The organism is Ramlibacter sp. (assembly GCF_035548915.1).
In the GTDB taxonomy this organism is placed as follows: Bacteria; Pseudomonadota; Gammaproteobacteria; order Burkholderiales; family Burkholderiaceae_C; genus Ramlibacter.
The window spans coordinates 1-53,028 of sequence record NZ_DASZSE010000052.1 but is presented as its reverse complement, the minus strand read 5'-3'; the positions used below and the strand labels follow the sequence as shown (position 1 = coordinate 53,028).

Genomic DNA, 53,028 nt, shown 5'->3' with positions numbered 1-53,028 from the left:
CCGCCACCCATGTTGAGGTAGGCCTGCCCGTAGCTCTTGCGCATGACGATGGAGAGCTTGGGCACCGTCACCTGCGCGAGCGCGTTCATCCAGTTCATGATGCGCCCCGGCGCGCCGCGCTTCTCGCCTTCCACGCCGATCAGAAAGCCCGGCTGGTCCACGAGGAAGACGAGCGGGATGTTGAAGGAGTCGCACAGCACGAGGAAGGAAGTCGCCTTGTGCATCGAATCCACGTCGATCGCACCGCCCTTGAACTTCGGGTTGTTCGCGACGACGCCGACGCTGTGGCCGTCCATGCGAACGAACGCCGTGACGAGCGACTTGCCAAAGCGCGGCTTCAGCTCGAAGAGGCTGTCGCGGTCGGCGATGCGGCCGATGACGGTGCGCACGTCGTACACGGAAGAGCGCGACTCGGGAAAGACGTCGAGGATCGACTGCGAAGCCTCGTCGCTGCCCGCGGGAACCGTTGCCACCGGGGGCGTCTCCGCCGCGGACGAGGGCAGGTACGACAGCACGCGGCGCACCGTGTCGAGCGCTTCCTCGTCGGTGTCCACCGCCACGTCCACGAGGCCCGTCGTGCCGGTGTGCAGTTCCCAGCCGCCGAGTTCCTCGGGGTCCACTTCCTGGCCGATCGCCATCGATGTCACGCGGCTGCTCGCGACCGCCATCGTCGCGCCCTTGCGCATCACGACGAAGTCGGACATGCAGCCGTACCACGTGGACGACCCGTAGCAGCTGCCGAGCAGCGCCGACACCCAGGGCGAGCTGCGCAGCCTGCGGAATTCCAGCGGGTCCTGTCCGAGAATCGCGCGGCCCGGCGCACCCATCCGGTCGGGCATGCGCGCACCGGAGGATTCACCCAGGAGCACGAGCGGCATGCCTCGCCGGTCGACGGTCTCGCGCACGTGGCGGATCTTCTTGCCGTTCACGACGCTGCTGGAGGCGCCGAGCACGGTGAAGTCGTTCGAGACCACGCCCACGGGCCGGCCTTCGATGCGGCCGAAGCCCGCGACCTTGCCGTCGGCGGGCGAGCGGTCGCGGACTTCGGGCAGGATGCCGCGCGCGAACATCCCCCATTCGACGAAGCTGCCCGCGTCCAGCAGCCGGTCGAGCCGCTCGCGCGCATCGAGCACGCCTTCCGCCCGGCGGCGCGCGAGCTTGTCCTCGCCGCCCATCGCGAGCGCGGCGCGGGTGTGGTCGGCCAGTTCGCCGAGTTCCTTCTCGAAAGGCATCGTGCAGTCCCGCGTCGATCAGTTGCGCCCCGCCGTGAGCCGGCGCTCGAGGAAGATCGCGCCCACCACGACGAAGGTGTTGAAGAAAAGATAGATGCCCGCCACCACGATCCAGGTTTCGATCGGGGCGAGCGTGTTGGTCATGACGACGTGCCCGCGCATCGTGAGCTCGGCGACGCCGATCACCGACAGCAGCGAAGACGCCTTGAAGAGCCGCGCGAACTGTCCCGCGAGCGGCGAGATCACGACGGCGAGCGCCTGCGGCAGCTGGATGCGCCGGAAGATGTCGACGCTGCCCATGCCGAGCGAGCGCGCGGCATCCACGTGCCCGGCAGGCACGCCTTCGAACGCACCGCGCAGGATCTCGAGCACGTATGCGCCGTAGTAGAGACCGAGCGCGATGATGCCCGCGGCATACGGCGGAATCGGCAGGCCGAGCGCCGTGGAGCCGTAGAAGAGCGCGAGGATCTGCACGAGCAGCGGCGTGCCGCGAAAGAGATCGACGTACGTGACGACCGCCGCGCGCGCTGCCTTCGACCGCGCCTGCGACATCGCCACGCCGAGCGTACCCACCGCGAGCGCGAGCGCCATCGCGACGATGCCGATGCCGAGGCTCACCATCACGGCCGCGAGGAGCTGGTCGAGCGCCTTGAAGACCGGCGCGAAGTTCAGTTCAAGCATGCGCGAACCTCTGGCGGTAGCGCGTCATCCGGTATTCCAGGCCCCGGCTCAGTGCGGCCAGCGAGGCCGTAAGGACCAGGTAGAAGAGCGCGAGCACGAGGAACATGATGCCGAAGCCGCGGTAGCTCTGCGCGACGATCTGCGAGACGACCTGCGTCGCCTCGGGCACGACGACGATGGAGCCGATCGCGCTCCACTTCACGATGTCGATGGCCTCGCCCATGAGGCTCGGAAGGGCGAGCGGCAGCGCCTGCGGATACACGATGCGCGCCTGCGTGACGAGGCTGCCCATGCCGAGCGCGCGGCTGCTCTCGCTTTGCGCGCGCGGCACCGCCTGCACCGCGGCGCGCAGTATCTCGCCGACGTAGGCGCCCGAGTTGATCGCGAGCGCGAGCGCTGCCGCCGTGATGGGCGTGAGCGTGATGCCGAGCGAGGGCAGGCCGTAGTAGAGGATGTACATCTGCACGAGCAGCGGCGTGCCGCGGATGAGCTCGATCCAGGCGCGGCTCGCGATCGAGACCGCGCGCACGCGCGACGAACGCAGCACCGCGAGCAGCCCACCCACGACCGCGGCAAAGACGATCGACAGCGCTGAGAGCTTCAGCGTGGTCGTGGCGCCCGCGAGCAGCACGTCCGCGTTGTCGGTCACCTGGCGCAGATCGAACAGCGCCTGCCAGTCGATGGTCACGTCCGCCTCCCTGCCGAGCGCTTACTCGACGCTCTTCCAGGTCGCGTAGTCGGGCAGCGGCATCTCGTGATCGAACCACTTGATCTGCAGCGCCTTGGTGGTGCCCTTTTCCCGCAGGATCTTGAGCGCGCGGTTCACTTCGTCGCCGATGCAGCCGGGGCCGCCGAAATCTTCCTTGCGAAAGACCCACGCGGCGTAAAGCGGCGTATCCGCGAGACCCGCGTTCACGAACTTGCCCGGATGCTTCTTCATGTAGGCCACGACCGGCGCGACGTTCAGAAGGACCGCGTCGATGCGGCGGTTGCCGAGATCGAGCAGCTCGTCGACGTTGTGCTGGTAGGCCTTCACGTCGATGTCCTTGCCCGAGGCCTTCGCCTTGTCCTTCAGCTTGAGCGCGGTCGCTTCGCCCGCCGAGCCGATCTCCACGCCCACGGTCTTGCCCACGAGATCGGCCGGGCCCTTCACGCCGGTGTCGGCACGGGTCAGGATGACGATCGAGTTGTCGCCCTCGGGGTAGACGAAGCCGAACGTCTTCTTGCGCGCTTCGGTGACGGCGATCGCCTCGGGCACGAAGTCGCTCTTGCCCGCCTGCAGCGCGGGCAGGACGCCCGCCCAGGCAACCGTCGTGTAGTTCGTCTTCGGGATGTTCAGTATCTTGTTCACTTCCACGAGCATGTCGTAGTCCATGCCCTGCAGGTTGCCCTTCTCGTCGGCGAACCAGTAGGGTTCGAACTGCGGCACCTGGGTCACGATTTCCCAGCCGCCCTTGGCGCGGACCTTCTCCACGGTATTGCACTGGCCCGCCGCGAACGCTGCCGGCGCGGCGAGCGCGAAGGCAGCCAGCAGGCCGCCGAGCCGCGCGGTTTTCCCGATCACGATGCCCATCGTTTCTCCTTCAAGGTGATTGCTGCGCGTCATCGGCCGGTCATGCGCCGGCATCTCCGAGCCGGTGCAGCACACGGCTCAGGAACTGGTTGGTGCGCGGATCGGCAGGGCGCCGGAACACAACGTCCGGCGGGCCCGCTTCCACGATCTGGCCCTTGTCCATGAACACGACGCGGTCGCACACCTGCCGCGCGAAGTCCATCTCGTGCGTGACGACGATCATGGTCATGCCGCCGCCGGCGAGCTGCTGCATGAGCTGCAGCACCTCGCCCACGAGCTCGGGGTCGAGCGCGGAGGTGACTTCGTCGAAGAGCATGATCTTCGGGTCCATCGCGAGCGCGCGCGCGATTGCCACACGCTGCTGCTGGCCGCCGGAGAGGCGCAGCGGATATTCGCCTTCCTTGTCGGAGAGGCCGACCTTGCGCAGCAGTTCGCGTGCCGTCGCGACCGCTTCGGCCTTGGCGCGGCCGCGCACGCGCATCGGCGCTTCGATCAGGTTCTGCAGCACCGTCATGTGCGGCCACAGATTGAAATGCTGGAACACCATGCCCATCTCGGCGCGCAATGCGTTCAGCCGCGAGGCCTTCATCGGCACGCGCCGGCCGCCGCGCTCTTCATGGCCCAGCAATTGCCCGTCGATGCGGATCGAGCCGCCGTCGGGCGACTCCAGGTAGTTGATGCAGCGAAGCATCGTGCTCTTGCCCGAGCCGCTCGGCCCGATCACCGAAATCGCCTCGCCCTTCTTCACCGTGAGGTCGATGCCCTTCAGCACCTCGACTTCGCCGAAGCGCTTGCGCAGGCCCTCGATGCGCACCATTTCGGCGGCGTCCGTCGCCGCGCCATCCGCGGCCCGCACGGGCTGCGCCGATGGACCGCCCGATGAGGCAATTTCCACTACGTTGTCGGCAAAAGTCACGTAGAAATCTCCTTGCGCGCCCGCGCTCGCCTCTGCAGTCATCGGCGAGCACCCGATAAATATCCTCGATTATGTCGGCACTTCTGTCAACCGATATTTCCTTCCGAGTTCCCTAGGGATACTACCCATGCCTCTCTGAAACTGAAGGGCTTGCGATTTCGCGAAGTGTCGACTATTCTCGCGATTTATGAGCCGGGAGCGTTCATGGTCCTGATCGGCGTCGACGTCGGGGGCACCTTCACCGACATCGTCTGTTTCGACCGGCGCACGCGCCGCTATCGCGTCGAGAAGGTCCCCTCGTTTCCGGGTGAGCAGTGGAAGGGCATCGTCGCCGCGCTCGACAGCCTGGGCGTGGCGGGCGGCGACGTGCGGCGCGTCGCGCACGGCACCACCATCGCCACCAACGCGCTGCTCGAACTGAAGGGTTCGCGCACCGCGCTCGTCACCACGGCGGGCTTTCGCGACGTGCTGGAGATCGGCCGCACGCGCCGCCTCCTGGGCGGCCTCTTCGACATGTTCTTCCGGCGCACGCCGCCGCTCGTGCCGCGCGAGCGCCGGCTCGAGCTCGACGAACGCATGACGGCGCAGGGCGAAGCGCTCAGGCCCGTGGATGCGCCGGCGGTGCGAGAACTCGGCGAGCGCATCCGCGCGCTCGACGTGCAGGCGGTGGCGATCTGCTTCGTGAATGCGCACCGAAACCCCGCGCACGAGGAAGCCGTGCGCGACCTGCTCGCGCGCGAACTGCCGGGCCTGCCCGTCGTCGCCTCCAGCGAGATCGTGCGCGAACGCGGCGAATACGAACGCACGTCGACCTGCGTGCTCAACGCCTACCTCATGCCCACCATGCAGCGCTACCTCGGCGCGCTAGAGACCGCGCTGCGCGAGCGGCGGGTCGCGGTGCCGCTCGGCATCATGGGCTCCAACGGCGGCACGATGAGCTTCGAGCAGGCCTCGCGCTACGTCGTCGGCACCTTCCTGTCGGGACCCGTGGGCGGCGTGATCGCCGCGATGGCGCTCGGGCGCAGGATCGGCGTGGACGACTTCATCACCTTCGACATGGGCGGCACGAGCACCGACGTCGCGCTCGTGCACGGCGGGCTGCCGCGCCTCTCGCACGACAACCAGGTCTATGCGTATCCTTTGCGCGTGCCGCAGGTGGACATCCACACCATCGGCGCGGGCGGCGGCAGCATCGTGCACGCGCGCACGGACGGCACGATGGACGTCGGCCCCGAAAGCGCGGGCGCTTTCCCCGGCCCCGCGTGCTATGGGCGCGGCGGCACCCGGCCCACGATTTCGGATGCGAACGTGCTGCTCGGGCGGCTGCCGACCGAACACGCGATCGCAAGCGAGCTGCGCCTGTCCACGCGCGCGGCGCACGATGCCTTCGAGGATTTGCGGCCCCAGCTCACGGGCGCGGGCGCCGAGGCCGAGGCGGCGATGCTCGCGTCGGCCGCGATCGATCTGGCGGTCTCCAAGATGGCCGCCGCGGTGCGCGAGATCTCGGTGCACCGGGGCTTCGACCCGCGCGAGTTCGCGCTCGTGCCGTACGGCGGCGCGGGGCCGCTGCACGCGTTCCTCGTCGCGATGGAGCTGGGCATGCGGCGCGTGATCGTGCCGCCTTTTCCGGGCCACGTGTCGGCGCTCGGCCAGATGTGCGCCGACTTCCGGCGCGACTTCAGCTCGCCCTGGCTCGGCAGGATCGGCGCCGGGACGATCGATCCGCTGCGCGCGGTCGCAGCCGGTCTCTCCGAACGCGCGCACGCGTACCTTGCCGGAGAAGGCATCGCGTCGAGCGACCGCACGCTCGCCTTCACGCTGGACATGCGCTATGCGGGCCAGTCGTTCACGCTGGCGATCCCCTGGGACGAGCGCGCGGACGACGCGGGCTCGCTCGCCGAACGCTTCCACCAGCGCCATCGCGAAACTTTCGGCTACGCGAGCGAAGCCAGCGGCGTCGAAGTCACCGCGGTGCGCCTCACCGCCAGCGGCGATACGGAGAAGCCGCCGCTCGACTTCGACGAAACCTATTCGCATCTCGCCGAGACGACGACCGCGCCGGCAGCCGCCACGCGCCGCGTCTTCGACGGACGCGAGTGGCGCACGTCGCGCGTGATCGACCGCGCGAGCTGCCGCACCGGCGACACGATCGAAGGTCCCGCCGTGATCGAGGACTTCGGCGCGACGAGCTTCATGCCGGCGGGCTGGCGCGCGGTGGTTCACGAATCCAAGGCCCTGCTCGCGCAATGGCACGGCGAGGCCGCATCCTCCACGAAAGAAACGACATGACGCAAAGCCTGCCGCTCGTCCGCGGCTTCATCGAAGGCCGCTGGCCCGACGACGGAACCCCGTTCGACGTGATCGCGCCCTACAGCGGCCAACCGGTGGCTCGCGCGCTCGAGTCGCCGCCCGCGCTCGTGCACGAGGCGGTGGCCGCGGCCGCGCGCGCGAAGCCCGCGGTGCGCGGCATGCCCCCTTACGAGCGCGCCGCGCTGCTGCGGCGCGTGCAGGCCGCCACGATCGAACGCCTGGAGGAGATCGCCACCGCCATCACGCGCGAAACCGGCAAGGTCCTGCGCGACACGCGCGAGGAAGTGCGCCGCGCGAGCGAAACGCTCGGCCTGTGCGCCGAGGAGGCGATCCGCATCCAGGGCGAACACGTGCCGCTCGACGGCAGCGCGGTCGGCGCGGGGCGGCTCGCGATGCTGCTGCGCTTTCCCGTGGGCGTCGTGGGCGCGATCGTGCCTTTCAACGCGCCCTTCAATCTCGCATGCCACAAGCTCGGGCCGTCTTTCGCCGCTGGCAACGCGACCGTGATGAAGTCGGCTCCCGAGGCGCCCACGTGCGCCAAGCTGCTCGTGGAGATGTTCGCCGAGGCGGGCGCGCCCGCCGGTTCGGTCAACCTCGTGCACGGCCGCACGGCGACGGGCGAGGCGCTCGTGAACGACCCCGGCGTCGACTTCATCACGTTCACCGGCAGCACGCGCGCGGGCGCCGCGGTGAAGCAGGCGGCGGGCATGCGCGGCGTGCTGCTGGAACTGGGCGGGCTGGGTCCGAACATCGTGCATGCCGACGCCGACGTCGACAAGGCCGCCGCCATGACCGCGCTGCACGGCACGCGGCTTGCGGGACAGAGCTGCATCTCGGTGCAGAACCTCTTCGTGCATCGCGCCGTGCTGGAGCGCTTCCTCGACGTGCACGTGGCCGCCGTGCGCAAGATGACGCTCGGCGACCCGCTGGACGCGGCCACCGAGGTCGGGCCGGTCATCAACGAGGCGTCCGCGATCCGGATCGAATCGTGGCTGCAGGAAGCCGAGCGCGCGGGCGCGCGCATCCTGTGCGGCGGCAAGCGCCGCGGCGCCTTCATCGAGCCCACGGTGGTGACGGATACGCGCGAAGACATGAAGGTCGTCTGCCAGGAGATCTTCGGGCCGGTGATCGTCGTGCGGCCGTACGGCGATCTCGACGAGCCGATCCGCTGGATCAACGCGAGCGGCTTCGGCCTGAACTGCGGCGTGTTCACCGCGTCGCTCGCGACGGCTTTCCGCGCGATCCGCGAGATCGAATGCGGCGGCGTGATCGTGAACGGCACGTCGACGTTCCGCCCGGACCAGGTGCCCTACGGCGGCATCAAGAACAGCGGCATCGGGCGCGAAGGGCCACGCTTCTCGATCCAGGAGATGACGACCCAGCGGCTCGTCGTATTCCCGCAATAGTCGAGCACCGGGCACACACACGCTTTCGGACAGGGGACGGCATGGCAGAGGAGAACATGGCGGATCTGAAGGACCACTCGCTGAGCGTCGTGATCCAGCACGAGATCGAGCAGCTGCTTCTGAGCGGCGAGCTCGGCGCGGGCTCGCGCATCAACGAAAAGCAACTGGCCGAGAAACTCGGCGTGAGCCGCGCGCCGGTGCGCGAAGCCACGCGCGCGCTGCAGCAAGTCGGGCTCGTGGACATCATCCGCAACCGCGGCGTCTTCGTGCGCAACGTGAACCTGAAGGACGTGGTCGCGATCTTCGACATCCGCGTCGCGCTCGCGCGTCTCGCGGCGGCCGAAGCCGCCCGGCGCATGACGCCCACGGCCGTGCGCACGCTCGCCGACCTGATCGAGCGCATGCACACCGCGGGCTCGGCGGACGAGTATCTGCCGCTGAACCTCGAATTCCACCGGCAGATCTTCCTCATGAGCGACAACGCGCGGCTCGCCCAGCTCGACTCGTCGCTCGGCAAGGAGCTGCGCCTTTATCGCCTGCGCGGCCTGCGCTCGGCCGGGAGCATGCAGACCTCCAACGAGGAGCACCGCGCGATCTTCGCGGCGCTCGCCGACCGCAATCCCGAACTCGCGGGACGGCTTTTCGAGCAGCACGTGCTCGCGGGCCGCGACCGTTTCCTCGCCACCGTGGACCAGCAGGCGCCGCCCGGGCCGCGCAAGCGCGGGCGTCCGCGCAAGCAGCCCGCCTGATGCACGGCCCGATCAAAGATTCGAAGGAGCTCTCACCGATGGACAACGCGAATGACCTGAACCGCTTCCTCGTCGTGAACCAGAACATCGACCCCGTGCTCGCCACCGGCCGCGGCGCGGAGGTGTTCGACGAGGAAGGCAGGAGCTACATCGACCTCGAAGGCGGCCCCGGCGTCGCGAGCGTCGGCCATTGCCATCCGAAGGTCGTGGGCGCGATCAAGGCGCAGGCCGACCGGCTGCTGCAGGTGCCCGGGCGCTACCACAGCCGCGTCACGCTCACGCTGGCGCAGCGGCTCTCGTCGCTCACGAATGGGCGACTCACGCGTACCTTCTTCGCCAACAGCGGCGCGGAATCCAACGAAGGCGCGATCAAGGCGAGCCTGAAGCACGCCTTCAATACCCGCAAGCAAGGCTACGGGATCATCGCGTTCGACCACGGCTTCCACGGGCGCCTGTGCCTCACCTCCGCGCTCACGGGCATTTCGAAGCAGAAGCGCGGCATGGGCACGTTCGGCACGTTTCCCGGCATCGCGCACGTCCACGCGCCCTACTGCTATCGCTGCCCCTTCGGCGCGAAGCCCGACAGCTGCGGGGCGAAGTGCGCCGACGCGGTGGCCGACGCGATCAAGACGCGCGTGCCCGGCGAGGCCGCGGTGATGATCGCCGAGCCCATCCTCGGCGTGGGCGGCGTGATCACGCCGCCCGACATCTACTGGAAGAAGGTCGCGGACATCCTGCACTCGTACAAGGTGACATTGATCCACGACGAGGTGTTCGTGGGCTTCGGGCGCACGGGCAAGTGGTTCGCGCACGAGTGGTACGGCACGAAGCCCGACATCGTGACCTTCGCGAAGACGATCGGCGGCGGCGTGCCGCTCGGCGGCTTCATGGCCACGGAAGAACTCGGCACGGCGTTCGAGCCGCCGGATCACTTCACGACCTACGGCGCGAAGAACCAGATCGGCATCGCCGCCGCGCATGCGGTGCTCGACGTGATCGAAGGCGAGAAGCTCCTCGCTCGCGCGGCGAGCGCGGGCGAGCGCTTCATGAAAAACCTGGCAGAGATTCAGGAGAAGCGCCCGATCCTTGGCGACGTGCGCGGCAAGGGCCTCATGATCGGGCTGGAGATCGTCGATCCCGCGACGCAGGCGCCCGCGGCCGAAGCGGCCAAGAAGATCGAAAAGAGCCTGGTGGGGCGCGGCGTTCTGATCTCCACCACGGGCGTGAACGCGAACATCCTGCGCGTGACGCCCCCGCTCGTGATCGACGATGCGCAGATCGACCGCTCGTGCGAGGCGATCGACGCGGCGCTGGCCGAGGCGTCGTCATGAGCGCGGTGCCGCTTGCGGCCGCGACGAACGATGCGCGCGCCTCGGGCCACGCCATCGAGCGGGTGGAGGTCTTCGTCGTCAACCCCGACTGGCGCAAGAACCTCGTCTTCGTGCGCGTGGAATCGGCCGATGGCGCGGCGGGCTGGGGCGAGGCCTACACGCAGTACGACCGCGACCGCGCGATCGTGGAGCAGCTGACCGAGCTCGGGCGCTACGTGAAGGGCCGAAGCATCTTCGGCATCAAGAACTTCTGCCAGATCGCCTTCGACGACTATGCGCAGCGGCGCGGCTCGCTCGAGTTCTACGCCGCGCTGAGCGCCATCGAGCAGGCGATGTGGGACGCCTGCGGCCGCACGCTCGGGCAGCCCGTCTACAACCTGCTCGGCGGTGCGGTGCGCGAGCGCTTCCGCGCCTACGCGAACGGCTGGGCCTATGGCCTCGTGCAGCCGAAGGACCATGCGGCCGCCGCGGCGGCGGTGGTCGAGCAAGGCTTCGATGCGATCAAGATGGACCCGCTGCCCAAACCCTGGCGCACGTTCATCGGCCGCGAGCAGATGGACATCGCGGTCGCGGTGCTCGCGCAAGTGCGCGCGGCCGTGGGCGACCGCGTCGACATCCTCATCGACAACCACCGGCGTCTCGCACCGGTGCAGGCCGCCGAGCTCGCCCGGCGCTACGAGGAATTCGGCATCTACTGGTTCGAGGAGCCGTGCCAGGCGCACAACCTCGATGCCATGGCTGAAATCCGCGGACGCATCGCAACGCCTGTGGTGACGGGCGAGGAGCTCTACACGAAGTCGGCTTTCCGCGAGGTGTTCGCGCGGCGCGCGGCGGACATCATCAATCCGGACGTGTCCAACGTCGGCGGCATCCTCGAGCTGAGGGAGATCGCGGCGATGGCCGAGCCGCACCTTGTGGGCGTCTCGCCGCACAACTACAACTCGACTTCGCTCGCGCTCGCCGCCACCGTGCAGGCCTCCGCGGGGATGCCGAACTTCCTGCTCACCGAATACTTCGTGCCGCTCGAGGCCATTTCGCATCGCATCGCGCCCGATGCGCTGAGGCCGGTGAACGGCTACATCGAGCTGCCGACGCAACCCGGTCTCGGCATCACCGTGGATGAGGCGTTCATGCGTTCGCAAGAGTATCGGCGTCCGGCGTCGCGCAGCTTCGGCGCGTTTCATTCGGTGCTCTGAAGTGGAACGCCACCCTCGCACCACGGCCCGCTTCGGAGAGTTCGAGCTGATCCGCGAATCGATGGTCGCGGTCGTGAACGAGATGCGCGCCAACGTGATCCACGCGTCGTTCTCGTCCATCATCTACGAAGGCCACGACTTTTCCTGCGCCCTGCTCACGCGCGAAGGCAAGCTGCTTGCGCAGTCGCTCGACGACAACCCCATCCACATCTTCGCCGTGCCGCATTCGGCCGCGGAGATCCTGAAGCGTTACGCGGGCGACCTGCGCGAGGGCGACGCGTTCCTGCACAACGACCCGTACACCGGCGGCACGCACCTGAACGACATCCTGCTGCTGAAGCCCATCTTCGTCGAAGGCGCCCTGCTCGCCTTCGCCGCCGTGCGCAGCCACTGGGGCGACGTGGGCGGCATGACGCCCGGCAGCATCTCGGGACGCTCCACCGAGATCTACCAGGAGGGCGTGCGCATTCCGCCCACGCGCATCGCCAGCGGCGGCCAGGTGCACGCCGAACTGATGGAGCTGCTCTTTGCCAACATGCGCGGCACGCCCGAGCGCCGCGGCGACTTCCAGACCATGATGGGCGCGGCGGCCAAAGCCTCCGAGCACGTGCGCCGCCTCGCGGACCGGTTCGGCGCACGGACGCTGCAGGACGCGACCGACACGCTCATCGCCAACGCGGATGCGGTGATGCGCCAGCGCATCCGCGAATGCCCGAACGGCGTGTACTGCACTGAAGGCTACGTCGAAAGCAACGGCCACACCGACGTTCCGCTCGTGGCGCGGCTGCGCATGACGGTGCACGACGACTGGATCGACGTGGACTTCTGGGACGCGTCGCCGCAGACCGCGGGCCCGACCAACGTCGGCCCCGCGATGGCGATCAATTCGGCGGGCACGATCCTGAAGGCCTTCCTCGATCCGGACACGCCGATCAACCACGGCTCCTTCCAGCCGATCCGCGTGCACGCACCGGAAGGCACCTTCATCAACGCGCGTCCGCCCGTGGCGTGCGCCGGCTCGGTGGAGGTGAAGACGCTGCTCGACTCGCTCATCGCCGGCGCGCTCGGGCAGGCCGTGCGGCAGAAGATGGTCGGCGACCTCAAAGGCACCGGCAATCACGTCTCCATCGCGGGCGATGCATCCGCGAGCGGAGGTCGTTCCTTCTACCTCTTCTACGAATATCCCGCGGGGGGCACGGCCGCCACGCGCCAGGGCGACGGCAGCCACTGCACGCGCACCTACACCGAGGGCGACTTCAATTCCATCGGCTCGGCCGAGGTCATCGAAAGCGAGATGCCCCTCGTCGTGGAGCAGATCGCGATCCGGTGCGATTCGCACGGACACGGGCGCTTTCGCGGCGGCTGCGGCATGCGGCGCGACATCCGCGTGCTCGAGCCGGGCGCGCTGCTTTCCGTGCTGTCCGATCGCAACACGATCCCGCCCTACGGCGTCGCCGGCGCGAGCGCGGGGCAAGGCAACCGCTTCGTCGTGCTGCGCGAAGGCGAGCTCGTGGCCACTTCGCCCATTCCCGGCAAGATCGCCGCTTTCGCGCTGCAACCGGACGACATCCTGCGCATGGAGACGGCAGGCGGCGGCGGCTGGGGCGATCCGGCCGAGCGCGAACTCGCTGCGGTCGCGAGCGACGTCGCGCTCGGCTTCACGAGCATCGACATGGCCCGCGAACGCTACGGCGTGGTGCTGAGCGACTCCGGCGCGGTGGACGAACGCGAGAGCGCGAAGCGCCGGCAGGAGATCGGCCAGGCGCGCGTGATGGTCGCCGTCACGGCGGGCGGCGAAGATGTGTACGACGGCCCCCGGCGCGTCTTCGAAGTGCCGCCTTCGGTCGCTCGGCGCCTGGACGCGGGCGACGGCACGCTCTGCGAAATCGCGAACCCGGGCGGCCCGAGCCTGCGCGGCTGGCTGCGCGTCGCGCCGCATGCGGCCGAGGGCGCACTTTCGCTCGGCCCGTTCGCGCGCGAAGTGCTGCGCTGCGAACCCGCAAGCCGCTTCGAGCTGAGGCGCATCGCGGCGATGGCATGAGCACCATCGCGCAATTGCTCGTGCGGCGGTGGCACGGCCTGCCCGCATCGGACATTCCAGAGCGCATCCTCGCTCACGCGGCGCTGTGCATGGAAGACACGGTGGGTGTCGCGCTCTGCGCGCTCGCGCAAGGCGCGGGCACACCCGGCGTGAAGGTTGCGCGGCAAGCTGGCGCGGGGCCTGTGACAGTCTGGGGCGCCGGCTTCGGCGCGCCAGTGGACGACGCCGCGTTCGCCAACGGCATGCTCTCGCACGCGATGGACTTCGACGACCTGCACGCGGCGGCGGTCATGCATTCGAGCGCGCCCATCGTGTGCACCACGCTCGCGCTGGCGCAGCTCACGCGAGCGGTGCCGCGCGAGATGCTCGCCGCGGCCGTCGTCGGCTACGAGGTCGCGGCGCGGCTCGGGCGCCTCGCGCCGGGCGCGTTCCAGCGCCACGGCTTTCAATCGACCGCGGTGCTCGGCACGTTCGCGACGACGGCCATCGCGGCGCGGCTCTTCGGGCTCGACGAAGCGCAGGCACTGCATGCCTTGGGCATCGCGGGCAGCATGGCCTCCGGGCTCATGGAGTGTCTGGCCGACGGCAGCGACGTGAAGCAGATGCATCCGGGCTGGTCGGCGGTGGCCGGCATCCGCGCCGCGCGTCTCGCACGCGCCGGCATGACCGGCCCCGCGAGCGTGTTCGAGGGCCGGGACGGCGTCTTCCGCTCGTTCGCGCGCACCGAAGTCGATGCCTCGCGGGTCGATGCGGCCATCGGCTCGCCGTGGGAAGTGGAGTTGATGGGTCCGAAGCCCTACCCCGCGTGCCTGTGCCTGCATCCGCAGGTGCAGGCGATGCTCGCGCTGCGCGCACGAGGCGTCGTGAGCGCCGAGCGCATCGACGACATCGAGGAAATCGCTTGCGACGTGCCCGAGCTCTATGCCCGGCTCGTTCACGAGCCGCGCGAAGAGAAGCTCGCGGTGCGCACGCCTTACGCGGCCCGCTTTTCCGCGCCGTACTGCATGGCGCGCGCACTCATCGATGGTCGACTCGATGCCGCGGCGTTCGGCGAAGCCGCCCGGTCCGATCCGCGTGCCCGTGCCATCGCCGGCCGCGTCACGCATCGCGTGGCCGATCTGCCCGAATACCCCGCATCTTTTCCGGCGCGCGTGCGCGTGCGCCTGCGCGGCGGCGAGACGCACGAAGCCTACGTCGCGCACAACCTCGGCAGCCCCGGCAATCCGATGGACGCCGCGCAGATCGGCGCGAAGTTCATCGCATGCACCGCGCCCGCCGTGGGCGAGGCCGCGGCCGAGCGGCTGCAGCAGGCGCTGCGGGCCCTGCCGACCGCGCGCAGCACCCACGTTCTCGAGGCCGCGCTCGCGGCCGCCACCGTCGCGGAGGAATCATGGAAGTGAAAGTTTGCGTCCTGCATCCGCGGGACAACGTCGCCACCGCGCTCGCGGACATCGCGCAGGGCGAGACCGTGCAGACGGCCGACGCGCGCGTCGTCGCCGCCGAGCCGATTGCCTTCGGGCACAAGATCGCGCTCGCGCGCATCGGCCGTGGGCAGCAGGTCACGAAGTACGGCGAATCGATCGGCGTGGCTGCCGCGGACATCGCGCCAGGCGGGCTCGTGCACGTGCACAACCTCGAGAGCCTGCGCGGACGCGGCGACCTCGACGCGAGGAAGACGGACAAGGAGAAGAGGCCATGAAGCAGCACACCTTCTTCGGCTATCGCCGCGCCGACGGACGCGTGGGCATCCGCAACCACGTCGCGATCCTCTCCGTCATGGACAACTGCAACGGCATCGTGCGCCATCTCGCGCAGCTCGTGCGCGGCACGCTCCCGCTTCCCGTGTGGTACGGCCGCGGGCAGTTCGGCGCGGACGACGAACTCTTTCGGCGCACACAAGCCGGGCTCGCGAATCATCCGAACATCGCCGCCGTGCTCGTCGTGAGCCTCGAGGCCGTGTCCGCGAGGCGCATGGCCGAAGCCGTCGCCGCCACCGGCAAGCCCGTCGCTTCCATCTGCGTGCAGGACGAAGGCGGCACGGTCGCGTCGATCGCGCGCGGCATGCGCCTGCTCGCACCGATGGTGCAGGACGCTTCGGCGCTGCGTCCGCAGGAGGTGCCGCTTTCGGAACTCGTGCTCGGCGTGGAATGCGGCGGCACCGATACGACCTCGGGCATCGCCTCCAATCCCGCGCTCGGCTGGGCCGCGGACCGCGTGGTCGATGCCGGCGGGGTCGTGTATCTGTCGGAGACGTCGGAATGGATGGGCGCGGAAGACGTGCTCGCCCGGCGCGCACGCACGGCGGCCGTGGCCGAGGAAATTCGCGCCTCCGTGCGCAGGATCGAAGACGATGCGCGCGCGCGGGGCGTGGACATCCGCGGCGCGAACCCCGTGCCCGACAACATCCGCGGCGGCATCAGCAGCATCGAGGAAAAGTCGCTGGGCGCGATCATCAAGGGCGGCACGACGACGATCCAGGACGTGCTGCCCTATGGCCGGAGCGCCGCGGGCAAGGGCCTCTATCTCATGGACACGGCGGCACCGGCGGCCGAGTCGATGACGGGCCTCGCGGCAGGCGGCGCGCAACTCATCGTCTTCACGACGGGGCAGATGAACATCATGGGCTGTCCAGTCGCGCCGACGCTGAAGATCACGGGCAACCCCCGCACCGCGCAACATCTCGCGGACAACGTCGATCTGGACGTGAGCGCGATGCTCACCGGCGAGTCGCTCGAAAGCGCGGGCACGCGGCTTCTGGCGCGCATGCTCGAGACGGCGAGCGGCCGCCTCACGCGCGCCGAAGTCTTCGGCGACGAAGAGATCGCGATCAGCCGGATCCAGCCCACGGTGTAGTTCGAAGCGAGGAGCAACGAGACGATGGCTCGACAGGACCTGAAATCGGAAGTCACGGGCAAAGTGTGGAAGATTCTGCTGCCCGCGGGCTCCCGCGCCGCCGAGGGTGACGTGGTGCTGGTGGTGGAATCGATGAAGATGGAGATTCCGGTGATGGCCGAACGCGACGGCACCGTGGACGAGGTGCTCGTCGCCGAAGGCGACTCGGTTCAGGACGGGCAGGTGGTGGCGGTCATGCGATCGTGAATCGCACTGATGCTCGCTGAAGCCCGCCGAATCGAACCGCGCCTCACGGGTGAGGACGGCGCGAGAGCGCGCCCGAGAGCGCCCGCGCGATGGCGGGCCCCGTCGCCATCACGAAAAGCAGCCGCAGCACCTGCATCGCGATCACGAACGGCACGTCCACCGGCGTGGACGCGGCGATGATCGCGATCGTGTCGGCCCCGCCCGGGCTCGTCGCGAGGTACGCGGTGAGCGGGTCCACGTGCGCCCACTGCACGAGCGCCGCGGCGACGAGGCCGCAAAGCGCCATCAGAGCGGCGATCGAGGCAAGCACCTTGGGCGCCGAGCGCATCGTGACGACGAGCACTTCGCGGTTGAACCGCGAGCCGACCACGCCCCCGACGAAGAAGTAGGCCACGGCCAGCACGAGCGGGGGCAGCTCCATGGGGAGGCCCGCGAAGTCCTGCAGGGCGATGCCCGCGAACATCGGCACGAGCAGTGCTCCGGCGGGCACGCGCAGCCACCTGCCGATGAAGGCGCCTCCTGCGGCGACCGCCAGCGTGAGCAACGCGTGGCTCCAGTTCGCGGGCGGCAGGAAGATCGACGGCGCGGCGTGCGCGGCGTGCGTGGCGTTCGCGACGCTCTCGGCCGCAGCGCCCGAGCCGTGCCGAATCCAGACGTGCGCGACGAGCGACGCGGTGAGCGAGACGCAGACGACGCGCAGGTATTGCATGAACGCCACGAGGCGCACGTCCGCGCCGTGGGCTTCGGCCATCATCATCATCGCCGAGGCGCCGCCGGGCGCGGAGCCCCAGATCGCCGTGTCGCCGGGAAAGACCTTCCAGCGTGACAGCATCCAGCCGAGGCCGTTGGCGAGCACCGTGACGACGAGCACGCCGGCGACGAGTGCCGCCGCGTGGCCCGAAAGCGTCGACATGATGGACACCGGCACGCCGCGCGCGATCAGCGTGCCGATCACGCCCTGCGCAGCGACGAAGGCGATGCGGGGCATGGGCGGGCTCGCGCCGCGCACGGAAAGGAAGATGGCGGCGATCATCGGCCCGAGCAGCCGTGCGGCGGGAAGGCCGATGGCACCGAACACGGTCGAGAGGAGGATCGAAAGCGCGACGAGCGCAAGCCAGCGCCACTGCTGGCGTGAAATCCCGATGTGCTGTGGCAAGGGTATCGCTTCTTTCCGAAGAAGCGATTATGCGGCGGGCAGCGGGGGCGCGCGCATCCGTATCCCGGTCCGCCCGGCCGCTGGAACGCGAAGCATCAACGAGCCGCCGTCAACGAAGCCGCGCCATCTCCAGCAGCCAGCCACCCACCGCATCGGGCATCGCTCGCACATGTGCCGGCCATCGGCCCGCCGGGAATCCGACATGCCCGCCGTGCGGCGGCTGCCAGAGCGTCACGAATTCGCCGACCCGCTCGCGCGACGGCAGGCTTGCCGCCGGCACGAACGGGTCGTTGCGCGCATTGAGCGCGAGCGCCGGGATGCGGATGCGGTGCAGATGCGGCTTCGCCGAGGCTCGGGCATAGTAGTCGTCCGTGTCGCGAAAGCCGTGCAGGGGCGCGGTGAACACGTTGTCGAATTCGTAGAGGTCGCGCGCGGCGAGGAGCGCTTCGCGGTCGAAGAGGCCCGGGTGCTGCGCGAGCTTCGCGAGCGCCTTCGGTTTCATCGTGCGCAGGAACATCGTCGTGTAGACGAGGCGATTGAAGCCGCGTCCGATCGCCTGGCCTCCGGCGGCCAGGTCGAGCGGCGAGCAGACCGCCGCGACCGCGTTCACAAGGCGCGAGGCCTCCTCGCCCGCTTCGCTCGCCCAGCGCAGCAGGGCATTGCCGCCGAGCGAGACGCCCACGGCCACGACCGGACCCGCGTGCCGTTCGCGCAGCCGCGCGAGGATCCAGCCGATTTCTTCGTGGTCGCCGGAGTGATAGGCGCGCGGTGCATGGTTCAGTTCGCCGCTGCAGCCGCGGAAATGCGGCACGACGAAGGCGATGCCGCGTTCGCGTGAGAAGTCGGCGAAGGCTTGCGAGTAGTGGCTGCGCGAGGAGCCTTCCAGGCCGTGGAAGAGAACGAGGACGGTGCCGCTCGTGCCCGCACCCCAGCCCTCCTCCACAGGGGGAGAGGGTTCCTCTTGCTCCAGCCAATCGAGATCGATGAAGTCGCCGTCGGGTGTCGTCCACCTCTCGCGCCGCAAGCGCGGCGCTGGGCCGAACGTGCGCCGCGCATAGAGCGCGGCCCAGATCGTCTGCAGGTTGCCGCCCGGCAGCCACACCGGTGCCCGATACGCCTGCACGCTCGTCAGTGCAGGACGGCAGGCGCGTCGGACACTTCCTGAATCTCGCTGGAAGTGCCGGGGCTCGCATGGTGCGCGACCATGCGCCAGCCCTGCGCCGTCTTGTGGTAGACGTTGGTGGCGATCACCCACGCGTCGGTCGGGCCCGAGGGGGTGAGCACCTGCACGCGCTCGAGCAGGTTGTGCACGCAACTGCCCATGGTCACCGTCTTGCGCACGCGCTCGGGCGAGGCGCGGATGCTGCCGTTGGCGAACATCGCCTCGAAGGTCGCGCGGATCGCGGTCGCGCCGACCACCCGCGGCCCGCCGGGGTGGATGCAGACGATGTCGTCCTCGTCGGCCCAGCAGGCCATGAGTTTTTCGATGTCGGCGGTCTGCATGGCGTCGTAGAACGCCGCTTCGATCTCGTCGGCGTCGCCCTCGAGATTCGCCGCCTGAAGGGGTAGCTTGCGCATGGAAAACCCGGCATGACAACGGCTCATTGTGCCGTGTTTCGCGGCGCGAGCCACTGTCCCGCGACTTCCGCGAGCGTCCCCTGCCCGGCCCGCCACACGAGCTCGGGCGCGGCGATGTGGATGCCCGGCGGCGCGCTGCGCAGCGCGAACGCGACGAGCTGCGCCACCTTCGCCGCGCGCACCGGCTGCTCGCTCGCGGGCACCATGTACCTGAGGATGGACAGCATCAGCTGCGCGACTCGCGCGAAGAGGCTCGCAGGGTCCGGGGCGCTCGGCTTGCGCGGTGAGCGCACGATGATGAGCCGCTCGAAGTGCAGCGCGGCCACGGCCTGCTCGTCCATGCTCGCCAGGCCGCGCTTGAGCGCTTCGGGCAGGCGCCCCTGGTCGTGCGGCAGCACGACGGCGAGCGTTTCGACGCCGCTTTCGCGCAGCCACCGCGCGAGCGCGGGCAACTGCCTCGGCTGCGGCGTCCAGAGCGCGCGTTCGCGCTCGTAGTACATGCGCGGGGGATCGAAGAGAACGACGGCGACGTCCGCGCGGAGCTTCGGCCATTCGGCCGGTTCGTCGCAAGGCACGATCGTCGCGTCCACGCCGCGCAGGCCGGTTCGGATCGGCTCGCGCGCGAGCACCTGCGTGTGCGCGAACGCGCCGCAGCCCGCGAGCTGTCGCAGCATTTCGGTGCCCATGAGGCCGGTCGCACCGGCGATCACGAGCCGCGGCCGGGCCTCTTGAATCGGGGCGGCGGACATCCCATCTATGCTACCGTTGCCCACTCGCATGATGGAGGGACTTCGATGAACATCGTGAAACGCTGGCTCGCCGTGGTGGCGGCCGCGCTTGTGCTCAGCGGCTGCGGCTACAACGATTTCCAGCGCCTGGACGAGCAGACCAAGTCGGCCTGGAGCGAGGTGCTGAATCAGTATCAGCGCCGCGCCGATCTCGTGCCGAATCTCGTGGCGACGGTCAAGGGCGAAGCCAACTTCGAGCAGGACACGCTCACGAAGGTCGTCGAAGCGCGCGCGAAGGCGACGTCGATTCAGGTCACGCCCGAGACGTTGAACGATCCGCAGGCGTTCCAGAAGTACCAGCAGGCGCAAGGCGAGCTCACGCGGGCGCTGTCGCGGCTCATGGTGGTGAGCGAACGGTATCCGGATTTGAAGTCGAACCAGTCGTTCCGTGATCTGCGAGTGCAGCTCGAGGGGACGGAGAACCGCATTACCGTGGCGCGCAACCGCTACATCCAGGCGGTGCAGGAGTACAACGTGCTCACGCGCAGTTTCCCGAGCAATCTCACGGCGATGATGTTTCACTACGAGACGAAGCCGAACTTCGCGGTGCAGAACGAGGCGCAGATTTCGGTGCCGCCGACGGTGGACTTCAGCAAACCCGCGGCGCCCGCGGCGTCGAAGTAGTGGGATGCTGCGCGAAGGGGCGTCCTGGATTCCCGCTTTCGCGGGAATGACGAGGCTGCGGCCGGACGCCTCTCAGAGGCCACTCGCCTCTGCCGTCATCCCCGCGAAGGCAGAGAGCCAGAGTCCGCGCGCCTCTGCCGTCAGCCCCGCGAAGGCAAAGAGCCAGAGTCCGCGCGCCTCTGCCGTCATCCCCGCGAAGGCGGGGATCCAGAGTCTTCTTCTCGCGCTCCTGCTTCTCTTCGCCTCTTTCACCTTCGCCCAGGGCGTGCTCCCCGTCCCCGAGCTCACGGCCCGCGTCATCGACCAGACCCACACGCTCGACGCCGTCCAGCGCACCGCGCTCGAACAGAAGCTCGAAGCCTTCGAGCAGCAGAAGGGCTCGCAAATCGTCGTGCTCCTCGTGCCCACCACACAGCCCGAGGACATCGCGAGCTACGCCAACCGCGTCGCCAATGCCTGGAAGATCGGCCGCAAGAAAGTCGGCGACGGCGTCCTCGTCATCGTCGCCAAGGACGACCGCAAGGTGCGCATCGAAGTCGCGAAAACACTCGAAGGCGCCATCCCCGATCTCGCGGCCAAGCAGATCATCGACGATGCCATCACGCCCGCCTTCCGCAAGGGCGACTACGCCGCCGGCCTGCAGGCGGGTGCCGACCAGATCATCGCCCGCATCAACGGCGAGGCGCTGCCCGAACCGGAGCAGCGCGCCGCCTCGCACGGCAAGCAGAAAACCGCGGGCTTCGACTGGTTCGATCTCGCGATCTTCCTCTTCATCGCGGTGCCCATCGCAAGCCGCGTGCTGCGCGGCATCTTCGGCAAGTTCGGCACGGTGGTGACGGGCGCGGGCGTCGGCCTCATCGCTTTCATCGTGACGTCGAGCATCGCGGTCGCCGCCGTCGCCGCGCTGTTCGGACTCGTCATGGCCCTCTTCTCGGGCGTGACGGGCGGCCGTGGCGGCATGCCGTGGATCATGCCGGGCGGATTCGGCGGCGGCGGACGCGGTGGCGGCTGGGGCGGCGGTGGCGGCTTCAGCTCCGGTGGAGGCGGCGATTTCGGCGGCGGCGGCGCCTCGGGGGACTGGTGATGCTCGCGAAGATCAAGCGCATGCTGCGGCACCGATGGCTCGACGCATCGGACACGCGCCGCGCCGTCCCGCCGGAGATGGTGCGGCGGCTGGCGCAGCGCGTGGCCGCGAGCGAGCTGAAGCACACGGGCGAAATCCGCATCTACGTCGAAGCGGGACTGCCTCTTTCCTACCTCTGGCGCGATGCGCCGCCGCGCGAGCGCGCGGTGACGATGTTCGGCAAGCTGCGTGTCTGGGACACCGAGCACAACAACGGCGTGCTCGTCTACCTGCTGCTGGCGGAGCGGGCGATCGAGATCGTGGCCGACCGCGGTCTCGATGCCCAGGTGAGCGAAGCGAGCTGGCGCGAAATCGTTGCGCGCATGTCCGATGCATTCCGCGCGGGCCGCTTCGAAGAAGGCCTCACGCAGGCGATCGACGAAGTGACCGCGCTGCTCGTCCAGCACTTCCCCGCCGAGCCCGGCGCGGCCAACGTCAACGAATTGCCGGACGAGCCCGTGCTCGGCTGAACTGCTTCGGCCTGCTTGTCGAGATGCCGCCTCACAGCCGGTCGGCGATGTTGTGCAGCACCTCGCCCCACCACATGTCGTGATTGCCCGAGCCGTGCCGCACGAGCACGAGATGTTTCGACGGGCTCACGTAGATCACCTGCCCATGCTTGCCGAGCGCGAAGTAGTCCGCTTCCGCACCGGGGCGCCGATAGCCCCACCACATGCGCGAGTAATAGCCGCCCGCGTCGATGAAGCTCTGCGGCATCCAGGGCTCGCGCGTGAGCGGCACGCCGTCGTCGGGCGGCTGCGTCGATCGACGCACCCACTCCTCGGAGACGATGCGCCGTCCGTCCCAGTCGCCCTTGCGCAGCATGAGCCGCCCGAGCTTCGCGAAATCGATCGCGCGGCCATTGATGCCGCTTTCCATCTTCGCGAATCCCTGTGCGTCGCTGTCGACGGTCCAGGTGGCCGAGGACACCATCCCGAGCGGCTGCCAGACCTTGCGCGAGAGGTATTCGGGAACAGGCAGGCCCGTCGCCTCTTCGAGCACGAGCCCGAGGAGGGGCGGGTTGAAGTTGTTGTAGTGGAAGCGCTCGTCGGGCGGGTGCGCCGCCTTCACGCCGAGCGCGAACGCGCGCAGGTCCGTGCCGTAGTAGATGACCGAGTCGTCGCTCCAGGGCGCATCGACGTCGCCCACGAGCTTGGGCAGGTGCGACTCCACGCCGGAAGTCATTCGCAGCACGTGACGAAGCTTGACGGGCTGGAGCGTGTCCGAGAGTTGCGGCAGATAGCGGCGCAACGGGTCCTCGACGCTGCCGATGCGGCCTTCGTCGATGGCGATGCCCACGAGCAGCGAAGTCACCGATTTCGCCATGGAGAACGACGTTTCCGTGGAGTCGCGCGTGTGTCCGTTGAAGTAGCCTTCGTACAGAAGACGGTCGTCGCGGATCACGAGAAAGGCGGTCGTCTCGGTTTCGCGAAGGAAGGTGTCGAGATCGTCGACGCGTTCGATCTGCCCGTGGCGGTGATACGTGACGCCACGAATCCGCGCGGGCAGTCGCGCGTCCGCCGGGCCTGAAAACTGAAATGGTGGCGCGGCATTGGCGACCGGCAGCGATGGCAGCCGTTTCCAGTCGTCGATGTCCGAGTCGCCGTAGACGAGTGTTCGCCACGCGTAGGTTGGCGAGTACGCGACGGCAAGGCCGATCGCGAGGCACAGATAGATCGCGGCCGTGGCGGCGATCAGCCCGAACAGGCTCCATCCGATCCACCGGAAGGCGCGGCCGGCGCTTGCGTTCACCATCGATGCTTTCTCCGGACGTGGCCGAACAAGGCGCGCCGCCCGCGCGGGCGAGTCGCCGTTTTGCCACGCATGCGAGCACACTAGCAGCGGCGCTCGTGGCCGGGGCTGATGTGCGTCAAAGCCTGCAACAGCGTTGCCGGAAAGTGCGCAAGGCGGGCACCGAAGCGCACCCCCGCCAGCCGGAAGCACCATAAAAAAGCCCCGGCATAGCCGGGGCTCGAGGGCGCTGGTTTTTAGCGCTTCTTATTTCTTGCGCAGATAGCGGCGCAGCGCCGCCATCTCCGCGGCCGCGACGGCCAGTTCGGATTGCGCCCGGGCGACGTCCACGTCGCTCTTGGCATTGTCCAGTGCTTCCTGGGCGGCGCGCTGCGCTTCGGCCGCCTTCTGCTCGTCCAGGTCCTTGCCGCGAATGGCGGTGTCGGACAGCACGGTGACGCGGGTCGGCTGCACTTCCAGAATGCCGCCGGCCACGAAGATGAACTCCTCGCTGCCGTCGGCCTTCTCGATGCGCACGGAACCGGGCTTCACGCGCGTGATGAGCGGCGTGTGGCGCGGGAAGATGCCGAGCTCGCCGGCTTCTCCGGGCAGCGCGACGAAACGCGCCTCACCGGAGAAGATCTGCTCCTCGGCGCTCACCACGTCGACGTGGATGGTGTGCGTGGAATCGACCATGCGAGTCTTTGTTTCTTCAGTGTTGCAGTGATCAGGCCGCGATGCGCTTGGCCTTGTCGAAGGCCTCGTCGATCGTGCCGACCATGTAGAACGCCTGCTCGGGAAGGTGATCGCACTCGCCCGCGACGATCATCTTGAAGCCGCGGATCGTCTCGGCAAGCGGAACGTACTTGCCGGGCGTGCCCGTGAACACTTCGGCCACGTGGAACGGCTGGGAGAGAAAGCGCTGGATCTTGCGAGCGCGCGCCACGGCCAGCTTGTCTTCCGGCGACAGTTCGTCCATGCCCAGGATCGCGATGATGTCGCGCAGTTCGCGATAGCGCTGCAGCGTCGCCTGCACCGACCGCGTCGTGGTGTAGTGGTCTTCGCCGACGACGTTCGGGTCGACCTGGCGCGACGTCGAGTCGAGCGGGTCCACCGCGGGATAGATGCCGAGTGCGGCGATGTCGCGCGAGAGCACCACGGTGGCGTCCAGGTGCGCGAAGGTCGTGGCAGGCGACGGGTCCGTCAGGTCATCCGCGGGCACGTACACAGCCTGGATCGAGGTGATCGAGCCGACCTTGGTGGACGTGATGCGCTCCTGCAGGCGGCCCATTTCCTCGGCCAGCGTCGGCTGGTAGCCCACGGCGGAGGGCATCCGGCCGAGCAGCGCGGACACTTCCGTGCCGGCGAGCGTGTAGCGGTAGATGTTGTCCACGAAGAAGAGCACGTCGCGGCCTTCGTCGCGGAACGACTCGGCGATCGTGAGGCCCGTGAGCGCCACGCGCAGGCGGTTGCCCGGCGGCTCGTTCATCTGGCCGTACACCATCGACACTTTCGACTCGGCGAGGTTGTCGCTGTTCACGACGCCCGACTCCATCATCTCGTGATAGAAGTCGTTGCCCTCGCGGGTGCGCTCACCCACGCCCGCGAACACCGACAGGCCCGAGTGCGCCTTGGCGATGTTGTTGATGAGCTCCATCATGTTCACGGTCTTGCCGACGCCCGCGCCGCCGAAGAGGCCCACCTTGCCGCCCTTGGCGAACGGGCAGATGAGGTCGATCACCTTGATGCCGGTTTCGAGCAGTTCCTGCGAGGGCGCCAGCTCGTCGTATGCGGGCGCCTTGCGGTGGATCGACGCGGTGAGCGACTGGTCCACGGGGCCGCGCTCGTCGATCGGGTTGCCGAGCACGTCCATGATCCGGCCGAGCGTCGCCTTGCCCACGGGCACCGTGATCGCCGCGCCGGTGTTGTAAACCGTCATTCCGCGGCGCAGGCCCTCGGACGAGCCGAGCGCGATGGTCCGCACCACGCCGTCGCCGAGCTGCTGCTGCACTTCGAGCGTGAGCGGCGAGCCTTCCATCTTCAGCGCGTCGTACACCTTCGGCATCTCGGTGCGCGCGAATTCGACGTCCACCACGGCGCCGATACATTGAACAATCTTTCCTTGTGCGTGAGCCATTCGTCGCTCCAGTATGTGTTGATCCGAGATGTCCGTGAGCGCCGTCATACGGCCGCGGCGCCCGACACGATTTCGGAGAGTTCCTTCGTGATCGCCGCCTGGCGGGTCTTGTTGTAGACCAGCTTGAGTTCCGAGATGAGGTTGCCCGCGTTGTCGGTGGCCGCCTTCATCGCGACCATCCGGGCGGACTGCTCGGACGCCATGTTCTCCGCCACGGCCTGGTACACCAGCGCCTCGACGTAGCGAAGCAGGAGGTCGTCGATCACGACGCGCGCATCCGGCTCGTAGATGTAGTCCCAGCCGTGCTCGCCCGTGGCGCGGGTTTCCTCGGCCATCTTCGCGGCCGACAGCGGCAGCAGCGGCTCCACCACCGGCTCCTGCTTCATCGTGTTGATGAACTTCGTGTAGCAGAGGTAGACGGCGTTCAGCTTGCCTTCGGCGTACTGGTCCAGCAGCACCTTCACCGGGCCGATGAGCCGCTCCAGGTGAGGCGTGTCGCCCAGCTGCGTCGCGTGCGAAACCACCGGAGCGCCGATGCGGTTCAGGAACCCGAGGCCCTTGTTGCCGATCGCGACCGTCTGCGCCTTCACGCCCTGCTCCTGCAGCTCGCGAATCTTCGCGAGCACCGCGCGCAGCATGTTCGTGTTCAGGCCGCCGCACAGCCCCTTGTCGGTGGACACCACGATGAAACCCGCCGTCTTGGTGTCATGCGAGCGCATGAACGCGTGGGTGTACTCGGGGTTGGCCTTGCCGAGGTTGGAGGCGATGTTGCGCACCTTCTCGCTGTACGGACGCGCCTGGCGCATCCGGTCCTGCGCCTTGCGCATCTTGGACGCCGCGACCATTTCCATGGCCTTGGTGATCTTCTTGGTGTTCTCCACCGATTTGATCTTCGTCCGGATTTCTTTTCCTGCGGCCACGAATCGGCTCCTATTCGGTCAGGATCAGGCGAAGTTCTTCTTGAAGGCTTCGATCGCGGAGGTGAGTTCCGCCTCGGCGTCGATGCAGGTCTTCTTGAAGGACTTCTTCTCCTCGCTGTCGGAATCCTTCGCGGGCTTGTTGTCCCACTTGGCGCCGTTCTTCTCGATGGTGGCCAGAAGCTGCGCGTGCTTGTCGCGCAGGTAGGCGTGCAGGCCGTGCTCGAACGCGAGGACGTTCTTCACGTCGACGTCGTCGAGGTAGCCCTTGTTCACCGCGAAGAGCGACGCGCCCATCAGCGAGATCGGCAGCGGGCTGTACTGCGGCTGCTTCAGCAGTTCCGTCACGCGCGCGCCGCGGTCGAGCTGCTTGCGCGTGGCCGCGTCGAGGTCGGAGGCGAACTGCGCGAAGGCCGCGAGTTCACGGTACTGCGCGAGGTCGGTACGGATGCCGCCGGAGAGGCCCTTGATCCAGTTCGTCTGCGCCGCGCCACCCACCCGCGACACCGAGATGCCCGCGTTGATGGCGGGCCGGATGCCGGCGTTGAAGAGCGAGGTCTCCAGGAAGATCTGGCCGTCGGTGATCGAGATCACGTTCGTCGGCACGAACGCGGACACGTCGCCCGCCTGCGTCTCGATGATCGGAAGCGCCGTGAGCGAGCCGGTCCTGCCCTTCACTTCGCCTTTGGTGAACGCTTCGACGTAGTCGGCATTCACGCGCGCGGCGCGTTCCAGCAGGCGGCTGTGCAGATAGAACACGTCGCCCGGGTACGCTTCGCGGCCCGGCGGGCGGCGCAGCAGCAGAGAGACCTGGCGGTACGCGACGGCCTGCTTGGAGAGGTCGTCGTAGATGATGAGCGCGTCCTGGCCGCGGTCGCGGAAGTACTCGCCCATCGTGCAGCCGGAGTAGGCGGACACGTACTGCATCGCGGCCGATTCCGAAGCGGAGGCCGCCACGACGATCGTGTATTCCATCGCGCCGTTGGCTTCCAGCGCGCGCACGATGTTCTTGATCGTGGACGCCTTCTGGCCGATCGCGACGTACACGCAGGTCATGTTCTGACCCTTCTGGTTGATGATCGTGTCGACCGCCACCGCCGACTTGCCGGTCTGCCGGTCGCCGATGATCAGTTCGCGCTGGCCGCGGCCGATCGGCACCATGGAGTCGATCGACTTCAGGCCGGTCTGCACGGGCTGCGACACCGACTGGCGCGCGATCACGCCCGGCGCAACCTTCTCGATCACGTCCGTCATCTTCGCGTTGATCGGGCCCTTGCCGTCGATCGGCTGGCCGAGCGCGTTCACGACGCGGCCGATCAGCTCGGGGCCGACCGGCACTTCCAGAATGCGGCCCGTGCACTTCACGGTGTCGCCTTCGGAGATGTGTTCGTATTCGCCCAGAATCACGGAGCCCACGGAGTCGCGCTCGAGGTTGAGCGCGAGGCCGAAGGTCGGCGTGCCGTCGGGCGTCGGCGGGAATTCGAGCATTTCGCCGGCCATCGCTTCCGACAGGCCGTGGATGCGGCAGATGCCGTCGGTCACCGAGATCACGGTGCCCTGGTTGCGAATGTCGGCGCCGGCCGTGAGGCCTTCGATCCGGCTCTTGATCAGTTCGCTGATTTCAGCGGGATTGAGTTGCATGACTCGTTCCTATGGAATGGATGAACGCGAAGCGGCCTTAAGCCGTGAGCGCGGCTTTCATTTGCTCGAGGCGGGCGCGCACGGAGGTGTCCAGCACCTCGTCGCCCACCACCACACGGATGCCGCCGATCAGCTCCGGCTCCTGCTGCACGGTGAGGTTCAGCCTGCGGCCGAAACGCTTTTCGAGGGTCGCCTCGAGATCGGCAAGCGCCGCGCCTTCGATCGGAAAGGCGCTGTAGACGGTGGCGTCCGACACGCCGCCCAACGCGTTCTTGCGGGCGCGGAATTGCGACGCGATTTCCGGCAGCGCCGCGAGGCGGTCGTTCTCGATCAGGACGCGCAGGAAGTTGCGCCCGTCGTCCGGCAGCGTCGCGATGCCCGTCACGACGTCGAACACTTGCGCGTCGGCGACCTTCGGGTTGTCCGCGAACTGCAGCAGCTGACGGTGACTCGCGATCGACGCGAGCGTGTCGAGCCAGCCGGCGGTGCGCTCGAGCTGCTCGGCCCCGCCCGCGCTGGCCGCGGTGAACAGCGCTTCGGCGTAGGGACGCGCGATGGTGGCGAGTTCGGCCATGTCAGAGCTCGGTCTTCAGGCGGGCCAGCAATTCGGCGTGCACGTTCGCATCGACCTCGCGGCGCAGGATCTGCTCCGCGCCCTTCACGGCGAGCACCGCCACCTGCTCACGCAGCACGTCGCGCGCCTTGGCGGCCTGCAGTTCGGCTTCGGCGCGGGCCGCTTCGACGATCTTGTTGCCTTCCTCGGTCGCCCGGGCCTTCGCTTCGTCGATGATGCCCTGCGCGCGGCGCTCGGCTTCGGCCAGGCGTGCGGCAGTGTCGTTGCGGGCCTTGGCGAGTTCCTCTTCGACGCGCTTGTTGGCCGCCGTCAATTCGGCCTTGGCCTTGTCCGCGGCGGCGAGACCCTCGGTCACCTTCGCCGCACGCTCGTCGAGCGCATGCGCTATCGGTGGCCACACGAATTTCATCGTGAACCAGACCAGGATCAGGAACACGATCATCTGAATGATGAGGGTACTGGTGATGTTCACTTCTTCATCCTTGCACCCGCCGTGCATTCACGGCGGGAACGTCATGAGAGGGCAAGATAAAGCCGTCGCCACGCGGTTTACTTGGCCCCGACCTGCGCGATCTGCGCGAGGAACGGGTTGGCGGTGGTGAACCACAGGGCGATACCCACGCCGATGATGAAGGACGCGTCGATCAGGCCCACGAGCAGGAACATCTTGGTTTGCAGTTCGCCCATGAGTTCCGGCTGGCGGGCGGCGGACTCGAGGTACTTGCTGCCCATGACGCCGATGCCGACACAGGCGCCGAGTGCACCGAGGCCGATGATCAGGCCGGCGGCGAGAGCGACAAAAGCGATTACGTTCATTGTGGACTCCTAGGGGTCTTTGGTTGGTAGTGGAAAAGCGGGAGGATCAGTGCGCGTCGTGGGCCTGCCCCACGTAGACGAGCGTGAGCATCATGAACACGAAGGCCTGCAGCACGATGATCAGGATGTGGAAGATCGCCCAGACGGTGCCCGCGAAGATGTGCAGCGCGGCCAGCACGAAGCCGCCCACGCTCAGCGTGAACGCGCCGCCCAGCATGGCGATCAGGAGGAACAGGAGCTCGCCGGCGTACATGTTGCCGAACAGTCGCATGCCGTGCGACACGGTCTTGGCGACGAATTCGACGAGCTGCATCGCGAGGTTCACGATGCCCAGGAGGAAGGCGAAGACGGGATTCTTGCTCGTGCCGAACGGAGCGGTCACGAGTTCGTGCGCCCAGCCGCCCGCGCCCTTGATCTTCACGTTGTAGAAGAGGCACAGCAGCAGCACCGCGACGGACAGGCCCATCGTCATCGACAGGTCCGCCGTGGGCACCACGCGCATGTAGGCATGGTGCGGATCGTGGCCGGCCGCGCCGTTCAGCCCCTGCCAGATCGCGGGAAGCAGGTCGACCGGCAGCAGGTCCATCGCGTTCATCAGGATGATCCAGATGAAGACGATGAGCGCAAGGGGCGCCACGAACTTGCGGCTTTCGGCGTTGTGCACGATGCCCTTCGCCTCGGTGTCGACCATCTCCACCAGGATTTCGACCGCGGCCTGGAAGCGGCCCGGCACGCCCGAAGTGGCCTTGCGCGCCGCGCGCCACAGGAAGAAGCAGGCGATCGCACCGAGGAGAATGCCGTAGAAGAGCGAGTCGAGATTGACCACGCTGAAATCCACGACGCTGCCGGCGGTGTGGTTCTGCCAGAACGTGAGGTGGTGCAGGATGTATTCCCCCGCGCTCAGGCCGTGTTCGGCGCCTTCCGCGGCCATGCCTTCTGCTGCCATGTTTCTTTCAGTCCCGTTTCGTCTTCGCGCGGGGCGTATACGCCAGCGCAACCCAGTACACCTTCATCGCCAGAACCAGCCCCACCAGCAAGGCAGGCCAGCTGAGCTCCGGCACCAGCCTCGGCGCGGCCATCAGCATGGCCAGCGTCAAGGCGATCTTCACCATCTCCCACAACAGAAATCGGGCAACGGCGGAACCCGCCCGCAGGGAGGAGACCCGCCCGCCGAGACCGCGCACGAAGATCGCCGCGGGCAAGGCGACAGCCAGCGCGCCGTAACCGGCGGACCAACCGACGTTCTGCCTCCCGGTCAAGCCCCAGGCGGCCACAGCCGCCAGAAGCCCCACCGCTGCCTGTCCCGCGACCACCCGCCAGGGGGATACTGGGGGGTGACGTTCGCGCAGTTGCTTCGCCTCTTCAGCGGTCAACGGCACGACTCGGGACTCTTCCTCCGTGTCTTCAGGCAGCGGGCGCATGTTGTTGGCGATATGGGTGGCCCGCTGTCGGCCCTGAAGCATTTCTCGCAAAGCCGCTTATTATAGGTAGAAACCCGTCGCGTCCCGCCAGTCCGAGCGTCACCGTAGGACACTCCCGCCTCGCCGACACACCCGTCGATGCAACGCCCATGCGCAACCTGATCCTCTTCCTTCATCTCGCGGCGGCCATCTTCTGGATGGGCGGAATGGCTTTCACGGTGCTCGCGCTGCGCCCGGTGCTGCACGCGGCGCTCGAGCCTGCGCTGCGGCTGCCGATCATGGTGCGGGTGCTCGGCCGCTTCTTCGCCGTCGTCGCGGCAAGCATCGCCGTGCTGCTGCCGAGCGGCCTGTGGATGTTCAGCCAGTCCGGCATGAACGCAACGCCGCCGGGCTGGCACGCCATGGCCACGCTGGGCGCGCTCATGATGCTCGTCTTCGGCCACATCTTCTTTTCACCGTATCGCCGACTGAAGCTCGCGGTGGCCGCGCTCGACTGGCCCGAAGCGGGCAGGCGCATGGGGCAGATCACCCTCCTCGTGAAGATCAACCTCGGCCTCGGCTGGCTCGCGATCGCGGCCGTGATGCTCTGGCGCTGAACCGGGGAACCGGGGCGCGGCGCGAGCGGGGACAATCGGGACCATGCAGCACGACGACCTTCCCGACCTGCCCTGCTATCTCAACGGCGAATTCGGCCCGCTTTCGCAGGCGAAGGTGAGCGTGATGGATCGCGGATTCATCTTCGGCGACGGCATCTACGAGGTGGTGCCCGTCTATGCCGGCAAGCCGTTCCGCTTCGACGAGCACATGGCGCGCCTCGAGCGCAGCCTGGGCGAGGTCCGCATCGGCAATCCGATGGACCGCGCGCACTGGCGCGCGCTGGTGGATGAACTCATCGGCAGGTACGCGGCGCAGCTCGGCAAGCCCGCGGCGAAGACCGACCAGCTCGTCTACCTGCAGGTGACGCGCGGCGTCGCGATGCGCGATCACGTCATGCCCGCGGGGATCGCGCCCACGGTGTTCGCGATGACGAACAAGATCACGCAGCCCTTAGCCGATGACCGCGCGCGCGGCGTCGCCTGCGTGAGCGCGGACGACTTCCGCTGGAAGAAGGCGCACATCAAGAGCGTGAGCCTGCTCGGCTCGGTGCTTGCGCGGCAGATCGGCGCGGACGCCGGCGCGACGGAGACCGTGATGTTTCGCGACGGCTGGCTGAGCGAGGGCGCGGCGGCCAACGTATGGGTCGTGAAGAATGGCAAAGTGATCGGCCCGCCGAAGGACAACCTCGTGCTGGAGGGCATCCGCTACGGACTCATCGAAGAGCTCTGCCGCGATGCGGGCATCGCGTTCGAGCTGCGCCGCGTCTCGCGCGAAGAAGTGTTCGGCGCCGACGAGCTGCTCCTTTCCAACGCGAGCAAGGAGGTCCTGCCCGTCACGCGGCTGGACGGCCGGACCATTGGAAACGGCGAGCCGGGCCCCATCTACGGGAAACTGTATGCCGGCTACCAGCGGCTGAAGCAACAGTCCACCTGAGCCTTTTTCCCATGAACGCATCCATGCACCCGGGCAGCGGCGAGCTGCGCAAGAACTCGCTGATCGAATACCCCTCCAAGTTCCCGATCAAGGTGATGGGTGCGAAGGTGGACGGCTTCGTGCATGCGATCACGACGCTCGCCAGGCAGTTCGATCCGAGCTTCGACGCGTCCACCGTGGAGCTGCGCGACAGCCGCGCGGGCAACTACCTCGGCATCACGATCACCATCACGGCGACGAGCCGCGAGCAGCTCGATGCGCTGTACCGCACGCTCTCCAGCCATCCGATGGTGAAGGTCGTGCTGTAGGGCAAGGCCGATGCACCCGCGCGTCCTCGGGCGGGTCGATTACCTGCCGACCTACGAGGCGATGCAGGCGTTCACGGCGGCGCGGGATGCGCACACGCTCGACGAGCTGTGGCTGTGCGAACACCCGCCCGTCTTCACGCAAGGCCTCGCGGGCAAGGCCGAACACGTGCTCGATGCGGGCGATATCCCGGTCGTTGCGACCGACCGCGGCGGCCAGGTCACCTATCACGGGCCGGGACAGGTCGTGGCCTACCCGCTCATCGATCTGGGACGGCGCGGGTACTTCGTGAAGGAATACGTGTTCCGGCTGGAAGAAGCCGTGATCCGCACGCTGCGCGATGCCGGCGTGACGGGGCACCGCGTCGCCGGCGCGCCGGGCATCTACGTGAAGCTCGACGATTCGTCCGGGCACGCTCCGCTGCAAGCTCCGGGCTTCACGGGCCTCGGCAAGATCGCCGCCCTGGGCGTCAAGGTGCGCCGCCACTGCGTCTACCACGGAGTCGCCCTCAACGTGGCGATGGACCTGCGACCCTTCGGCCGGATCAACCCTTGCGGCTACGCCGGGCTCGAAACGGTCGATCTTCTTACAATCGGCGTGAGGACCCCCTGGAACGAAGCGGCGCAGGTCCTCGCGCGCCATCTCGAGGCGCTGCTCGGCCCTTAGGCGCCGCGGAAAGATCGCATGAGCTCCACCCCCACCGTGCGCGAGGCGCGAAGCGCCGAAGCCTACGACCCCGCGGCCAAGCAGAAGGCCGCCGCCAAGCTCTCTCGCATCCCGGTGAAGGTGCAGCCGGGCGAGGTGCTGAAGAAGCCCGACTGGATTCGCGTGAAGGCGGGCTCGGCTTCGAGCCGCTTCTACGAGATCAAGGAGATCCTGCGCGAGCACAAGCTGCACACCGTGTGCGAGGAAGCCTCGTGTCCCAACATCGGCGAATGCTTCGGCAAGGGCACGGCCACCTTCATGATCATGGGCGACAAGTGCACGCGGCGCTGCCCGTTTTGCGACGTGGGCCATGGACGGCCCGACCCGCTCGATGCGGACGAGCCGCTGAACCTCGCAAGGACGATCGCGGCGCTGAAGCTGAAATACGTGGTGATCACGAGCGTCGACCGCGACGACCTGCGCGACGGCGGCGCGGGCCACTTCGTCGAATGCATCCGCAAGACGCGCGAGCTGTCTCCCGCGACCACGATCGAAGTGCTCGTGCCCGATTTCCGCGGCCGCGACGACCGCGCGCTGGAAATCCTGAAGGCCGCGCCGCCGGACGTGATGAACCACAACCTCGAGACGATCCCGCGCCTGTACAGGCAGGCGCGCCCCGGTTCGGACTACCAGTTCAGCCTCAACCTGCTCAAGAAGTTCAAGGCGCTTTTTGCGCACATCCCGACCAAGAGCGGCCTCATGGTGGGACTCGGCGAGACCGACGAGGAAATCCTCGACGTGATGCGCGACATGCGCGCCCACGGCATCGAGATGCTCACCATCGGCCAGTACCTCGCGCCGTCGACGTCGCACCTGCCGGTTCGCCGCTACGTGCATCCCGACCAGTTCAAGGCGTTCGAGGCGAAGGCCTACGAAATGGGCTTCTCGCATGCGGCGGTCGGGGCGATGGTGCGCAGTTCGTATCACGCGGACCAGCAGGCGCACGCGGCGGGCGTCGTCTGAATCGACCTTTCAGCGGGTGGGCTCGGGGCCCAGCAGGATGATGCCCCGCTCCTCGAAGATGCGCGGCCTCGCCGCGGCATCGGCCGGCCAGCGGTCGGCGCGCACGAGCGCGAATTCGCTCGCGGTCGGCATGCGCAAGGGCACCGGCCGCCCGAGATAGAAGGCGAAGCTCGGCAGATTCGTGCCCCATTGCGCCGCGCCCGCGGTTCGCGCGCCGTGCGCTGCCGCGGCCTGCGCGGCGCGCCGGACCGGGCCTTGCAGCACTTCGCCCCACCAGGGAATCGCCCAGCCCGCGATGAGAAGCGACACGGCGAGCGCGCCGGCCAAGGGTGCGCTCGCAACCCGTTTCGCAACGGCAAGCGCGAGCAGCACGGCCAGCACGATCAGGACGATGGCGGGTGCCGCGGCCGCAGGTTCGGCCAAGCCGGAGAGGAGCGCGCGGTAGAACGGATCCCTCACGAGCGCCATGCCTTGCGGTGCCAGGATGAACCACGGCAGGACCGCGGCTGCGCAAGCCCACGCCACGAGCACGATCCACAACGCCAAGCGCATCTTGCGCCCGGCCTCGTCGAACACGCGCGCCATCAGCATGGCGAGCGGCGCGTAGCCGTAGAGCGCGTAGTGCGGCAGCTTCGTAGCCGCGAGCGTGAAGAAGACCAGCACGAAGCCCGACCACGCGAGCAGGAATCGCCCGAGCGGCTCGCGCCACCAATCGCGTGCTCGCGCGATCACACCCGCCAGCAGCGGGCTCCACGGCAGCGCGAGAAGCGGCACGACCACGAGGTAGTAGAGCTTCGAGCCGGCATGCCCTTGCATCGGCGCGCCGAACCGGCCCACGTTGTGGCGCAGCAGGAATCCGTCGACGAAGGCCATGCCGTGACGATGCAAGGCATAGGCATACCACGGCAGCGCCACGGCGACGAAGATCGTCCAGGCCCACGGATCGCGCAGCGTGGAGCGCAACACATCCCAGCGCCGCGATGCCAGCAGCCACACACCGAGCGCCGCGCCGGGCACCAGCACGGCCACCGGCCCTTTCACGAGGAAGCCGAGCGCCATCCAGAAAAAGGCGCGGCGCAGCGGCGCGACGGCATTGCTTTGCGAATGCCGCCACAAGTCGCACGCCGCGAGCACGATGAGGAGATTCAGCAGCGCATCCGCCGTGGCCGCGCGGCCGATCATCTGCACGCCGAAACTCGTGGCGACGATGAATCCTGCCACCCACGCGGGCCGATCGCCGAAGCGAGGCCGGCAAAACGCGACGACGGCCAATGCCATCGCCCACGCCGCGAGCGCGCAGGGCAGCCGCATCGCGAATTCACCCAGGCCGAACACTTGCGCGGCCAGGGCCTGCAGCCAGTAGACGCCGATCGGCTTGTCGAAGCGATCCGCGCCGTTGAGCGTCGTGTGCAGCCAGTCGCCGCTCGCGAGCATCTCGCGCGTCGCCTCGGAGAATGCGCCTTCGTCGACGTCGAAAAGCGGCGCGCCCGCGAGGCGCACGAAAAACGGAAGCGCAAGCAGCAGGGCGAGCAACGCAGCTGTCGCCCGGCGGCGCCGGGTGAGCGGCACGGCCTCAGCCATGCACGCGGCCGCGCCGCAGCACGCGGCGCACGCGCGCGGCCGCGCTCATCCACGCGAGCGCCGCCACCGCGTACAGCATCCCGCGGCCTTGCGGATAGCCGATGTTCGACGCGAGGAACGACACGCCCGCGATCACTTCGATGCCCGCGAGGATCCACTGGCCGGCCGGCAGATGGATGCGCGCCGCGAACGCCAAATACAGTTTGCGCACGGGCCGCTTGCGAACGAGCCACGCGAGCAGCAGCACGCAGAGCATGCCCAGTGCGAAGCCGCACGCCGCATCGGCAGGCCAGTGCGCACCGACCGCCACGCGCGAGACGGAGGCGAGCACGGCCACCACCACCACGAGCGCGCCCCAGCGGCGCACCCAGGCCTGCGGCATCCACAGGCACAGGAACATCGCGAGCGCGCCGGCAGCCAGCGAATGGCCGGACGGCATCGAATAGCTGCCCGCGAGCTTCATGCCGATCACGTGCAGTTGCGACGCGATGTCCGTCCCCGCCGGACGCGCGGACGCGACGACATACTTGCCGCCATGCGTGACGACGGCGCTCAGGATGAGGAGCGCGGGCAGCATCGCGACCAGCCGCCCGCTCGCGCGGTCGAGCGCCATGCACACGATGAGCGTGGCCCATCCGAAGCCGAGCACGGTGAGCGACGACCAGACCACGTGGCGCCACTCGCTGTCGGGTCCGGCATGCATCCAGAGGATCAGTGCGCGGTTGCCGCCTGTTTCGAGCAGGACGATGCCGAGCGCAAGCAGCCCCATCGCGGCTGCTAGCGGAATGCGCAGGTCCAGCGTATCGAGCGCTCGCGCACCGGACGCCCGGCGGCCTTCGCGCGTTGCCGCGGGGGAGAGGGAACCGGCGGAGCCGGTCGAGGGGAAATGCATGGGCGATGCGGGTGAAGCCCGAATGATACGGGCAGCACGCTTCGCGCCCAGGGGTGCGCGCCACGAAGCGGCGGTAAGCTCGCGGCCATGCCTGCCAACCTGTTCGCATTGGGCGCGATCGCGCTCTGGGCCTTGCTCGCGTCGCTCGGCGTGTCGCTGAAGCACGTGCCGCCATTTCTTCTCACCGGTCTCGCGCTCGTGATCGGCAGCGTCCCCGCGTGGCCGCGCTTCGCGCAGTGGCGCGTGCCCGCGCGCACGATGGCGCTTGGCATCTACGGCTTGTTCGGCTATCACTTCCTCCTCTTCGTCGCGTTGCGCCATGCGCCGCCGGTGGAAGCGAATCTCGTGAATTACCTCTGGCCGCTTTTCATCGTCGTGCTCGCGCCGCTTTTCCTGCCGGGGATGACACTGAAAGCCGCGCACGTGATCGCGGCGCTCGCCGGATTCGCGGGCGCGGCCATCGCGATTCTCGGCAGCGGCGCAGCCGATGCGCGCTGGGCCTGGGGCTATCTGCCGGCGCTCGGCTCCGCCTTCATGTGGGCGAGCTACTCGCTTTGGACGCGGCGCGTGCCGGCCTTTCCCACCGCCGCGGTCGGTCTCTTCGGCCTGGTCTCGGGGCTGCTTGCGCTGCTGTGCCACGCGCTCATCGAGCCGGGGGTCACGCTCGATGCGCAGGACTGGATACTGATCGTGGCGATGGGGCTCGGGCCGCTCGGCGCCGCATTCTTCCTCTGGGACCGCGCGCTGAAAGCCGGGGACGCGAGGCACATCGGCATTCTCAGCTACATCACGCCGCTGGCTTCGACGGCGCTGCTCGTGCTCGTGACGGGGCGGCCGTTCACGTGGAGCATCGTGCTCGCCGCGGTGCTGATCATCGGCGCGGCGTTGATCGGGACGCGGGCACGGTAAGCGCGAGCGCCTGCGCTCGCTACCCCGCCGAGCCCTCAGCCGGCATTCAGCAGCGCCGCGGGGTCCTCGGCTTCGATCACCTCGCGCGCCCACGCCTGCAGGCGCGAGGCGTCGGCGCGCAGCACTTCCTGCTTCACGGTGAGGATCTGCGCGGGGTGCATCGAAAAGCTGCGAAGCCCGAGCCCGAGCAGGAGCCGCGTGAACTGCACGTCGCCCGCCATCTCGCCGCACACGCTCACGCCTTTGCCCTGGCGGTTGCATTCGGCGATCGTGTCGGCCACGAGCTTCAGCACGGCCGGGTGGCACGGGTCGTAGAGGTGCGCCACCGACTCGTCGTCGCGGTCGATCGCGAGCGTGTACTGGATCAGGTCGTTCGTGCCGATCGACAGGAAATCGAAATAGCGCAGGAAGGTGCGCAGCGACAGCGCCGCAGCGGGCACTTCGATCATCGCGCCGATCTGCACCGGGCCGTAGGGCGTGCCGCGGTTGTCGAGTTCGGCCCGCGCGAAGTCGATGAGCGAGAGCGTCTGCCGAATCTCGCCCGCATGCGCGAGCATCGGCACGAGCAGGTTCACCTTGCCGTGAGCCGCCGCCCGCAGGATCGCGCGCAGTTGCGTGCGAAACATCTCCGGCTCCGACAGGCTCCAGCGGATGGCGCGCAGCCCGAGCGCCGGGTTGGCGTGCGCTTCGTCGCGATGCGAATCGTCCAGCGGCTTGTCGGCCCCCACGTCCACGGTGCGGATCGTGACGGGCAAGCCTTCCATGCCTTCGATCGCGCGGCGATACGCGTCGTACTGCTCCTCTTCGTCGGGCGTGTTCCCGTTGCGGCCCATGAAGAGGAATTCGCTGCGGAACAGGCCCACGCCCGCGGCGCCCGCTTTCAGTGCGGAGATCGCGTCTTCGGGCAGTTCGATGTTGGCGAGCAGCTCGATCTTCTGGCCGTCGAGCGTGAGGGCGGGCGTGTGGCGCAGCCGCGCGAGCCGGCCGCGTTCGAGCTCGCCTTGCCGCTGCTTGAAGCCGTATTCCGCGAGGATGATGGGCGACGGGTCGACGATCATCACGCCGGCGTCGCCGTCGATGATCACCCAGTCGTCCTGACGCGCGAGCTGGCTCGCGCTGCGCGCGCCCACGACCGCGGGAATGTCGAGACTGCGCGCGACGATGGCCGTGTGCGACGTCTTGCCGCCGACGTCCGTCGCGAAGCCCGCGAACACGCTCTGCTTGAACTGCAGCATGTCCGCCGGGGAGAGGTCGTGCGCCACGAGCACGAGCGGCACGTCCACGCTGTCGTCGAGCAGGAGGTCTTGCGGCGTCTTGCGCTTCGAGGGCGGCGGATGCGTGACGGGCGAGGGCGCGCCTTTCATGTAGCGCAGGATGCGTTCGGCCACCTGTTCGAGGTCGGCCTTGCGTTCGCGCAGGTATTCGTCCTCCATGTCGTCGAACTGGCGCGAGAGCACGTCGAGCTGCGTCGTGAGCGCCCATTCGGCGTTGTAGAGGCGATCGGTGATCCAGTGCTTCACGCCCTGGATGAGCTCCTCGTCCTGCAGGAGCATCAGGTGCACGTCGAGCAGCGCGGAGAGTTCGTGCGGCGCCTCCTTCGGCCCCATGGAGGCGATGGTCTGCTGCAGCCGGTGGATTTCGTCGACCACCGCGTTGCGTCCGGCGCGCACGCGCGCGATCTCGGAGTCGGTCTGGTCCGATTCGATGAAGTAGTGCGCGACGTCCACCCGGCCGGACGCGAGAATCACGGCACGCCCGATGGCGATGCCGCGCGCGACCGCGATGCCGTGGATGGAGAAGGTCATGATGCGAGTTCCGGTGCCGGTTCCGGCGCGATCCCTTCCGCCGCCGGGCCGCCCCAAGGCGGAAGAGCCCCCTCGGGGGGCAGCGAACCTCGCGAAGCGGGGAGCGTGGGGGCCCTATTCACTCGCCTTCTCCGAACTTGTCCTTGATTAGGGCGAGCAGGGCGTCCATGCACTCCTGCTCCTTCTCGCCGCTCGTCTCGAGCGTGATTTCCGTGCCGATCCCCGCGGCCAGCATCATCACGCCCATGATGCTCTTCGCATTCACGCGGCGCTCGCCGCGCGACATCCACACGTCGCACGGGTAGCTGCCCGCGAGCTTGGTGAGCTTGGCCGAGGCCCGCGCGTGCAGGCCCAGCTTATTGCTGATGGTCGCGTTCGTCCTGATCATGGTTGCGTCGTGGCTGGTTCTGCGGCGCGGTCACGGCGACCTGCATCACGCCTTGCGTGCCGCCCACCATCGCGCGCGACACGAGTGTTTCGAGCGGCTCGTGCCGGTAGCTCACGCTCCTCAGCAGCATCGGCAGGTTCACGCCTGTGATGAGGCGCGAACGCACGCCGTCCACGAGCTTTTGCGCGACGTTGCTCGGCGTGGCGCCGAAGATGTCGGCGAGGACGAGCACGCCCTTCACCTGCGGCACGCGCTGGAGCTGCTCGAGGGCGATGCGCGCGGCCGCCAGAGTTTCCTCCGGCGACAGGTTGGGCTGCACGTCGATCGCGGCCAGGCCCGGCCCGCAATCGGGAAACACGTGCAAGGCGCACTGGCGCAACGCGTTGGCCAGCGGGGCGTGGGCGATGAGCAGGATGCCGTTCATGAGTGCTGGTGGACATTATCCCCGCTGGCAAGCAGGAACCAGCCATAGGCGGCAACGCTCGAGGCACCGAACACGGCCAACGCCGCGCGGAATGCATCGGCCGCCCCGAGTCCGCCCGCGAGAAAGGCGTCGACCGTGAGGCCGATGCCCCATTGAATCACGAACACGCCCGCGAAGATCACGAGGTTGAATGCCGAGAGCGCCCGCCCCGCCAGCTCGGACGGGAATGCCATCCCCACGGCCGGCAACGCGAGGGCGACGACGGTGGACGTGACGCAAAAAAGCGCGAGAGCGCCCGCGCCCGCGCCGCTTCCGGCGGCGACGATGGCCGCCAGCACCAGGAAGTTGAGGGGCAGCCCCCACGCGATCAGCCGCTCGGCCGTCCAGCCGCGCCGCACGAGCGCGGGGTTCACGAGGCCCCAGGTCCAGAAGGTGAGCAGCATGCTCGCGTTCACGATGAAAAGCCCTGTGGCCGCCTGCAGTGTCGAATAGCCCGCCACCCGCACCATCCAGGGCCCCGCCCACAGGCTCTGCACCGCGATCATGCCGCCGTAGGTCACGAAACCCACCGGCGCCATGCGGCGGAAGTAGGCGTTCTTCCAGATTTGCGCATAGCTGCCCCGCGAGCCCGCGCCTGCCGCCGGCGCATCCCAGCGCGGCACCTGCCAGGCGATGAAGACCATCGCGAGTCCGATGAGCGCGGCCAGGCCCCAGAAGAGGCCGCGCCAGCCCATGAGCGGCAGCAGCCACTGCACGGGCAGCGTGGAGGCCACCATGCCGAGCGATCCCGTCATGAGCATCCACGAGTTCGCGCGCAATTGCGCGCCGGGCGTGAACCAGCGGCGAAATCCGGTGAGAGGCGCCATGAGCCCGGCGCTCACGCCCATGCCGCACAAGGCACGCGCGGCCAGGAGCCCGGCGAAGTTCGACGCCAACGCGAAGGCCGCGCATCCCGCGACGGCCACGGCGAGAAAGCCGAGGATCACGCGCTTCGGTCCATGCCGGTCGAGCCAGTTGCCAAGCGGCAGCTGCGTGGCCGCGAAGCCGAGGAAGTAGCCGCCCGCGAGCAGCCCGAGCTGGCCGGCATCGAGCCCGAATTCGCGCGTGAGGTCGGGCGCGAGCACGGCCGTGATCGCCCTCAGCCACGCAGCGAAGAAATAGGCGAAGGCGAAGGCCATGAACATCCCCACCCCCGGGCGACGCGACTGCGAACTCATGAGGCGCGATTTGACTCCACAATCGCTCACCATGAATGCACTGGATGGAATCCGCGTGCTGGACCTGTCGCGCGTGCTGGCGGGTCCGTGGTGCACGCAGACGCTCGCCGACCTGGGTGCCGACGTGATCAAGATCGAGCGGCCCGACAGCGGCGACGACACGCGGGGCTGGGGTCCGCCCTTCCTCGAGGATGGGGAAGGACGCGACATCGGGGACGCCGCCTACTACCTCGGTACCAACCGCAACAAGCGTTCGGTCACCTGCGACATCGCCAAGCCGCGGGGCCAGGCGCTCGTCCGCGCGCTCGCCGCGCATTGCCACGTGTTCGTCGAGAACTTCAAGGTGGGCGACATGTCGCGCTACGGGCTCGACTACGCGAGCCTGCGCGAGCTGAATCCGCGCCTCGTCTACTGCAGCATCACGGGCTTCGGGCAGACCGGGCCGTATCGCGAGCGCGCGGGCTACGACTACGCGGTGCAGGGCATGGGCGGGCTCATGAGCATCACGGGCGAGCGCGACGATCTGGGCGGCGGGCCGCAGAAGGTGGGTGTCGCGGTCGCGGATCTCTTCACCGGCATGTATTCGGCGGTGGCGATCCTCGCCGCGCTGCGCCACGCCGAGCGCACGGGCGAAGGCCAGCACATCGACATGGCCCTCCTCGATACGCAAGTCGCGATGCTCGCCAATCTCGGCGCGAACTACCTCGTGAGCGGCAGCGTGCCCGGCCGCGCGGGCAACGCGCACCAGAACATCGTGCCCTACCAGGTGTTCGAGGTCGCGCCCGCGCGGGACGGCCTGCGGGAGCACATCATCCTCGCGGTGGGCAACGACTCCCAGTTCGCGAAGTTCTGCGACGTGGCGGGACGGCCCGAACTCGCGAGCGATCCGCGCTATGCGAAGAACCGCGACCGCGTGCGCAATCGCGCTGCGCTCGTCCCACTATTGGAAGCGGTGATGAAGTCGCGCGGCAAGGCCGACTGGCTGGCCGCGCTCGAAGCGGCGAAGGTGCCTTGCGGCGCCATCAACAACCTCGCCGAAGTCTTTGCCGACACGCAGGTGATCGAACGCGGCATGGTGCACGAATGGCAGCACCCGCTGCGCGCGGGCCTGCGCCTCGTCGGAAGCCCCTTGAAACTCTCGCAGACACCGGTGCGAAGCGATTTGCCGCCGCCGCTGCTTGGCGAGCACACGCAGCAGGTGCTGCGCGACGTGCTCGGCCTCGCGCCGGACGACATCGCGGCACTGAAGGAGGCAAACGTCATCTGATGGCCCGCTCGCGAGCGACTCGGTGGCACTCGCCGCCGGATGCGATTCCCTTTCCAGCACGGCCCCGCCGTGACAGAATGGGCCACAGGGGGTCGGCTGCAGGCAGCCGGCACAGCCACTCATGGAACCAAATCGAAAGATAGCCGCGCCTGCGAGCACGCCGCACAAGCCTGCGGAAGGCAATCTCGTTGTGCCGCAAGTGATCGGCGCGGAGCTGTCGCGCCATGTCGCGGACATGGATGCGATCCTCGAGGACTTCGACGGCGCGCGCTACATCTCGCGCCAGGAACTTGCCGCGTTGCGCAAGGCCGTCGCGGGCGCCCGGCGCATCGCCAAGCAAAGCCAGCAGCTGTCGCGGCTGGCCGGCGGGCGGCTGCGCCAGTCGCACGAACGATTGAGCCTGCAGGAGCTCGTCGCGCAGGTGCTGAAGGAAAGCGCGAAGCGCCTGCGCCGCGAAGGCGTGGACGTCGAGCCGCACCTGCGCATGGTGGAAGTGATCGTCGACCCGGGACTCCTCGTGAGCCTGCTCGAGACCGCGGTGGACTGGGCCGCGGCGCGCGGCCAGCGCATCCAGGTGTGGCTCGACATGAAGAACTGGCCGGAACACGCGGTGCTCCTTTTCAAGGTGCGGCCGGCCGTGACCGGCGGCGTCACGCCCGAAAAGCTCGAGGCGCCGGTGGCCGACAACCTCGACTGGTATCTGCTCTTGCAGCTCGCACAGGCGATGGGTGTGCTCGTGGAACGCGAAGTGCTCGGCGACCAGACGATGCTCTCCATCGAATTCCCGCGCACGGTGCGCCAGCTCGAAGGGCTCACGGCTGTGGAGGTCGACGGCGGCGAGATGGGGCACAGCGAGACGCGGCCGCTCGCGGGGCACCGGCTGCTGCTCGTGTGCAACGACGACTTCCTGAAGCACGAACTGCAGGAAGTCTGCGACGGCATGGGCGTCGTCCTGGACAGCACGCCGACCACGCGGCAGGCCGTTCGGTTTTGCGAACTCGATCCGCCGCACATCATCGTCATCGATGAGAAGCTGCATGACGCGCAGTTCGACGAGTTGCGCGCGGACCTCCTGGACCACAACGTGAACTTTCCTTTCGTCGAGATCGCCCAGGGCACGAATGTCGTGGAAGTCGCGAGCTGGATGGGCGACCGCATGAGCCGGATCAGCCGGGACGCCATCAAGTCGCAGCTGCCTTCGATCCTGGCCATGGAGCTCGCGAAGGTCGCTTGAGCATTTCGGCTTCGTTCGGCTTGATTCGCGCGTCTGGACCTCGCCTGGACCGTCGCTTTCACCCACGGCCAGCGCACTGCCCTCGGCCTCGCTAGAATCGCGCCATGGCAAGCAAGGCTTGGATCGGTGTGGCCGCGGCCGCGGTGGCCGTCGCGGCAGGCATCGGCGTGTATGCGAGCACGGGCTCCGAGGTGGCGCCCGCATCGACTTTCGTGCTGCTCGACGGCTCGAAGCAGACCACGGCCGACCTGAAGGGCAAGGTCACCTTCGTCAACTTCTGGGCGACGAGTTGCGTCACCTGCGTGGGCGAGATGCCCAAGGTGATCGCCACGTACGACAAGTACAAGGGCCGCGGCTACGACACGCTCGCCGTGGCCATGAGCTACGATCCGCCCAGCTACGTGGTGAACTACGCCCAGACGCGCAAGCTGCCGTTCAAGGTCGCGATCGACAACACGGGCAACGTCGCCAAGGCGTGGGGCGACGTGCAGCTCACGCCCACGAGCTATCTCGTCAACAAGAAAGGCGAAATCGTGAAGCGCTATGTGGGCGAGCCCGACTTCGCCGAGCTGGAGCAGCTGATCCAGAAGCTCCTCGCCGAAGCCTGAGCGCGCCTCGGCCTGCTCGGCCCGCGAAGCGTCACCGCTTCATTGACTCGTGTAGCTGTCGTGGCAGTTCTTGCACGCGGCCGTCGTCGCGCGGTAGGCCACCTTGAGGGCTTCGAGATCGCCTGTCTTTGTGACCTGCGCGAGCTTCAGTACCTCTGACTGCATCTTCTCCTGCAGGTCCTTGAACTTGGCGGGCTCGGTCCAGATGCCCGGCTTCGCGTCGGTTCGGCCGACGTTCTCGGTGCCGGGGATGAACGCGTCCCACGGCAGCCTGGACAGGAAGACCACCGTGTCCGCGCTGGTCGCCGCGGCGTGAGCATCGTAAGGAATGCGGCCGTTGACCATGCCGCCGATACGCGTGTACAGGTTGTTGCTCATCACGAACATCACGCTCTGGCGGTACTTGACCGCGTCCTCGGGTTTGCGGAATTGCGCGGCCGCGGGCAGCGCGATCGCCAGCGCCAGCACGGCGGCCAGCGGAATATGCCGTTTCATGGAGGCTCCTTCAGTCGACCCGAAGATTAACAGCCCAGCGATGCGTTCTATTCCACGCCGCGATAATCGGGGAAAACACGTTCAGAGGGACTTCATGCCGGCCGTCCGGATCTGGGATCTGCCCACGCGCGTCTTCCACTGGCTGCTCGCCGCCTGCGTTCTCGGCCTCTTCGTCACGGGCTACACCGGCGGCGATGCGATGGACTGGCACGCCCGATTCGGCTGGGCCGCGGGCTGCCTCTTGATCTTCCGTGTCGCATGGGGCTTCCTCGGCGGCCGCTGGTCGCGCTTCGCAAGCTTCGTTCCCACGCCCGGCTCGGTGCTGCGCTACCTCCAGTCACGCGACGATCGGGCGGCGATCGGCCACAACCCCCTCGGCGCGATCTCGGTGCTCGCGATGCTGGCCGTGCTGCTGGTGCAAGTGGCCACGGGTCTCTTCAGCACCACGCTCGAGGATTTTGCCGGACCGCTGAACGTCCTGGTCAGCAATTCAACCGGTAAAGCAATCACTCGCTATCACCGAAACATCGGACAGATCCTGATCATTGCCCTCGTCATCCTCCACATCGCCGCGATCGCGTACTACCGCTGGCGGCGCCAGCTGGATCTCGTGGGGCCGATGGTGAATGGCGACAAGCAGCTCGCGGCGGACGTTCCGGCTTCGCGCGACGACGCCTGGCGGCGCGTACTGGGTCTGGGCGTCTTCGTCGCCTGCGCCGCACTGATGAGCTGGATCTGGACGCTCGGCAGCCACTGAACGACTCCGGCTGGCGTCCCGGCCGCCTTGCCGATAAACTGGCCTGCCCCGGAATTCCTTCCTGAGCGCGTGTTAGCGAAGACATCTCCTGCGGTCGAACTCTCGACTGCCCCCCTTCCCGACGAGCTCGACGCCGTGCGCGACATCTTTCGCGAATACGCGCAGGGTCTCGGCATCGACCTGTGTTTCCAGAATTTCGAGCAGGAGCTCGCGACGTTGCCTGGTGAGTACGCGGCGCCGCGCGGCGCCCTGCTGCTGGCGTGGGTCGACGGCGAAGTCGCGGGGTGCGTGGCGCTCAGGCCGCTCGACAACGCGGACTATCCGAATGCCGCGGAGATGAAGCGCCTGTACGTCCGAAAGGCGTTTCGCGGTTTCGGCCTCGGCCGGCAGCTCGCGGAGGCCGCGCTCGATGCCGCGCGGCTCGCCGGCTATACGAGCGTGCTGCTGGATACGCTGGACGACATGGAAGCAGCGCGCGCGCTGTATGCGGAACTCGGCTTCGAAGAGGTGCCGCCCTACTATCACAACCCGATCGCGGGGGCGCACTACCTCAAGGCGGATCTGTGATGGGCGCGGCGAGGCGCCCTTCCACCGCCTAGCCCCTCGCCTGCGCGAGCATGGTGGCGCCGTCGCTCACCTCGAACTTGCCCGGCGCCTCGACATTCACCGAGGCGACTTTGCCGTCCTTCACCAGCATCGAGCTGCGCTGCATCCGCACGCCCATTCCGCGACCCGTGAGGTCGAGCGTGAGCCCGGTGGCCTTCGCGAAATCCGCGCTGCCGTCGGCGAGCATGCGCACCTTGCCGCCGCTCTTCTGATCGCGCGCCCACGCGCCCATCACGTGCGCGTCGTTCACGCTCACGCACCAGACCTCGTCCACGCCCGCCTTCTTCAGCTCGTCATAGTTCTGAAGATAGCTCGGCACGTGCTTGGCCGAGCAAGTCGGTGTGAAAGCGCCGGGCACCGCGAAGAGGGCGATGGTCTTGCCCTTGGCCGCTTCGCGGACCTTCACGGGATTGGGGCCGATGCTGCAACCGTTGCCCTCGACTTCCGAGTATTCCTGCAGCGTCACGTCCGGCAGTTCGTCTCCGACCTTGATCATGTGTTCTCCTCAAAAAAAGAAACGGCCCACATTGTGAGCCGTTTCGTGGCGTCTTGTCTGCGAACGCCCGAAGATCGCCGAGGATTTACACCTCGACGGCCTTCTCGACCAGGCGGGTCGCGACCCAGTTCTTGGTCTTGGAGATGGGCTTCGATTCCTTGATCTCGATCACGTCGCCCGTGTGGAATTCGCCCTTCTCGTCGTGGGCGTGATACTTGGACGACTTGATCACGATCTTGCCGTACAGCGGGTGCTTCACGCGGCGCTCGACGAGCACCGTCACGGTCTTGGCACGCTTGTCGCTCACCACGCGACCGACGAGAGTGCGCTCGAGCGAGGTCTTGGCTTCCGTCACGTTCACTCCTTACTTGCTCGAAGATTCTGCGCGCTTTTGCGCGAGGATCGTCTTCGCGCGCGCGACGTCCCGGCGCGTGACGCGCAGCGACGCTGTGTTGCTCAACTGTTGCGTGGCCTTCTGCATGCGCAGGCCGAAGTGGGCTCTCTGGAGCTCCTTCACTTCGCCCTCGAGAGCGGCCACGTCCTTCTGACGCAGGTCGGCGGATTTGTTTGCCATGTCTGTCGTTCCTCCGATCAGGCGCCGAGCGTGCGGGCGACGAAAGTCGTGCGCAGCGGCAACTTGGCCGCGGCCAGCTTGAACGCCTCGCGCGCGAGCTCCTCGGGCACACCCACGATCTCGTAGAGCACCTTGCCCGGCTGGATTTCGGCCACGTAGTACTCCGGATTGCCCTTGCCGTTGCCCATCCGCACTTCGGCGGGCTTCTGCGAGATCGGCTTGTCCGGGAACACGCGAATCCAGATGCGGCCGCCGCGCTTCACGTGGCGCGTGATGGCCCGACGGGCGGCTTCGATCTGGCGCGCCGTGAGGCGGCCGCGATCGGTCGACTTCAGGCCGAAGTCACCGAACGCCACCGAGTTGCCCCGTGTGGCGACGCCGGTGTTGCGGCCTTTTTGCTCCTTGCGGTATTTGCGGCGAGCAGGTTGCAGCATGATGTTTACTCTCCTTTACCGTCGGCAGGCGTTGCGCCGGCCGGCGCGGCGCCCTTGCGGGGCACGCGCTTAACGGTCGTTTTCGGCGCATCGGCTGCGCCTGAAGTGGCTTCTTGCGGCTTGTCGGAGCCATCCGCGGGCGCCGTGCCCACGGGGCCGCCGGCGCTCGCGCCGGAACGCGGGCCACGGCCGCCGCCTGCGCCGCCACGGCGGTCACCGCCGGGGCCGCCGCGGCGGTCGCCGTCACGGCGCGGACCGCGCGGGCCGCGGCGCTCTTCGCCCTCGGGGCGCGGCGTCGAATCGAGCGACGGGATGTCGGTGCGGCCGAGCGTGTCGCCCTTGTAGACCCACACCTTCACGCCGATCACGCCGTACGTCGTCTTGGCTTCGGAGAAGCCGTAGTCGATGTCGGCGCGCAGCGTGTGAAGCGGCACGCGGCCTTCGCGATACCACTCGGTGCGCGCGATTTCGATGCCGTTCAGGCGCCCCGACGACATGATCTTGATGCCCTGCGCGCCCAGGCGCATCGCGTTTTGCATCGCGCGCTTCATCGCGCGGCGGAACATGATGCGCTTTTCGAGCTGCTGGGTGATCGAGTCGGCGATGAGCTGCGCATCGACTTCGGGCTTGCGCACTTCCTCGATGTTGACCGCGACCGGCACGCCCAGGCGAGTGGCGAGTTCCTTCTTCAGGTTCTCGATGTCCTCGCCCTTCTTGCCGATCACCACACCCGGACGCGCCGAGTAGATCGTGATGCGCGCGTTCTTCGCCGGCCGCTCGATCAGCACGCGGCTCACCGCGGCGTTCTTCAGCTTCTTCTTCAGGTACTCGCGAACCTTGATGTCTTCCGCGAGCATGTGGCCGAAGTCGCGGTTGTTCGCGTACCAGCGGCTGTTCCAGTTGCGCGTGACGGCCAGGCGAAAGCCCGTCGGATGGATTTTCTGTCCCATGTCTCTTGCCTGTGTCTTAGTTGCCGACCGTCACGTACACGTGGCACGTGGACTTGCTGATGCGGTTGCCGCGGCCCTTGGCCCGCGCGGTGAAGCGCTTGAGCACGGTGCCTTGTTCCACGTAGATCGTCTTCACCTTCAGCTCGTCGATGTCGACTCCGTCGTTGTGCTCGGCGTTCGCGATCGCGGACTCGAGCACCTTGCGCACGATGACGGCACCCTTTTTCTGGGTGAAGTTCAGGATGTCGAGTGCCTGGTCCACCTTCTTGCCGCGGATCAGGTCGGCCACGAGGCGGCCCTTGTCCACCGAGAGGCGGACGCCGCGCAGGACTGCTTTGGTTTCAGCCATGTTGTGTGCCCCTTACTTCTTCACGACCTTCTTGTCGGCCGGGTGACCCTTGAAGGTCCGCGTGAGCGCGAATTCGCCCAGCTTGTGGCCGACCATCTGGTCGGTGATGTAGACCGGCACGTGCTGCTTGCCGTTGTGCACGGCGATCGTGACCCCGATGAACTCGGGCAGGATCATGGAGCGGCGCGACCAGGTCTTGATCGGCTTCTTGTCCTTGGTGGTGACGGCCTTGTCGACTTTCGCCTGCAGGTGGTGGTCGACGAAGGGACCCTTTTTGAGAGAACGAGTCATGTCATCGACCCCTTATTTCTTGCGCCGCGCGACGATGAACGTCTGCGTGCGCTTGTTGCTGCGCGTGCGGTAACCCTTGGTGAGGTTGCCCCACGGATCGACCGGCGGCATGCCCGTGCCGGTGCGGCCTTCGCCGCCGCCGTGCGGGTGGTCGATCGGGTTCATGGCGACGCCGCGCACCGTCGGGCGGATGCCCATGTGGCGCTTGGTGCCGGCCTTGCCGATCTGGCGCAGGCTGTGTTCCTCGTTCGCGACTTCGCCGATGGTGGCGCGGCATTCGATGTGGATCTTGCGCACTTCGCCCGAACGCATGCGGACCTGCGCGTAGGTGCCTTCGCGCGCCAGCAGCGTGGCCGAGGTGCCGGCCGAACGCGCGATCTGCGCGCCCTTGCCCGCCTGCAGCTCGATGCAATGGATCGTGGAGCCCACCGGGATGTTGCGGATCGGCAGGGTGTTGCCTGCCCGGATCGGCGCTTCCGAGCCGGACAGGAGCGTGGCGCCCACTTCCAGGCCGCGCGGCGCGATGATGTAGCGTCGCTCGCCGTCGGCGTAGCACACGAGTGCGATGTGCGCCGTGCGGTTCGGGTCGTATTCGATCCGCTCCACCTTGGCCGGGACCCCGTCCTTGTCGCGGCGGAAGTCGACCACGCGATAGTGGTGCCGGTGTCCGCCGCCTTTGTGGCGGGTCGTGATGATGCCGCGGTTGTTGCGGCCGGCTTTCTGGAACTGGGGCTCCAGCAGGGGCGCGTACGGCTCACCCTTGTGCAGGTGGTCGCGCGAGACCTTCACCACGTGGCGCTGGCCTGCGGAAGTCGGTTTGTGCTTGATGACAGCCATGATGCATTCCGCGGTTTAGGCGGCCTCCCCGGAGAAGTTCAGCTCCTGGCCGGGCTTGAGCGTCACGTACGCCTTGCGCACGTGGTCGCGGCGGCCCGTCGAGCGGCCGAAGCGCTTGGTCTTGCCCTTGATGTTCACGACCGACACGCCCTTCACTTCCACCTTGAACATGAGTTCGACGGCGGCCTTGATCTCCGGCTTGGTCGCGTCGCGCAGGACCTTGAACGTGACGGCGTTGCTCTTGTCGGCCACGTGCGTGGCCTTTTCGGACACGATGGGCTCGACCAGCACCTGCATCAGCCGGCCCTCGTCGAACTTGCTGGATGTTGCGGTCATGCGAACATCTCCTTCAGCTTGTCGATCGCGCCCTTGGTGACGAGCACTTTCTTGTAGTGCACCAGCGACAGCGGATCGGCGTAGCGCGGCTCGACCACGAGCACGTTCTGCAGGTTCCGCGAGGCGAGGTACAGGTTCTCATCGACTTCGTCGGCGATCACCATCACCGAATCCAGATTCATCGCCTTGAACCTGGCGGCCAGCTGCTTCGTCTTCGGGCTGTCGACCTTCAGGGAGTCGACCACCGCGATGCGGCCTTCGCGGGCGAGCTGGGAAAAGATCGACGCCATGCCGGCGCGGTACATCTTCTTGTTGACCTTGTGGGAGAAGTTCTCCTCCGGGCTGTTCGGGAAGATGCGGCCGCCCCCGCGCCAAAGCGGCGAGGAGGTCATGCCGGCGCGGGCGCGGCCCGTGCCCTTCTGGCGAAACGGCTTCTTGGTCGAGTGCTTGACCGTCGCGCGGTCCTTCTGGGCTCGGGTGCCCTGGCGCGCGTTCGCCTGGAAGGCCACCACGATCTGGTGCACGAGCGCCTCGTTGTATTCGCGGCCGAACACGGTCTCGGGCGCGTCGACCTTCGACGCGGCCTGGCCCTGGTCGTTCAGGAGTTCGAGTTGCATCACTTGGCTCCCTTCGCGGCGGCCTCGGAGGCAGCCTTCGGTTGCGAGCCCTTCACGGCGGGGCGAACCGTCACGAAGCCGCCCTTGGCGCCGGGCACGGCGCCGCGGATCATGAGCAGGCCGCGCGCTTCGTCGACGCGAATGACGTCGAGGTTCTGCGTGGTCACGGTCACGTCGCCCATGTGGCCGGACATGCGCTTGCCGGGGAACACGCGGCCCGGGTCCTGCGCCATGGAGATCGAGCCCGGCACGTTGTGCGAGCGCGAGTTGCCGTGGGAGGCGCGTTGCGAGCTGAAGTTGTGGCGCTTGATGGTGCCGGCAAAGCCCTTGCCGATGGACGTTCCCTGCACGTCGACCTTCTGGCCGGCGGCGAAGAGGTCCTGCACGGGAACGGTCGCGCCGGCGGCGTACTTGACGGCCTGGTCGGCGCTCACGCGGAATTCGCGGATGATCTCACCGGCTTCGACCTTCGCTTTGGCGAGGTGGCCGGCCAGCGGCTTGGTGACGCGCGAGGACTTGCGCTTGCCGAACGTGACCTGCAAGGCCACGTAGCCGTCTGCTTCCTGGGTCTTGACCTGGGTGACGCGGTTGTCGGACACGTCCACCACCGTGACGGGAACGGCGTCCCCTTCGTCGGTGAAGAGGCGCATCATGCCCACCTTGCGGCCAAGCAACCCGAGGTCTTCTCGACTCGAGTCCATGTTCTTGCTCCTTTGCTCCCGCCGCAGCCGCTGCAATTGGCTTCTGCGTTTGAAGTACGAGAGAGGGTTGATTGATCCGCCGGCCTGGCCGGCGGCTAACTATCCTCCGCCCATTTCGGGCAGAGCCGGGGATTATAGCCTGATGGCGCGGGGCGTGCCAAGGCCGCACAAAGGCGGCCCCTCACCCCAGCCCTCTCCCCTGGGGGGGAGAAGGAGGAACTGCATCACTGCAGCTTGATTTCGACGTCCACGCCGGCCGGCAGATCGAGCTTCATCAGCGCATCCACCGTCTTGTCCGTCGGGTCGACGATGTCCATCAGGCGCTGGTGCGTGCGAATCTCGAACTGGTCGCGGCTCGACTTGTTCACGTGCGGCGAACGCAGGATGTCGAAGCGCTGCATGCGCGTCGGCAGGGGCACCGGGCCTTTGACGATCGCGCCCGTGCGCTTGGCGGTGTCCACGATCTCCGCGGCGGACTGGTCGATCAGCTTGTAATCGAACGCCTTCAGGCGGATGCGGATGCGCTGCTGCTGCGAGCGCGGCTGCGGTTGTGCGGGTTGTTGCGCCATGATCGATTACTCCATGATCTTGGCGACGACGCCCGCGCCCACCGTCTTGCCGCCCTCGCGGATGGCAAACCGCAGGCCCTCTTCCATGGCGATCGGGGCGATCAGCTTCACCGTGATCGTCACGTTGTCGCCCGGCATCACCATTTC

The 53,028-nt window shown here is 67.9% G+C and carries 62 protein-coding genes and 1 pseudogene (1 of these 63 only partly in view); 24 read left to right on the top strand and 39 right to left on the bottom strand.

Translation table 11 applies throughout. The annotated features are described in order from the left end of the window. The 5 genes in view from VHA82_RS23640 to VHA82_RS23620 are tightly spaced (at most 40 nt apart) and all read right to left on the bottom strand, a layout consistent with a single transcriptional unit that may run on beyond the window. Positions 1 to 1,232, bottom strand: the 5' portion of a protein-coding gene (locus tag VHA82_RS23640; RefSeq protein WP_325547790.1) for an acyl-CoA carboxylase subunit beta. 298 nt of this gene lie to the left of the window's left edge; 1,232 of the gene's 1,530 nt are visible here — the first part of the coding sequence; its start codon is at positions 1,230 to 1,232; the stop codon falls past the left edge of the window. A gap of 18 nt (positions 1,233 to 1,250) precedes the next feature. Further along, complete coding sequence (locus VHA82_RS23635; protein ID WP_325547788.1) at positions 1,251 to 1,913, bottom strand: amino acid ABC transporter permease; 663 nt, start codon at positions 1,911 to 1,913, stop codon at positions 1,251 to 1,253. After that, positions 1,906 to 2,601 (bottom strand): amino acid ABC transporter permease, encoded by a 696-nt coding sequence (locus tag VHA82_RS23630; RefSeq protein ID WP_325547786.1) that lies wholly within the window; start codon positions 2,599 to 2,601, stop codon positions 1,906 to 1,908. Before VHA82_RS23630 ends, VHA82_RS23635 begins: the two co-directional genes overlap by 8 nt. Positions 2,602 to 2,622: 21 nt before the next feature. Further along, complete coding sequence (locus VHA82_RS23625; protein ID WP_325547784.1) at positions 2,623 to 3,486, bottom strand: transporter substrate-binding domain-containing protein; 864 nt, start codon at positions 3,484 to 3,486, stop codon at positions 2,623 to 2,625. Between the two features lie 40 nt (positions 3,487 to 3,526). Further along, the gene (locus VHA82_RS23620; RefSeq protein ID WP_325547812.1) at positions 3,527 to 4,303 is read right to left on the bottom strand and encodes an amino acid ABC transporter ATP-binding protein; all 777 of its coding nucleotides are present in this window, start codon (positions 4,301 to 4,303) and stop codon (positions 3,527 to 3,529) included. A 303-nt stretch (positions 4,304 to 4,606) separates the two neighbouring features. Here VHA82_RS23620 and VHA82_RS23615 point away from each other — a divergent pair, with 303 nt between their 5' ends. Genes VHA82_RS23615 through VHA82_RS23570 form a run of 10 tightly spaced genes read left to right on the top strand, consistent with a single transcriptional unit; the run spans position 4,607 to position 16,534 of the window. Beyond that, positions 4,607 to 6,691 (top strand): hydantoinase/oxoprolinase family protein, encoded by a 2,085-nt coding sequence (locus VHA82_RS23615; protein WP_325547781.1) that lies wholly within the window; start codon positions 4,607 to 4,609, stop codon positions 6,689 to 6,691. After that, positions 6,688 to 8,118, top strand: coding sequence for an aldehyde dehydrogenase family protein (locus tag VHA82_RS23610; RefSeq protein WP_325547778.1), 1,431 nt, complete (start codon positions 6,688 to 6,690; stop codon positions 8,116 to 8,118). Before VHA82_RS23615 ends, VHA82_RS23610 begins: the two co-directional genes overlap by 4 nt. A 56-nt stretch (positions 8,119 to 8,174) precedes the next feature. After that, positions 8,175 to 8,867, top strand: coding sequence for an FCD domain-containing protein (locus tag VHA82_RS23605; protein ID WP_325547776.1), 693 nt, complete (start codon positions 8,175 to 8,177; stop codon positions 8,865 to 8,867). A gap of 38 nt (positions 8,868 to 8,905) precedes the next feature. Then, positions 8,906 to 10,198: an aspartate aminotransferase family protein gene (locus tag VHA82_RS23600; protein ID WP_325547774.1), complete on the top strand. Its 1,293-nt coding sequence runs from the start codon at positions 8,906 to 8,908 to the stop codon at positions 10,196 to 10,198. Then, the gene (locus VHA82_RS23595) at positions 10,195 to 11,394 is read left to right on the top strand and encodes a mandelate racemase/muconate lactonizing enzyme family protein (protein ID WP_325547772.1); all 1,200 of its coding nucleotides are present in this window, start codon (positions 10,195 to 10,197) and stop codon (positions 11,392 to 11,394) included. The genes VHA82_RS23600 and VHA82_RS23595 overlap by 4 nt, the downstream gene beginning before the upstream one ends. A 1-nt stretch (position 11,395) precedes the next feature. Next, positions 11,396 to 13,435, top strand: a complete 2,040-nt coding sequence (locus VHA82_RS23590) for a hydantoinase B/oxoprolinase family protein (protein WP_325547770.1) — start codon at positions 11,396 to 11,398, stop codon at positions 13,433 to 13,435. Beyond that, entirely contained in the window at positions 13,432 to 14,835 is a 1,404-nt protein-coding gene (locus tag VHA82_RS23585) for an MmgE/PrpD family protein (RefSeq protein WP_325547768.1), read from the top strand. The genes VHA82_RS23590 and VHA82_RS23585 overlap by 4 nt, the downstream gene beginning before the upstream one ends. Beyond that, positions 14,826 to 15,134 carry a UxaA family hydrolase gene (locus VHA82_RS23580; protein WP_325547765.1) on the top strand — a complete coding sequence of 103 codons (309 nt, stop codon included), beginning with the start codon at positions 14,826 to 14,828 and terminating at the stop codon, positions 15,132 to 15,134. Before VHA82_RS23585 ends, VHA82_RS23580 begins: the two co-directional genes overlap by 10 nt. After that, positions 15,131 to 16,288, top strand: coding sequence for a UxaA family hydrolase (locus VHA82_RS23575; protein WP_325547763.1), 1,158 nt, complete (start codon positions 15,131 to 15,133; stop codon positions 16,286 to 16,288). The genes VHA82_RS23580 and VHA82_RS23575 overlap by 4 nt, the downstream gene beginning before the upstream one ends. 24 nt (positions 16,289 to 16,312) lie before the next feature. Continuing rightward, a complete protein-coding gene (locus tag VHA82_RS23570; RefSeq protein ID WP_325547761.1) occupies positions 16,313 to 16,534 on the top strand; it encodes a biotin/lipoyl-binding carrier protein in 222 nt (73 codons plus the stop codon). Between the two features lie 43 nt (positions 16,535 to 16,577). On the opposite strand, the gene VHA82_RS23565 is transcribed toward VHA82_RS23570, so the two are convergent. From VHA82_RS23565 to VHA82_RS23550, 4 genes are all read right to left on the bottom strand, one after another. After that, positions 16,578 to 17,690: an AbrB family transcriptional regulator gene (locus VHA82_RS23565; protein ID WP_325547758.1), complete on the bottom strand. Its 1,113-nt coding sequence runs from the start codon at positions 17,688 to 17,690 to the stop codon at positions 16,578 to 16,580. Between the two features lie 109 nt (positions 17,691 to 17,799). Then, a complete protein-coding gene (locus VHA82_RS23560; RefSeq protein WP_325547810.1) occupies positions 17,800 to 18,822 on the bottom strand; it encodes a YheT family hydrolase in 1,023 nt (340 codons plus the stop codon). After that, complete coding sequence (locus VHA82_RS23555; protein WP_325547756.1) at positions 18,819 to 19,268, bottom strand: YybH family protein; 450 nt, start codon at positions 19,266 to 19,268, stop codon at positions 18,819 to 18,821. The genes VHA82_RS23560 and VHA82_RS23555 overlap by 4 nt, the downstream gene beginning before the upstream one ends. A 23-nt stretch (positions 19,269 to 19,291) precedes the next feature. Beyond that, positions 19,292 to 20,017, bottom strand: coding sequence for a hypothetical protein (locus VHA82_RS23550; RefSeq protein WP_325547754.1), 726 nt, complete (start codon positions 20,015 to 20,017; stop codon positions 19,292 to 19,294). A 45-nt stretch (positions 20,018 to 20,062) separates the two neighbouring features. Between VHA82_RS23550 and VHA82_RS23545 the strand changes: the two genes are divergently transcribed. The 3 genes from VHA82_RS23545 to VHA82_RS23535 all read left to right on the top strand — a co-directional run bounded on the left by VHA82_RS23545 (position 20,063) and on the right by VHA82_RS23535 (position 22,273). After that, positions 20,063 to 20,680, top strand: coding sequence for a LemA family protein (locus tag VHA82_RS23545; RefSeq protein ID WP_325547752.1), 618 nt, complete (start codon positions 20,063 to 20,065; stop codon positions 20,678 to 20,680). A gap of 187 nt (positions 20,681 to 20,867) precedes the next feature. Further along, on the top strand, positions 20,868 to 21,764 hold the full coding sequence (locus VHA82_RS23540; protein ID WP_414708692.1) for a TPM domain-containing protein: 897 nt from the start codon (positions 20,868 to 20,870) through the stop codon (positions 21,762 to 21,764). Further along, positions 21,764 to 22,273 (top strand): TPM domain-containing protein, encoded by a 510-nt coding sequence (locus VHA82_RS23535; RefSeq protein ID WP_325547747.1) that lies wholly within the window; start codon positions 21,764 to 21,766, stop codon positions 22,271 to 22,273. The genes VHA82_RS23540 and VHA82_RS23535 overlap by 1 nt, the downstream gene beginning before the upstream one ends. Before the next feature lie 31 nt (positions 22,274 to 22,304). Here the strand turns inward: VHA82_RS23535 and VHA82_RS23530 are convergent, their stop codons facing one another. The 10 genes from VHA82_RS23530 to VHA82_RS23485 all read right to left on the bottom strand — a co-directional run bounded on the left by VHA82_RS23530 (position 22,305) and on the right by VHA82_RS23485 (position 31,040). Further along, complete coding sequence (locus tag VHA82_RS23530) at positions 22,305 to 23,558, bottom strand: serine hydrolase (RefSeq protein ID WP_325547745.1); 1,254 nt, start codon at positions 23,556 to 23,558, stop codon at positions 22,305 to 22,307. A 243-nt stretch (positions 23,559 to 23,801) separates the two neighbouring features. Further along, positions 23,802 to 24,230, bottom strand: coding sequence for a F0F1 ATP synthase subunit epsilon (locus tag VHA82_RS23525; protein WP_325547743.1), 429 nt, complete (start codon positions 24,228 to 24,230; stop codon positions 23,802 to 23,804). Between the two features lie 31 nt (positions 24,231 to 24,261). After that, entirely contained in the window at positions 24,262 to 25,671 is a 1,410-nt protein-coding gene (gene atpD, locus VHA82_RS23520) for a F0F1 ATP synthase subunit beta (RefSeq protein ID WP_325547741.1), read from the bottom strand. 44 nt (positions 25,672 to 25,715) lie between these two features. After that, on the bottom strand, positions 25,716 to 26,591 hold the full coding sequence (atpG, locus tag VHA82_RS23515) for a F0F1 ATP synthase subunit gamma (RefSeq protein WP_325547739.1): 876 nt from the start codon (positions 26,589 to 26,591) through the stop codon (positions 25,716 to 25,718). Positions 26,592 to 26,615: 24 nt separating this feature from the next. Further along, complete coding sequence (gene atpA, locus VHA82_RS23510) at positions 26,616 to 28,229, bottom strand: F0F1 ATP synthase subunit alpha (RefSeq protein WP_325547736.1); 1,614 nt, start codon at positions 28,227 to 28,229, stop codon at positions 26,616 to 26,618. Between the two features lie 37 nt (positions 28,230 to 28,266). Beyond that, a complete protein-coding gene (locus VHA82_RS23505) occupies positions 28,267 to 28,803 on the bottom strand; it encodes a F0F1 ATP synthase subunit delta (protein ID WP_325547734.1) in 537 nt (178 codons plus the stop codon). A gap of 1 nt (position 28,804) precedes the next feature. After that, complete coding sequence (locus tag VHA82_RS23500; RefSeq protein WP_325547732.1) at positions 28,805 to 29,275, bottom strand: F0F1 ATP synthase subunit B; 471 nt, start codon at positions 29,273 to 29,275, stop codon at positions 28,805 to 28,807. A gap of 77 nt (positions 29,276 to 29,352) precedes the next feature. Then, entirely contained in the window at positions 29,353 to 29,619 is a 267-nt protein-coding gene (atpE, locus tag VHA82_RS23495) for a F0F1 ATP synthase subunit C (RefSeq protein ID WP_325547730.1), read from the bottom strand. A gap of 46 nt (positions 29,620 to 29,665) precedes the next feature. Beyond that, complete coding sequence (gene atpB, locus VHA82_RS23490; RefSeq protein WP_325547808.1) at positions 29,666 to 30,550, bottom strand: F0F1 ATP synthase subunit A; 885 nt, start codon at positions 30,548 to 30,550, stop codon at positions 29,666 to 29,668. Between the two features lie 22 nt (positions 30,551 to 30,572). After that, positions 30,573 to 31,040, bottom strand: coding sequence for an ATP synthase subunit I (locus VHA82_RS23485; protein ID WP_325547805.1), 468 nt, complete (start codon positions 31,038 to 31,040; stop codon positions 30,573 to 30,575). A gap of 149 nt (positions 31,041 to 31,189) precedes the next feature. On the opposite strand from VHA82_RS23485, the gene VHA82_RS23480 reads away from it, so the two are divergent. From VHA82_RS23480 to lipA, 5 genes are read left to right on the top strand one after another with little or no spacing between them, the layout of a single operon-like run. After that, on the top strand, positions 31,190 to 31,636 hold the full coding sequence (locus tag VHA82_RS23480; RefSeq protein ID WP_325547727.1) for a CopD family protein: 447 nt from the start codon (positions 31,190 to 31,192) through the stop codon (positions 31,634 to 31,636). A gap of 43 nt (positions 31,637 to 31,679) precedes the next feature. After that, complete coding sequence (locus VHA82_RS23475; protein ID WP_325547725.1) at positions 31,680 to 32,570, top strand: D-amino acid aminotransferase; 891 nt, start codon at positions 31,680 to 31,682, stop codon at positions 32,568 to 32,570. An 11-nt stretch (positions 32,571 to 32,581) separates the two neighbouring features. After that, positions 32,582 to 32,878 (top strand): YbeD family protein, encoded by a 297-nt coding sequence (locus tag VHA82_RS23470; RefSeq protein WP_325547723.1) that lies wholly within the window; start codon positions 32,582 to 32,584, stop codon positions 32,876 to 32,878. A gap of 10 nt (positions 32,879 to 32,888) precedes the next feature. Further along, on the top strand, positions 32,889 to 33,542 hold the full coding sequence (gene lipB / locus VHA82_RS23465) for a lipoyl(octanoyl) transferase LipB (protein WP_325547721.1): 654 nt from the start codon (positions 32,889 to 32,891) through the stop codon (positions 33,540 to 33,542). An 18-nt stretch (positions 33,543 to 33,560) separates the two neighbouring features. Further along, positions 33,561 to 34,544 carry a lipoyl synthase gene (gene lipA / locus VHA82_RS23460; RefSeq protein ID WP_325547719.1) on the top strand — a complete coding sequence of 328 codons (984 nt, stop codon included), beginning with the start codon at positions 33,561 to 33,563 and terminating at the stop codon, positions 34,542 to 34,544. Positions 34,545 to 34,553: 9 nt separating this feature from the next. Here the strand turns inward: lipA and VHA82_RS23455 are convergent, their stop codons facing one another. Beyond that, the gene (locus VHA82_RS23455; protein WP_325547717.1) at positions 34,554 to 36,125 is read right to left on the bottom strand and encodes a glycosyltransferase family 39 protein; all 1,572 of its coding nucleotides are present in this window, start codon (positions 36,123 to 36,125) and stop codon (positions 34,554 to 34,556) included. Continuing rightward, positions 36,118 to 37,017: a phosphatase PAP2 family protein gene (locus tag VHA82_RS23450; protein WP_325547715.1), complete on the bottom strand. Its 900-nt coding sequence runs from the start codon at positions 37,015 to 37,017 to the stop codon at positions 36,118 to 36,120. Before VHA82_RS23450 ends, VHA82_RS23455 begins: the two co-directional genes overlap by 8 nt. Before the next feature lie 87 nt (positions 37,018 to 37,104). On the opposite strand from VHA82_RS23450, the gene VHA82_RS23445 reads away from it, so the two are divergent. Further along, the gene (locus tag VHA82_RS23445) at positions 37,105 to 37,926 is read left to right on the top strand and encodes a DMT family transporter (RefSeq protein ID WP_325547711.1); all 822 of its coding nucleotides are present in this window, start codon (positions 37,105 to 37,107) and stop codon (positions 37,924 to 37,926) included. Positions 37,927 to 37,961: 35 nt separating this feature from the next. On the opposite strand, the gene ptsP is transcribed toward VHA82_RS23445, so the two are convergent. The 4 genes from ptsP to VHA82_RS23425 all read right to left on the bottom strand — a co-directional run bounded on the left by ptsP (position 37,962) and on the right by VHA82_RS23425 (position 41,760). Beyond that, a complete protein-coding gene (ptsP, locus tag VHA82_RS23440; protein ID WP_325547709.1) occupies positions 37,962 to 39,731 on the bottom strand; it encodes a phosphoenolpyruvate--protein phosphotransferase in 1,770 nt (589 codons plus the stop codon). Between the two features lie 118 nt (positions 39,732 to 39,849). After that, the gene (locus tag VHA82_RS23435) at positions 39,850 to 40,119 is read right to left on the bottom strand and encodes an HPr family phosphocarrier protein (RefSeq protein ID WP_325547707.1); all 270 of its coding nucleotides are present in this window, start codon (positions 40,117 to 40,119) and stop codon (positions 39,850 to 39,852) included. Continuing rightward, positions 40,088 to 40,543, bottom strand: a complete 456-nt coding sequence (locus VHA82_RS23430) for a PTS fructose transporter subunit IIA (protein WP_325547705.1) — start codon at positions 40,541 to 40,543, stop codon at positions 40,088 to 40,090. The genes VHA82_RS23435 and VHA82_RS23430 overlap by 32 nt, the downstream gene beginning before the upstream one ends. After that, positions 40,540 to 41,760, bottom strand: coding sequence for an MFS transporter (locus VHA82_RS23425; protein WP_325547703.1), 1,221 nt, complete (start codon positions 41,758 to 41,760; stop codon positions 40,540 to 40,542). Before VHA82_RS23425 ends, VHA82_RS23430 begins: the two co-directional genes overlap by 4 nt. A 31-nt stretch (positions 41,761 to 41,791) precedes the next feature. On the opposite strand from VHA82_RS23425, the gene VHA82_RS23420 reads away from it, so the two are divergent. From VHA82_RS23420 to VHA82_RS23410, 3 genes are all read left to right on the top strand, one after another. Beyond that, positions 41,792 to 43,027: a CaiB/BaiF CoA-transferase family protein gene (locus VHA82_RS23420; RefSeq protein WP_325547701.1), complete on the top strand. Its 1,236-nt coding sequence runs from the start codon at positions 41,792 to 41,794 to the stop codon at positions 43,025 to 43,027. Between the two features lie 121 nt (positions 43,028 to 43,148). Continuing rightward, complete coding sequence (locus VHA82_RS23415) at positions 43,149 to 44,261, top strand: hypothetical protein (protein ID WP_325547699.1); 1,113 nt, start codon at positions 43,149 to 43,151, stop codon at positions 44,259 to 44,261. Positions 44,262 to 44,365: 104 nt separating this feature from the next. Further along, positions 44,366 to 44,869: a TlpA disulfide reductase family protein gene (locus tag VHA82_RS23410; protein ID WP_325547697.1), complete on the top strand. Its 504-nt coding sequence runs from the start codon at positions 44,366 to 44,368 to the stop codon at positions 44,867 to 44,869. 39 nt (positions 44,870 to 44,908) lie between these two features. Here the strand turns inward: VHA82_RS23410 and VHA82_RS23405 are convergent, their stop codons facing one another. After that, positions 44,909 to 45,364, bottom strand: a complete 456-nt coding sequence (locus VHA82_RS23405; protein WP_325547695.1) for a cytochrome c — start codon at positions 45,362 to 45,364, stop codon at positions 44,909 to 44,911. Between the two features lie 94 nt (positions 45,365 to 45,458). On the opposite strand from VHA82_RS23405, the gene VHA82_RS23400 reads away from it, so the two are divergent. Then, the gene (locus VHA82_RS23400; protein ID WP_325547693.1) at positions 45,459 to 46,121 is read left to right on the top strand and encodes a cytochrome b/b6 domain-containing protein; all 663 of its coding nucleotides are present in this window, start codon (positions 45,459 to 45,461) and stop codon (positions 46,119 to 46,121) included. Between the two features lie 135 nt (positions 46,122 to 46,256). Continuing rightward, the gene (locus VHA82_RS23395; protein WP_325547691.1) at positions 46,257 to 46,688 is read left to right on the top strand and encodes a GNAT family N-acetyltransferase; all 432 of its coding nucleotides are present in this window, start codon (positions 46,257 to 46,259) and stop codon (positions 46,686 to 46,688) included. A gap of 28 nt (positions 46,689 to 46,716) precedes the next feature. Here the strand turns inward: VHA82_RS23395 and VHA82_RS23390 are convergent, their stop codons facing one another. From VHA82_RS23390 to tuf, 13 genes and pseudogenes are all read right to left on the bottom strand, one after another. Continuing rightward, entirely contained in the window at positions 46,717 to 47,223 is a 507-nt protein-coding gene (locus VHA82_RS23390; RefSeq protein ID WP_325547689.1) for a peroxiredoxin, read from the bottom strand. Positions 47,224 to 47,308: 85 nt separating this feature from the next. After that, positions 47,309 to 47,578, bottom strand: coding sequence for a 30S ribosomal protein S17 (gene rpsQ, locus VHA82_RS23385; RefSeq protein ID WP_325547686.1), 270 nt, complete (start codon positions 47,576 to 47,578; stop codon positions 47,309 to 47,311). 9 nt (positions 47,579 to 47,587) lie between these two features. Next, on the bottom strand, positions 47,588 to 47,797 hold the full coding sequence (gene rpmC / locus VHA82_RS23380; RefSeq protein ID WP_325547683.1) for a 50S ribosomal protein L29: 210 nt from the start codon (positions 47,795 to 47,797) through the stop codon (positions 47,588 to 47,590). A gap of 17 nt (positions 47,798 to 47,814) precedes the next feature. Further along, on the bottom strand, positions 47,815 to 48,231 hold the full coding sequence (rplP, locus tag VHA82_RS23375) for a 50S ribosomal protein L16 (RefSeq protein WP_325547681.1): 417 nt from the start codon (positions 48,229 to 48,231) through the stop codon (positions 47,815 to 47,817). Positions 48,232 to 48,236: 5 nt separating this feature from the next. Beyond that, positions 48,237 to 49,181, bottom strand: a complete 945-nt coding sequence (gene rpsC / locus VHA82_RS23370; RefSeq protein ID WP_325547676.1) for a 30S ribosomal protein S3 — start codon at positions 49,179 to 49,181, stop codon at positions 48,237 to 48,239. Positions 49,182 to 49,197: 16 nt separating this feature from the next. Beyond that, positions 49,198 to 49,530 carry a 50S ribosomal protein L22 gene (rplV, locus tag VHA82_RS23365; protein ID WP_325547674.1) on the bottom strand — a complete coding sequence of 111 codons (333 nt, stop codon included), beginning with the start codon at positions 49,528 to 49,530 and terminating at the stop codon, positions 49,198 to 49,200. A 12-nt stretch (positions 49,531 to 49,542) separates the two neighbouring features. Further along, the gene (rpsS, locus tag VHA82_RS23360; RefSeq protein ID WP_325547671.1) at positions 49,543 to 49,821 is read right to left on the bottom strand and encodes a 30S ribosomal protein S19; all 279 of its coding nucleotides are present in this window, start codon (positions 49,819 to 49,821) and stop codon (positions 49,543 to 49,545) included. Positions 49,822 to 49,833: 12 nt separating this feature from the next. Beyond that, entirely contained in the window at positions 49,834 to 50,658 is an 825-nt protein-coding gene (rplB, locus tag VHA82_RS23355; protein WP_325547668.1) for a 50S ribosomal protein L2, read from the bottom strand. 15 nt (positions 50,659 to 50,673) lie between these two features. Then, positions 50,674 to 50,994, bottom strand: a complete 321-nt coding sequence (gene rplW, locus VHA82_RS23350) for a 50S ribosomal protein L23 (protein ID WP_325547666.1) — start codon at positions 50,992 to 50,994, stop codon at positions 50,674 to 50,676. Continuing rightward, complete coding sequence (rplD, locus tag VHA82_RS23345) at positions 50,991 to 51,611, bottom strand: 50S ribosomal protein L4 (RefSeq protein WP_325547664.1); 621 nt, start codon at positions 51,609 to 51,611, stop codon at positions 50,991 to 50,993. Before rplD ends, rplW begins: the two co-directional genes overlap by 4 nt. Further along, positions 51,611 to 52,312: a 50S ribosomal protein L3 gene (rplC, locus tag VHA82_RS23340; protein ID WP_325547660.1), complete on the bottom strand. Its 702-nt coding sequence runs from the start codon at positions 52,310 to 52,312 to the stop codon at positions 51,611 to 51,613. Before rplC ends, rplD begins: the two co-directional genes overlap by 1 nt. A gap of 224 nt (positions 52,313 to 52,536) precedes the next feature. Continuing rightward, a complete protein-coding gene (gene rpsJ / locus VHA82_RS23335; RefSeq protein ID WP_325547658.1) occupies positions 52,537 to 52,881 on the bottom strand; it encodes a 30S ribosomal protein S10 in 345 nt (114 codons plus the stop codon). 6 nt (positions 52,882 to 52,887) lie between these two features. Further along, positions 52,888 to 53,028 (bottom strand): annotated as a pseudogene (tuf, locus tag VHA82_RS23330) (elongation factor Tu); the annotation flags it as partial.

What these genes read in the sequence shown, in the direction of transcription:
- atpD (WP_325547741.1), bottom strand. Translation starts at nt 25,671, where the DNA reads ATGGCTCACGCACAAGGAAAGATTGTTCAATGTATCGGCGCCGTGGTG.
- rpsC (WP_325547676.1), bottom strand. Translation starts at nt 49,181, where the DNA reads ATGGGACAGAAAATCCATCCGACGGGCTTTCGCCTGGCCGTCACGCGC.
- VHA82_RS23570 (WP_325547761.1), top strand. Translation starts at nt 16,313, where the DNA reads ATGGCTCGACAGGACCTGAAATCGGAAGTCACGGGCAAAGTGTGGAAG.
- rpmC (WP_325547683.1), bottom strand. Translation starts at nt 47,797, where the DNA reads ATGGCAAACAAATCCGCCGACCTGCGTCAGAAGGACGTGGCCGCTCTC.
- VHA82_RS23480 (WP_325547727.1), top strand. Translation starts at nt 31,190, where the DNA reads ATGCGCAACCTGATCCTCTTCCTTCATCTCGCGGCGGCCATCTTCTGG.
- rplD (WP_325547664.1), bottom strand. Translation starts at nt 51,611, where the DNA reads ATGCAACTCGAACTCCTGAACGACCAGGGCCAGGCCGCGTCGAAGGTC.
- VHA82_RS23585 (WP_325547768.1), top strand. Translation starts at nt 13,432, where the DNA reads ATGAGCACCATCGCGCAATTGCTCGTGCGGCGGTGGCACGGCCTGCCC.
- VHA82_RS23390 (WP_325547689.1), bottom strand. Translation starts at nt 47,223, where the DNA reads ATGATCAAGGTCGGAGACGAACTGCCGGACGTGACGCTGCAGGAATAC.
- rpsS (WP_325547671.1), bottom strand. Translation starts at nt 49,821, where the DNA reads ATGACTCGTTCTCTCAAAAAGGGTCCCTTCGTCGACCACCACCTGCAG.
- VHA82_RS23600 (WP_325547774.1), top strand. Translation starts at nt 8,906, where the DNA reads ATGGACAACGCGAATGACCTGAACCGCTTCCTCGTCGTGAACCAGAAC.
- VHA82_RS23475 (WP_325547725.1), top strand. Translation starts at nt 31,680, where the DNA reads ATGCAGCACGACGACCTTCCCGACCTGCCCTGCTATCTCAACGGCGAA.
- VHA82_RS23405 (WP_325547695.1), bottom strand. Translation starts at nt 45,364, where the DNA reads ATGAAACGGCATATTCCGCTGGCCGCCGTGCTGGCGCTGGCGATCGCG.
- rplB (WP_325547668.1), bottom strand. Translation starts at nt 50,658, where the DNA reads ATGGCTGTCATCAAGCACAAACCGACTTCCGCAGGCCAGCGCCACGTG.
- VHA82_RS23545 (WP_325547752.1), top strand. Translation starts at nt 20,063, where the DNA reads ATGAACATCGTGAAACGCTGGCTCGCCGTGGTGGCGGCCGCGCTTGTG.
- VHA82_RS23625 (WP_325547784.1), bottom strand. Translation starts at nt 3,486, where the DNA reads ATGGGCATCGTGATCGGGAAAACCGCGCGGCTCGGCGGCCTGCTGGCT.
- rplC (WP_325547660.1), bottom strand. Translation starts at nt 52,312, where the DNA reads ATGGACTCGAGTCGAGAAGACCTCGGGTTGCTTGGCCGCAAGGTGGGC.
- VHA82_RS23445 (WP_325547711.1), top strand. Translation starts at nt 37,105, where the DNA reads ATGCCTGCCAACCTGTTCGCATTGGGCGCGATCGCGCTCTGGGCCTTG.
- rplV (WP_325547674.1), bottom strand. Translation starts at nt 49,530, where the DNA reads ATGGCTGAAACCAAAGCAGTCCTGCGCGGCGTCCGCCTCTCGGTGGAC.
- rplW (WP_325547666.1), bottom strand. Translation starts at nt 50,994, where the DNA reads ATGACCGCAACATCCAGCAAGTTCGACGAGGGCCGGCTGATGCAGGTG.
- VHA82_RS23530 (WP_325547745.1), bottom strand. Translation starts at nt 23,558, where the DNA reads ATGGTGAACGCAAGCGCCGGCCGCGCCTTCCGGTGGATCGGATGGAGC.
- ptsP (WP_325547709.1), bottom strand. Translation starts at nt 39,731, where the DNA reads ATGACCTTCTCCATCCACGGCATCGCGGTCGCGCGCGGCATCGCCATC.
- VHA82_RS23635 (WP_325547788.1), bottom strand. Translation starts at nt 1,913, where the DNA reads ATGCTTGAACTGAACTTCGCGCCGGTCTTCAAGGCGCTCGACCAGCTC.
- VHA82_RS23620 (WP_325547812.1), bottom strand. Translation starts at nt 4,303, where the DNA reads ATGGTGCGCATCGAGGGCCTGCGCAAGCGCTTCGGCGAAGTCGAGGTG.
- VHA82_RS23555 (WP_325547756.1), bottom strand. Translation starts at nt 19,268, where the DNA reads ATGCGCAAGCTACCCCTTCAGGCGGCGAATCTCGAGGGCGACGCCGAC.
- VHA82_RS23580 (WP_325547765.1), top strand. Translation starts at nt 14,826, where the DNA reads ATGGAAGTGAAAGTTTGCGTCCTGCATCCGCGGGACAACGTCGCCACC.
- rplP (WP_325547681.1), bottom strand. Translation starts at nt 48,231, where the DNA reads ATGCTGCAACCTGCTCGCCGCAAATACCGCAAGGAGCAAAAAGGCCGC.
- atpB (WP_325547808.1), bottom strand. Translation starts at nt 30,550, where the DNA reads ATGGCCGCGGAAGGCGCCGAACACGGCCTGAGCGCGGGGGAATACATC.
- VHA82_RS23615 (WP_325547781.1), top strand. Translation starts at nt 4,607, where the DNA reads ATGGTCCTGATCGGCGTCGACGTCGGGGGCACCTTCACCGACATCGTC.
- VHA82_RS23420 (WP_325547701.1), top strand. Translation starts at nt 41,792, where the DNA reads ATGAATGCACTGGATGGAATCCGCGTGCTGGACCTGTCGCGCGTGCTG.
- VHA82_RS23525 (WP_325547743.1), bottom strand. Translation starts at nt 24,230, where the DNA reads ATGGTCGATTCCACGCACACCATCCACGTCGACGTGGTGAGCGCCGAG.
- VHA82_RS23505 (WP_325547734.1), bottom strand. Translation starts at nt 28,803, where the DNA reads ATGGCCGAACTCGCCACCATCGCGCGTCCCTACGCCGAAGCGCTGTTC.
- lipA (WP_325547719.1), top strand. Translation starts at nt 33,561, where the DNA reads ATGAGCTCCACCCCCACCGTGCGCGAGGCGCGAAGCGCCGAAGCCTAC.
- atpA (WP_325547736.1), bottom strand. Translation starts at nt 28,229, where the DNA reads ATGCAACTCAATCCCGCTGAAATCAGCGAACTGATCAAGAGCCGGATC.
- atpE (WP_325547730.1), bottom strand. Translation starts at nt 29,619, where the DNA reads ATGAACGTAATCGCTTTTGTCGCTCTCGCCGCCGGCCTGATCATCGGC.
- VHA82_RS23470 (WP_325547723.1), top strand. Translation starts at nt 32,582, where the DNA reads ATGAACGCATCCATGCACCCGGGCAGCGGCGAGCTGCGCAAGAACTCG.
- VHA82_RS23610 (WP_325547778.1), top strand. Translation starts at nt 6,688, where the DNA reads ATGACGCAAAGCCTGCCGCTCGTCCGCGGCTTCATCGAAGGCCGCTGG.
- VHA82_RS23410 (WP_325547697.1), top strand. Translation starts at nt 44,366, where the DNA reads ATGGCAAGCAAGGCTTGGATCGGTGTGGCCGCGGCCGCGGTGGCCGTC.
- VHA82_RS23435 (WP_325547707.1), bottom strand. Translation starts at nt 40,119, where the DNA reads ATGATCAGGACGAACGCGACCATCAGCAATAAGCTGGGCCTGCACGCG.
- VHA82_RS23595 (WP_325547772.1), top strand. Translation starts at nt 10,195, where the DNA reads ATGAGCGCGGTGCCGCTTGCGGCCGCGACGAACGATGCGCGCGCCTCG.
- VHA82_RS23430 (WP_325547705.1), bottom strand. Translation starts at nt 40,543, where the DNA reads ATGAACGGCATCCTGCTCATCGCCCACGCCCCGCTGGCCAACGCGTTG.
- VHA82_RS23400 (WP_325547693.1), top strand. Translation starts at nt 45,459, where the DNA reads ATGCCGGCCGTCCGGATCTGGGATCTGCCCACGCGCGTCTTCCACTGG.
- VHA82_RS23450 (WP_325547715.1), bottom strand. Translation starts at nt 37,017, where the DNA reads ATGCATTTCCCCTCGACCGGCTCCGCCGGTTCCCTCTCCCCCGCGGCA.
- VHA82_RS23485 (WP_325547805.1), bottom strand. Translation starts at nt 31,040, where the DNA reads ATGCGCCCGCTGCCTGAAGACACGGAGGAAGAGTCCCGAGTCGTGCCG.
- VHA82_RS23575 (WP_325547763.1), top strand. Translation starts at nt 15,131, where the DNA reads ATGAAGCAGCACACCTTCTTCGGCTATCGCCGCGCCGACGGACGCGTG.
- VHA82_RS23535 (WP_325547747.1), top strand. Translation starts at nt 21,764, where the DNA reads ATGCTCGCGAAGATCAAGCGCATGCTGCGGCACCGATGGCTCGACGCA.
- VHA82_RS23455 (WP_325547717.1), bottom strand. Translation starts at nt 36,125, where the DNA reads ATGGCTGAGGCCGTGCCGCTCACCCGGCGCCGCCGGGCGACAGCTGCG.
- rpsJ (WP_325547658.1), bottom strand. Translation starts at nt 52,881, where the DNA reads ATGGCGCAACAACCCGCACAACCGCAGCCGCGCTCGCAGCAGCAGCGC.
- VHA82_RS23550 (WP_325547754.1), bottom strand. Translation starts at nt 20,017, where the DNA reads ATGTCCGCCGCCCCGATTCAAGAGGCCCGGCCGCGGCTCGTGATCGCC.
- VHA82_RS23605 (WP_325547776.1), top strand. Translation starts at nt 8,175, where the DNA reads ATGGCGGATCTGAAGGACCACTCGCTGAGCGTCGTGATCCAGCACGAG.
- lipB (WP_325547721.1), top strand. Translation starts at nt 32,889, where the DNA reads ATGCACCCGCGCGTCCTCGGGCGGGTCGATTACCTGCCGACCTACGAG.
- VHA82_RS23415 (WP_325547699.1), top strand. Translation starts at nt 43,149, where the DNA reads ATGGAACCAAATCGAAAGATAGCCGCGCCTGCGAGCACGCCGCACAAG.
- VHA82_RS23425 (WP_325547703.1), bottom strand. Translation starts at nt 41,760, where the DNA reads ATGAGTTCGCAGTCGCGTCGCCCGGGGGTGGGGATGTTCATGGCCTTC.